27 protein-coding genes and 2 pseudogenes are annotated in these 43,049 nt (G+C 69.9%); 17 read left to right on the top strand and 12 right to left on the bottom strand.

The features are described from left to right. Positions 1–116: 116 nt before the first annotated feature. Positions 117–695: a TetR/AcrR family transcriptional regulator gene (locus tag QH290_RS11395; RefSeq protein WP_280261672.1), complete on the bottom strand. Its 579-nt coding sequence runs from the start codon at positions 693–695 to the stop codon at positions 117–119. Positions 696–771: 76 nt separating this feature from the next. On the opposite strand from QH290_RS11395, the gene QH290_RS11390 reads away from it, so the two are divergent. Beyond that, positions 772–1,164 carry a nuclear transport factor 2 family protein gene (locus QH290_RS11390; RefSeq protein ID WP_280382814.1) on the top strand — a complete coding sequence of 131 codons (393 nt, stop codon included), beginning with the start codon at positions 772–774 and terminating at the stop codon, positions 1,162–1,164. Between the two features lie 12 nt (positions 1,165–1,176). Continuing rightward, a pseudogene (locus QH290_RS11385) lies at positions 1,177–1,590 on the top strand (anthrone oxygenase family protein); the annotation flags it as partial. 98 nt (positions 1,591–1,688) lie between these two features. Here the strand turns inward: QH290_RS11385 and QH290_RS11380 are convergent. Further along, positions 1,689–2,138, bottom strand: a complete 450-nt coding sequence (locus tag QH290_RS11380; RefSeq protein WP_280261668.1) for a MarR family winged helix-turn-helix transcriptional regulator — start codon at positions 2,136–2,138, stop codon at positions 1,689–1,691. A gap of 94 nt (positions 2,139–2,232) precedes the next feature. On the opposite strand from QH290_RS11380, the gene QH290_RS11375 reads away from it, so the two are divergent. Genes QH290_RS11375 through QH290_RS11365 form a run of 3 tightly spaced genes read left to right on the top strand, consistent with a single transcriptional unit; the run spans position 2,233 to position 4,437 of the window. After that, positions 2,233–2,607: a cupin domain-containing protein gene (locus QH290_RS11375; RefSeq protein ID WP_280261666.1), complete on the top strand. Its 375-nt coding sequence runs from the start codon at positions 2,233–2,235 to the stop codon at positions 2,605–2,607. A gap of 53 nt (positions 2,608–2,660) precedes the next feature. Further along, positions 2,661–2,906 (top strand): DUF2630 family protein, encoded by a 246-nt coding sequence (locus tag QH290_RS11370; protein WP_280261664.1) that lies wholly within the window; start codon positions 2,661–2,663, stop codon positions 2,904–2,906. Positions 2,907–2,922: 16 nt separating this feature from the next. After that, complete coding sequence (locus QH290_RS11365; protein WP_280261663.1) at positions 2,923–4,437, top strand: carboxylesterase/lipase family protein; 1,515 nt, start codon at positions 2,923–2,925, stop codon at positions 4,435–4,437. A gap of 5 nt (positions 4,438–4,442) precedes the next feature. On the opposite strand, the gene QH290_RS11360 is transcribed toward QH290_RS11365, so the two are convergent. The 3 genes from QH290_RS11360 to cobF form a co-directional block, all read right to left on the bottom strand. Beyond that, a complete protein-coding gene (locus tag QH290_RS11360; protein WP_280382813.1) occupies positions 4,443–5,309 on the bottom strand; it encodes an Fpg/Nei family DNA glycosylase in 867 nt (288 codons plus the stop codon). Positions 5,310–5,350: 41 nt separating this feature from the next. Further along, the gene (locus QH290_RS11355; protein WP_280261659.1) at positions 5,351–6,043 is read right to left on the bottom strand and encodes a hypothetical protein; all 693 of its coding nucleotides are present in this window, start codon (positions 6,041–6,043) and stop codon (positions 5,351–5,353) included. A gap of 106 nt (positions 6,044–6,149) precedes the next feature. Beyond that, positions 6,150–6,899: a precorrin-6A synthase (deacetylating) gene (gene cobF / locus QH290_RS11350; RefSeq protein ID WP_280261657.1), complete on the bottom strand. Its 750-nt coding sequence runs from the start codon at positions 6,897–6,899 to the stop codon at positions 6,150–6,152. A 45-nt stretch (positions 6,900–6,944) separates the two neighbouring features. Between cobF and QH290_RS11345 the strand changes: the two genes are divergently transcribed. The 7 genes from QH290_RS11345 to QH290_RS11315 all read left to right on the top strand — a co-directional run bounded on the left by QH290_RS11345 (position 6,945) and on the right by QH290_RS11315 (position 12,027). Continuing rightward, entirely contained in the window at positions 6,945–7,757 is an 813-nt protein-coding gene (locus QH290_RS11345; protein ID WP_280261655.1) for a thymidylate synthase, read from the top strand. Further along, positions 7,754–8,239 carry a dihydrofolate reductase gene (locus tag QH290_RS11340; protein ID WP_280261653.1) on the top strand — a complete coding sequence of 162 codons (486 nt, stop codon included), beginning with the start codon at positions 7,754–7,756 and terminating at the stop codon, positions 8,237–8,239. Before QH290_RS11345 ends, QH290_RS11340 begins: the two co-directional genes overlap by 4 nt. Before the next feature lie 129 nt (positions 8,240–8,368). Beyond that, positions 8,369–8,695, top strand: a complete 327-nt coding sequence (locus QH290_RS11335) for a cupin domain-containing protein (RefSeq protein ID WP_280261651.1) — start codon at positions 8,369–8,371, stop codon at positions 8,693–8,695. Between the two features lie 88 nt (positions 8,696–8,783). Beyond that, positions 8,784–9,812: a Dyp-type peroxidase gene (locus QH290_RS11330; protein ID WP_280261649.1), complete on the top strand. Its 1,029-nt coding sequence runs from the start codon at positions 8,784–8,786 to the stop codon at positions 9,810–9,812. 126 nt (positions 9,813–9,938) lie between these two features. After that, on the top strand, positions 9,939–10,739 hold the full coding sequence (locus QH290_RS11325) for a family 1 encapsulin nanocompartment shell protein (RefSeq protein WP_280261648.1): 801 nt from the start codon (positions 9,939–9,941) through the stop codon (positions 10,737–10,739). 106 nt (positions 10,740–10,845) lie between these two features. Continuing rightward, positions 10,846–11,376, top strand: a complete 531-nt coding sequence (locus tag QH290_RS11320; protein WP_280382812.1) for a hypothetical protein — start codon at positions 10,846–10,848, stop codon at positions 11,374–11,376. 234 nt (positions 11,377–11,610) lie between these two features. Then, positions 11,611–12,027: an NUDIX hydrolase gene (locus QH290_RS11315; RefSeq protein ID WP_425303584.1), complete on the top strand. Its 417-nt coding sequence runs from the start codon at positions 11,611–11,613 to the stop codon at positions 12,025–12,027. Positions 12,028–12,130: 103 nt separating this feature from the next. On the opposite strand, the gene QH290_RS11310 is transcribed toward QH290_RS11315, so the two are convergent. Together QH290_RS11310 and QH290_RS11305 are read right to left on the bottom strand one after the other, a co-directional pair. Further along, positions 12,131–13,759 carry an MFS transporter gene (locus QH290_RS11310; protein ID WP_280382810.1) on the bottom strand — a complete coding sequence of 543 codons (1,629 nt, stop codon included), beginning with the start codon at positions 13,757–13,759 and terminating at the stop codon, positions 12,131–12,133. 114 nt (positions 13,760–13,873) lie between these two features. After that, positions 13,874–14,542, bottom strand: coding sequence for a TetR/AcrR family transcriptional regulator (locus QH290_RS11305; protein WP_280382809.1), 669 nt, complete (start codon positions 14,540–14,542; stop codon positions 13,874–13,876). A 200-nt stretch (positions 14,543–14,742) separates the two neighbouring features. Between QH290_RS11305 and QH290_RS11300 the strand changes: the two genes are divergently transcribed. The 5 genes and pseudogenes from QH290_RS11300 to atzF all read left to right on the top strand — a co-directional run bounded on the left by QH290_RS11300 (position 14,743) and on the right by atzF (position 21,804). Continuing rightward, on the top strand, positions 14,743–16,275 hold the full coding sequence (locus QH290_RS11300) for an amino acid permease (protein WP_280382808.1): 1,533 nt from the start codon (positions 14,743–14,745) through the stop codon (positions 16,273–16,275). A gap of 424 nt (positions 16,276–16,699) precedes the next feature. Continuing rightward, a complete protein-coding gene (locus tag QH290_RS11295; protein ID WP_280382807.1) occupies positions 16,700–17,452 on the top strand; it encodes a DUF1989 domain-containing protein in 753 nt (250 codons plus the stop codon). Beyond that, positions 17,449–18,090, top strand: coding sequence for an urea amidolyase associated protein UAAP2 (locus QH290_RS11290; RefSeq protein ID WP_280382806.1), 642 nt, complete (start codon positions 17,449–17,451; stop codon positions 18,088–18,090). Before QH290_RS11295 ends, QH290_RS11290 begins: the two co-directional genes overlap by 4 nt. Then, positions 18,087–20,090, top strand: a pseudogene (locus QH290_RS11285) (5-oxoprolinase/urea amidolyase family protein). Before QH290_RS11290 ends, QH290_RS11285 begins: the two are co-directional and overlap by 4 nt. Positions 20,091–20,178: 88 nt before the next feature. Beyond that, a complete protein-coding gene (atzF, locus tag QH290_RS11280; protein WP_280382805.1) occupies positions 20,179–21,804 on the top strand; it encodes an allophanate hydrolase in 1,626 nt (541 codons plus the stop codon). A 356-nt stretch (positions 21,805–22,160) separates the two neighbouring features. On the opposite strand, the gene QH290_RS11275 is transcribed toward atzF, so the two are convergent. The 5 genes from QH290_RS11275 to QH290_RS11255 all read right to left on the bottom strand — a co-directional run. Continuing rightward, entirely contained in the window at positions 22,161–23,582 is a 1,422-nt protein-coding gene (locus QH290_RS11275) for a vanadium-dependent haloperoxidase (protein ID WP_280269595.1), read from the bottom strand. Positions 23,583–23,889: 307 nt separating this feature from the next. Then, positions 23,890–25,467: a hypothetical protein gene (locus tag QH290_RS11270; RefSeq protein WP_280382804.1), complete on the bottom strand. Its 1,578-nt coding sequence runs from the start codon at positions 25,465–25,467 to the stop codon at positions 23,890–23,892. Beyond that, positions 25,452–26,216: an ABC transporter ATP-binding protein gene (locus tag QH290_RS11265; RefSeq protein WP_280382803.1), complete on the bottom strand. Its 765-nt coding sequence runs from the start codon at positions 26,214–26,216 to the stop codon at positions 25,452–25,454. The genes QH290_RS11270 and QH290_RS11265 overlap by 16 nt, the downstream gene beginning before the upstream one ends. A gap of 226 nt (positions 26,217–26,442) precedes the next feature. Then, positions 26,443–27,042 (bottom strand): Uma2 family endonuclease, encoded by a 600-nt coding sequence (locus tag QH290_RS11260; RefSeq protein ID WP_280382802.1) that lies wholly within the window; start codon positions 27,040–27,042, stop codon positions 26,443–26,445. Positions 27,043–27,118: 76 nt separating this feature from the next. Next, positions 27,119–43,049 (bottom strand): amino acid adenylation domain-containing protein (locus QH290_RS11255; RefSeq protein ID WP_425303583.1); only part of this gene is annotated, 15,931 nt, incomplete at its 5' end.

Genomic DNA, 43,049 nt, shown 5'->3' with positions numbered 1-43,049 from the left:
CGGCCCGCGCCCCCCCCCCCCCGCCCCCCCCCCCCCCCCCCCCCCGCCCCGCCCCCGCCCCCGCCCCCCCCCCCCCCCCCCCGGGGCCCGGGGATATCGTCGGAACCGGGCTCCGGTTAGCTCGAACTGCTGCCTACCAGTCGAAGTACGCTGTCCCGCAACGCTTTCTCCGCCGCTCGGGTGGTCATGCGCCCGTCTTTCACCTGTTCCCCCGCGGCGTGGCCCAGGGCGATGATCGACGTGGCCAGCCAGTCGGGTTTCAGGGTGCGATCGAATTCGCCGGTCCGCTGACCGCGGCGGATGAGGCGTTGCAGGTGGTCGTCGACGGGGACGTGGCGGGCGCGGTCGTCCCCCGGCACGGGCTCCCCGCGCGACAGCACCGGATATTCCTCGAAGGCCCGCCAGCTGACCTCGAGCATCCGCATCAGGGCGTCGGTCGCGGAGCCCTCGTCCGGATCCAGGGCGTTCATCGCCGCCATCGTCCGATCGGTGACATGGTCGACGACGGCCGCCAGCAGATCGTCGCGAGAAGCGAAGTGGGCGTAGATGGTTTGGCGCGTCACACCCGCCTGCGCGGCGACCGCGGCCAGCCCCGCCCCTGGCCGCTGCGCGAACAATCGCGCCGCGGCGTCGATGATGGCCGCCCGGCTGCGCTCGGCATCGGCGCGGCGCCGAGGTTCCCCTCCACTCGTCAAAATCTTACACCCTTGTCAAAGTTGATCCGGCCGCATAACGTTTACAGCGTTGTCAGAATTCTACGGCTGGAGCGCCATGAGACCCACACCGACCCACACCCCGGAACGGTTCATCGCCGACTTCCTCACCGGCTTCACCGACGCGGCCGTGCGCGACGACGGCAGCGATCCGGGCGCGATCGTGGACCGCTTCCACACCCCGGACGTCGTCCAGATCAGCGACGGCATCCGGATCGACCGGGACCGCCTGGCCGCCCACCTGCGGTCGGTGCGAAAGAACCTGCGGGAGTACCGATTCGATGTGCACGAGGCATTCGCCGACGGCAACCGCATCGCCGCCCGCCTGACCATTCACGCGCGCATGCGCAAGGAGGCGCTCACCACCGAGGTCCACCTGTTCGGCGAGTTCACCCCGGACGGCCGCATGCGGCGCTCCCATCAGCTCACCCGAACCCTCGCGGCCGAGTAGCACGGGGGCGTCATGCGCGCACATTACATCCAGGCCCTTGCGCTGCTCGCCACCGGATTGCTCACGGGCGCTTTCGGATACGGCCTGGTCAATCTCGCACCCACGTTCCACCGCGTACCCCTGCAGATGCGCCTGGAGTTCCACGCCGAGCTGATGCGGAACAACAGCATCAGCATGCAGATCACGATGGCCGTCGCGGCCCTGAGCTGCTTCGTGCTGGCCGCACTACACCGCGGCCGAGTTCGTGCGCTCGCGGCGACGGCGGGATCGCTGGTCGTCGCCTCGTTCCTGATCACCCGGTTCGGCAACGTGCCGATCAACCGGCAGATCAGAGCGTGGATCACCGAGGGAACACCCGGCGACTACGCCGACATCCTCGCCCGCTGGGACCTGTACCACGGATTACGCACCGGCACCTCGCTGCTCGCGTTCGTACTGGTGATCGTGATCGCCACCTGGCTGGCACGCACACCCCGGGAGGCGGCGGAATCCACTGCGCCGGTGACGGTTTTGACGCCGACGGGTCAGAGCCGACGCAAGGTGCGCGCCAAACCGTCGGGCGAGTCGCTACGCTCGACGATCGCGGTGAGCACCTTGCGCACGGCGGCCACCGACTCGTCGCCGAGTTCGGCGGCGAGTTCGCCCTCGAAGGCCCGGTGGAATTCGTACCCGGCGGCCAGCAGGTCGCGGGCGCGCTCGGTGAGCACGAGCAGCTTCACCCGGGCATCGCCGGGATCGGCGACGCGCTCGACATATCCGGCCGCCACCATCTCCTCCACGGTCTTGGCCGCGCCCTGCGGGGTGACCTGGAGCTTCGCCGCCAGCGCACTGGTCGTCATGCGCTCGGCGGCAAGCACTTTGAGCGCGTAGCCGAAGGTCGGTTTGAGCCGGGTGAATCCGCGGTCCTCCAGATGCTCGTGCAGTTCGTGCACGAACTGATTGAAGGCGAGACCGAGCAGTATCCCGAAGTGCACCACATCTCCCGTCGACAGCGCGCTTGACGAATGACAACCATAGTTGTACAACTATGGTTGTAAACCTTGGTTGTGTAATGAGAGGCTACACCCGATGCCTGTGGTCCACGGCTCCACCGCCCCCGTCTTCGACCTGCCCAACGTCACCTTCACCGGCCTGGCCTCCCCCAGCCGGGGCGCGAAGGAGACCTGCGTGTGGCGCACCCGCGTCAAGCCGGGCGTCGAGCCCGACGAGCATTCCTTCGACCGCGAGGAGGTCGTCCTGGCCGTTGCCGGTCGCGCCGTCGCCCTGCTGGACGGCGTTCGCCACGAGATCGCCGCCGGTGATGCCGTCGTGATCCCGGCCGGCACCTCGTTCGGGCTGGGGAACCCGTACGACGAGCCGTTCGAGGCCGTCGCCGTGCTGCCCGTCGGCGCGACCGCGCGGATGGCCGACGGCACCACCCTCGTCCCGCCCCCGGCCCGATGACCGCCGGGCGCGGTGCGGGTCCGCGTTCGGGCGACGGCCGTAGCATGGAGCCCATGACCGAACAGGACATTCTCACGCGCATCAAGGAACTGGTGGATCGTGAGCATCAGCTGCGGTCCAAGTCCGAGGAGGGCGCGCTGGATCCGGAGCGGGAGCGCGCTCAGCTGGCCGAACTCGAGGTGATGCTCGACCAGTGCTGGGATCTGCTGCGGCAGCGGCGCGCCCGCACCGATCGCGGCGAGAACCCGGACGAGGCGCAGGCCAACTCCGCCAAGCAGGTCGAGGGTTACCTGCAGTAACGGCTACCATCTATTGATGGTGGCAACGACAGACATCACGACGGCCGACGGCGTTGTCCGGGGCCATCGTGGCCGCCGCGTCCTGCGCTGGCGGTCGATTCCCTACGCCGCTCCCCCGGTCGGTGAGCTACGGTTCCGTGCACCGCAGCCGGTGCGGCCCTGGTCCGGTGTCCGCGAGGCCACCTCGTTCGGATTCGCGGCCATGCAGCATCGAGACGGAGCGCGGCTCGGTCCGCGGCGGTCCCAGCCGACCGACGAGGACTGCCTGACGCTGAACGTCGTCGCCCCGGCCGCGCCGTCGTCGGCGCCGCGGCCGGTCATGGTGTTCATCCACGGCGGCGGCTACGTGCTCGGGACCTCCGCGCTCCGGCTGTATTCGGGGGCGCGGCTGGCGTTGCGCGGCGATGTGATCGTGGTATCGCTGAACTATCGCCTCGGCGCCTTCGGCTACGTCGACTTCAGTGAATTCTCCACCGCGACAAGGCCGTTCGAGTCGAATCTGGGATTGCGCGATCAGGTGGCGGCGTTGCGGTGGGTGCAGCGCAATATCGCCGCGTTCGGCGGAGATCCCGGCAATGTCACCATATTCGGCGAATCGGCCGGCGCGCACGCGGTGGTGAGCCTGCTGGCCACGCCCGCGGCGGCGGGGCTGTTCCAGCGCGGCATCGCCCAGAGCGCGCCCGCCGACTGGGCGATGACGGCGACCGAGGCGCGGGCCTTCGCACGGCAGTGCCTGCAGGGCCTCGGGATCGATGCGGAGGACGCCGCGACCGCGCTGACCACGATGGGCGCCAACGATATTCGCAAGGGTGTGGATCGGGCCATCGGAAAGGTGCTGTGGGAGCAGCCCGGTAGCTTCCCCGCGGCCCCGGTCGTGGACGGCGACTATCTGCCGCGTGCGCCGATCGACGCGTTCGCCGACGGCAGCGCGCACGCCGTCCCGCTCATCATCGGCACCAATCGTGACGAGGGGACGCTGTTCCAGCGCTTCGATCGCACGCTGCCCACCACCCCGGGGCAGCTGCACACCGCGCTGTCGCGCTGCGGCGACGCCGAGCTCGAAAAGCGGGTCGTCGCAGCCTATCCCGGCTATCCGGCGCGAAGGGTGGCGGTGCGCATGGGCGGTGACTTCGTGTTCTGGCGGCCGACCATCGCCGTGCTGGAGGGGCACAGCCGACACGCGCCCGCGTATGCCTACCGCTTCGACTACGCACCGCGCGTGGTGCAGGCGGCCGGGTTCTCGGCCACCCACGCGCTGGATCTGATCCCCGTATTCGGCGGCGTCGACACGCCGGTCGGGCGGGCGTTGACCGCGGCGGGCGGATATCGGGGATTCCGTGCGGTACAGGAGGAATTCCAGGACAACTGGCTGTCGTTCGCCCGCACCGGCAAGCCCCTCGACTCGTGGCCGGAATACACCGAACAGCGGCGCAGCACGCGGATCATCGACCATCCGGCGCGGGTCGAGGTCGATCCGGAGAAGGCCAAACGTCTTGCCTGGGAAGGGGTTCGGGTTCCCGCGCTGCAGTGAGCGGGCTACTTGAGCAGGCGGGACATGCGACGGTCGGCGAGAATCTTGCCGCCGGTCTGGCAGGTGGGGCAGTACTGGAACGACTTGTCGGCGTAGGCGACCTCGCGGACGGTATCGCCGCAGACCGGGCACGGGAGGCCCGTCCGGGCGTGCACCTGCATGCCGGAGCGCTTCTCGCCTTTGAGCCGCGCCGCGTCCTGGCCCACCGAGCGGTTCACGGCATCGGTGACGATGGCGCGCATGGCCTCGTAGAGCTGCGCCGACTTCTCCGGGGTGAGGGACCCGGCGGTGGCGAACGGGGAAAGTTTGGCGGCGTGCAGGATCTCGTCGGAGTAGGCGTTGCCGATGCCAGCTAACAGCGTCTGGTCGGTCAACGCGGTCTTGAGGCGCTGCGAGGTGCCGCGCAGGATCTCCGCGAACCGGTCCTCGGTGATCTCCAGCGCATCGGGGCCCAGGCGCGCGATGCCCGGCACCGACTTCGGATCCTCCACCACCCAGACCGCGAGCCGCTTCTTGGTACCGGCCTCGGTGAGATCGAATGCCGGGGTGGCGCCCTCGGGGGTGAAGAAGTGCACCCGCAGCGCCAGCGGACCCTTGCCGGGCTTGGGCGGGTTGGGGCTCGGCTCGTCCAGCCAGCGCAGCCAGCCGCCCCGGGACAGGTGCGTGATCAGCCACAGGCCACCGCAGTGCAGGCCCAGGTGTTTGCCCCAGTGCCCCGCGCCGGTGACGTCACGACCGGATAGCGCGGTGATCGGCGGGTCGAAGGTCTTCAGCACGCTCAGCGCCGCGACATCCACCCGCCCGACAACCGCGCCCACCGCGTGCTCGGCCAAGAACCGCTCGAGCGCCACGATCTCCGGTAACTCGGGCACCCCCGCAGCTTACCGGCCACCACCGACACGGCGGGTGATCACTATGCGGCCGGTTCGGCTGCCGGAACGGCCGGTGGCTCGGCCAGCGGTGCCACGTACCCGCCGATCGCACCGGCGGCGGCGCCGATCGCGGCACCGGCGGCGGCCGCGGGGACCGTGATCACGGCGGCGCCGATCTGGGCGCCGACCACCGGGCCGATCAGCAGGCCGATCGGCAGGAACGGCACCCCGGCCACGAGACCGGCGACGCTCCCGACGAGCGCGCTGGTCGCGGCGAGCGGAGCGGAGGCCACCGCGCCCACCGCCGCACCGGTGGCGGCGCCGCCGAGCGTGTCGGCGGCCATCCGATCGGACCGCTCGGGCTCGAATCCGGCCGAGTCGAGGCTCTGCGCGAGCCCGGCCTCGGCGTTCGCGGCGGCGTCGTTGATCTGGGTGGTGGTCTGCGGATCGATGAAGTCGGGGCGACCGACGACGACCGAGCCGATGCGAATGGTGTTGTCGGGCGCCGGGATCGGGGCCGCGGCCGGAGCGGGAAGGCGCAGGATCGCCGCACCGACGGCGGCAAGGTCGCCCGGCGGGGCGGGCTGCTGCGCGATCGTGTCGGTGTCACCCGCGGGATCGGCGGCGGCCGGGGTCGCCGACAGCACCAGCGCCAGTGGTACCGCGCCGACCACCAGCGCGGAGCCGGTGCGCTTCAGCCATCTCTCCGCGGCGAGTCGATTCCGTACTACCATGGACGACCTCCTCATCGAACACCCCCGCCTTCGAAAGAGATTCGTTTCACCGCGGCATCCGGATTCGTACAGGCGGATTCCGGCCATATTCGCGAGGGCGCGGGAATCAGGCGCGGCGCAGGAGATAGATGTCCATGATCCAGCCCTTCGCGTCGCGGAGTTCGCTGCGGCGCCGCAGGATTCGATCCTCGACGGCCCGCAGCGGGCCCTCGATCAGGGTTTCGTCGGGCATGCCCAGGTAGGCGCCCCACCAGATGTGCAGATCGTCGCCGGGGACGCTGGTGAACGAGCCCTCGCCGTCGAGCATGACCAGGGTGGACTCCCCCGGGGCCACACCGTCCTCACGCAGGCGCCGACCGGTGGTGATGTGCACCGGCTCGCCGATCTCGTGCAGCACGATGCGATGCCGGGCGGCCAGCGCCTGCGCACTCGTGACACCCGGGACGACCTCGTAGTCGAACCGCGCGCGACCGCGGTCGAGCACCCGGCGCACCATGCGCAGGGTGCTGTCGTACAGCGACGGATCTCCCCACACCAGAATGCCGCCGACGCCGTCGGTCCCCGCGAACGCCTCCTCCAGCAGCGCCGCCCGCCGCTCGTGCCAGTCCTCGACCACCCCGCGGTAGTCCGGATCGGTGACGGTGCGGTCGCGCGGCGGATCGGCGATCTCCACGATCCGGTACGGGCGGTCGAGATGTTCGGTCAGGATCGCGGTGCGCACCTCGACCAGTTCCTGTTTCGCGTCGCCCTTGCCGATGACGAAGAAGACGTCGACGCGGCGCATGGCCTCGATGGCCTGCACCGTTACCTGAGTCGGATCCCCGGCGCCGATCCCGATCACATAGAGCTGCTGCACGATGCCCAAGCTTGCCAGTCGGTCCCATGCGTTAACTTGGCAGTCATGGACGGCGCCCGCTCTCGCGATACCCAGTACGAGGATCTGCTGCGGCAGGTGCTGGCTTCCGGGACACCGAAGTCCGACCGCACGGGCACGGGGACCCGCAGCGTCTTCGGCCATCAGCTGCGCTACGACCTGTCGGCCGGATTCCCGCTGATCACGACCAAGCGCGTGCACCTGAAGTCGATCGTCTACGAGCTGCTGTGGTTCCTGCGCGGCGAGTCGAATATCGGGTGGCTGCGCGAACACGGGGTGACGATCTGGGACGAATGGGCCGATCCGAGCGGCGAATTGGGGCCGGTGTACGGCGTGCAGTGGCGGTCGTGGCCGACGCCCGACGGCGCGCACATCGACCAGATCTCCCAGATCCTGCACACCCTGCGCACCGATCCGGATTCGCGGCGCATGCTCGTGTCGGCGTGGAACGTGTCGGAGCTGGACAAGATGGCGCTGGCGCCGTGCCATGCCTTGTTCCAGTTCTATGTCGCGGGCGGCAGGCTGTCGTGCCAGCTGTACCAGCGCAGCGCCGACCTGTTCCTCGGCGTGCCGTTCAATATCGCGAGCTACGCGCTGCTGACCCACATGGTGGCGCAGCAGGCCGGGCTCGAGCCCGGCGATTTCATCTGGACCGGCGGCGACTGCCACATCTACGACAACCACGTCGAACAGGTCCGCGAACAGCTCGCGCGGGAGCCGTATCCGTTCCCCGAGCTGGAGCTGCGGCGGGCGCCGACCCTGTTCGACTACGCCTACGAGGATGTGAAAGTCGTGGGTTACCAGCATCATCCGGCCATCAAGGCACCGGTCGCGGTATGAGCCGCATCGGGCTGATCTGGGCGCAGACGCCCGCGGGCGTCATCGGTGCCGACAACGCGATCCCGTGGCGGGTGCCCGAGGATATGGCGCACTTCAAGGAGGTGACGCTGGGCCACCCGGTGGTGATGGGGCGGCGCACCTGGGATTCTTTGCCCGAGCGTTTCCGGCCGCTGCCCGACCGGCGGAATATCGTCGTCACGCGACAGCCCGACTGGTCGGCCGCGAGCGCCGAACGCGCGGGATCCGTGGAAGAGGCCCTGCGGCTCGCCGACGCCGATCCCATCTGGGTCATGGGGGGCGGCGAAATCTACCGCGCGGCAATGGAATACGCCACCGATCTCGAGGTCACCACGGTGGATACGCGGGTCGAGGGCGATGCCTATGCCCCGCCGATCGGATCCGGCTGGCGAATCGACACCGACAGCGGCTGGCGCGAGTCGAAATCCGGGCTGCGTTACCGCTGGTCGCGTTACGTCCGCTGAGACCGGCGCCGTCATCCACACCGAATCGCAACGGCGAAACGCCCGAGACCGTGGCACCCGTCCGGCATACTCACGACTATTCAGCCCGCGACCACAGCCCGCTCTCGGCTGATCCGTGAAAGGTTGTCCATGGACAAGAAATCGCTGACCGCGGTGGCCCGCCAGCAACTCAAACTGGCCGCGACCGCCACGAGCGGACGCAGTTCTCAGACGCTGTACGGCGGCCACACCCACAGCCTCCGTCAGACCGTGATCGCGCTGACCGCGGGTCAGAGTCTGGCCGAGCACGAGAACCCGGGCGAGGCCACGCTGCAGGTGCTGACCGGCACCTTGACCCTGTTCTCCGGCGCCAACGAGTGGAAGGGCTCGCCCGGAGACCTGCTGGTCATCCCCGATGCCCGGCACAGCGTGAAGGCCCTCGACGACGTGGCGTTTCTGCTGACCGTCGCGAAATAGCCGCCCCACCGGCGAGCCGCTCGAGATCACAGCAGACTCGGGGCAATCCTCGGCGATCCTGTCGGTGGCACCCCGTACGCTGAAGATCATGGGTGAGCCGCAGCCGATCCTCGATCCGCTCACGCGGGCCGCGACCTTCCTCGTCGCCACCATCGACGAGGGTGGTGAAGCGGCCGTTCGCGATCTGCTCGCCGACCTGTCCGGGTTGCGCCGGTCGGTCGGGTTCCGGGTCCCCGGCGCCGACCTCAGCTGCTGCGCGGGCATCGGTTCCGCGGCGTGGGACCGCCTGTTCGCCGGGCCGAAACCCGCGGAGCTGCACGAGTTTCCGGGCTACTCCGGCGACCGTCACCAGGCCCCCGCGACACCCGGCGACCTGCTGTTCCACATCAAGGCCGAGGCCCCGGACGCCTGCTTCGAGCTGGCGATGGCGATCGGCAACCGGCTGCGCGGGGCGGCCACCATCGTCGACGAGACCATCGGCTTCCGCTACTTCGAGGTGCGCGATCTGCTCGGCTTCGCCGACGGCACGGAGAATCCGGAGGGGCAGCAGGCCGCGGCGGCGGCGCTGGTCGGCGCCGAGGATCCCGCCTTCGCCGGGGGCAGCTATGTCGTCGTGCAGAAATACACGCACGACCTCGACGCGTGGAACGCCCTGTCGGTGGAGGAGCAAGAGCGCGTCATCGGCCGCACCAAACTGGGCGACTACGAACTCTCCGACGAGGAGAAGCCGCTGAACTCGCACGTGGCGGTCAACACGCTGTACGACCCGGACGGCACCCAGCGCCAGATCGTGCGCGCCAATATGCCCTTCGGCAGCGTGCAGGCGGGCGAGTTCGGCACGTACTACATCGCCTACGCCGCCACGCCCAGCGTCACCGAGCGGATGCTGGAGCGGATGTTCCTCGGCAGCGACGAGGCCGCGTACGACCGCATTCTCGATTTCTCCACCGCCGTCACCGGCACCCTGTTCTTCGCACCCACGACCGAATTCCTGGACGACCCGCCGGGCCCGCCCGGCGACGAGGAGCCGGCGGCCGACGAGGGTGCCCTGACCGACGCCGCACCGACGGGCGACGGCTCCCTCGGAATCGGCACCCTGAAAAAGAGTCGGGTATGAGGGGCAAGGAGTCGGGTATGAGCGGCGGGAGTCGGGTATGAGCGGCACAGGATCGGGTATGAGCGGCCTGGACTATTACCGGGCCGCACTCACGAAGGGCACCGCGCACACCGGAAAGGACGCAGCATGAACAACCTGCATCGCGAGCTCGCGCCGATCACCGACGAGGCATGGACGGCGATCGAGGAGGAGGCGACCCGCACGTTCAAGCGGCATATCGCCGGGCGCCGCGTCGTCGACCTGTCCGGTCCGCACGGCACCGACTATTCCGCGGTCGGGCTGGGGCGCACCACCGCCATCAGCGCGCCCGACGAGGGTGTGCAGGTGCGGCAGCGGGTGGTGGCGCCGCTGGTGGAGTTGCGGGTGCCGTTCACGCTGTCGCGCGAGGAGCTCGACAACGTCGAACGCGGCGCCCAGGACACCGATCTGGACCCGGTGAAGGATGCCGCGCGGCGAATCGCCTTCGCCGAGGACCGGAGCATTTTCGAGGGCTATCCGGCCGCCGACATCACCGGCATCCGGGCGGCCTCCTCCAATACCCCGATCACGCTGCCGTCGGATCCCCGGCTGGTGCCCGAGGCGGTGGCGCAGGCGCTGAGCGAGCTGCGGCTGGCCGGTGTGGACGGGCCGTATTCGGTGCTGCTGAGTGCCGACCTGTACACCCAGGTCAGCGAGACCTCCGACCACGGCCATCCGATCCGCACCCACATCGAGCGCCTGATCCCCGAGGGCGAGATCATCTGGGCCCCGGCCATCGACGGCGCCTTCGTCCTCACCACCCGCGGCGGCGACTTCGACCTCCAACTGGGCCAAGACCTGTCGATCGGCTACCAATCCCACGACACCGACACGGTCCAGCTGTACTTCCAGCAAAGCCTGACCTTCCTGGTGTACACGGCCGAGGCAGCGGTCGCCCTACGCGCCTGAGTCCTGCTTTCCGGTGCGGCCCCGCTGTGTGTCGCTGGTCGTCGCATGCCTCGCCGAGACGGCGAGGCAGCCGGTACGGTTGCTCGCAGCGTAGGTAGGAGGGCCGATGACCGGAGTGCGGGCGGGAGTGGTTTCGGGGCGCCGGGCGCTGGTCTACAGCTGTCTGGGAGTGTTCACCACTGTCGCGGTATGTGGGTTGATCGTGGGGGTGTTCGGGGTGAATCGGGTGTTCACCGGGCTGTTGGTGGGGGGCGTGGTGGCGGTGGCGTTGTTGGTCAGGTTGTTCGGGCGGGATGCTGTGGTGCTCACCGAGCAGGCCATTTATCGGCGGACGCCGTTGGCGGAGGACAGCATCGAGTGGGATCGGGTGGTGGCGGGGCGGTTCGCGCTCGACGAGCGGGCGCGGTGGTCGCTCGCGCTGGATCTGGCCGGTGGGGACGAGACGCACGGTGAGTTGATTCTGCTGAGCATTCCGCCGGTGGTGCGGCCGGTCTCCAACGCCTACGAGCATCGCAAGCGCGAACAGGTGGCCGAGGTGCGGAAGATGCTGCGCCACAAGCGGGTTCCGGTCACCGTGCTTCCGGAGATCGCCGAGGCCCTGCACGAGCATTGGAAACTGGCCCCACCCACCCGCTGACGCACAATAGACATCGCCCGCAATGGGCAGCGCCCCCGCAATGGCGGCGCCCACAATCGGCAGCGCCCCCGCAATAGGCGGCGTAGCGCGGCCCCGCAATGGGGCGGCGCCCCGCAATAGGTGGGGTGGCCCCACAATAGTTGGTGCTACGCAGAGGGCAGGGCCCTATAGCTCGCGGTGCCCGCAAGGACGGCGCCCACAACAGGCGGGTGGGTTGAGGGGCGCACAGGTGGAATGGAAGAAGGTGGAGTGGTGATTCGTACAGCGGCCGTGGCGCATGTGCGGGATCGTCGGCTGCTGCAGGCGCGGTCGGCGGGGAAAGATGTGTTCTATATGGCGGGCGGGAAGATCGATCCCGGCGAGACGCCCGAGCAGGCGCTGCACCGGGAGGTGCGCGAGGAACTCGGCGTCGGCGTCTCCGCCTACCGGAAACTGGGCATCTTCGAATGCCAGGCGTACGGCCACGCACCGGGCACCGCGCTGCACATGACGTGCTTCACCGCCGACCTCACCGGCGACCCGCACCCCACCAGCGAGGTCGCCGAACTCCGCTACTTCACGGTCGGCGAGTACGCATCCATGCCCCACGTAGCCCCCGGCTCCATGCTCGTCTTCCACCGCCTCCACGAACTCGGCCTCATCGACTGGTAGCCCCCATTCCCGCACCGTTTGTTCGTTCCCGCACTGGTTACAGGGTCCTGTAGAGGGTGCGCGAGCACGCAGGGGGTGCGAGATAAGGGACGCGGGCGGCGGGCTAAGGGCGTGGGTCGTCGGGGGTTTCGGAGGCGCGTAGCGGGATTCGGGTGGCGGCCAGGAGGCCGAGCAGGAGGAATACCGCGGCGGCGAGCATGGTGATTCGGGTGGCGTCGGCGAATCCGCGGGACAGGGCGTCTACGACCTCCTGGGTGCCGTCGTGGTCGCGCAGCGCGGTGATGGCGCCACCGGCGGATTCGCGGGTCGCGGTCGCGACCTCGCCGGCGGCGCGGTCCGGCAGCCCGTCCACCTCTCCCAGCTGGTTCGGCAGGATGCGCCCCAGCGATACCGAGAGCACCCCGCCGAGCACCGCGGCGCCCAGGGCGGAGCCGACCTGACGCACCGTGGACTGGGTGGCGGCCCCCTGCCCGGACGCCGCGGGCGGGACATCGGCCAGCACGGTGCCGGTGAGCTGCGCCGAGGCCAGGCCGAGCCCGACGCCGTAACAGGCGAGCAGCACCGCCAGCAGCCACGGCGAGACATCCGGCGAGACGAACAGCGCGGTCACCGCCACGGCCACCACCTCGATCGCCAGGCCGATCCGCACGATCCGCACCGGGCCGAACGACTTCGCCAGCCTCTCGGTAGCGGCACCGGCCAGGAATGCGCCCAGGGCCATCGCGGCAAGCACGAGACCGCTTCGGAGCGTGGACATTCCGAGCACGTTCACCATGTACAGCGGCAGGACGAACAGCAGGCCGAACTCCCCCAGCGCCACGGCGAACGCGGCGGTGTTGCCCCACCGGAACCCTCGGATCCGCAACAGCGAAAGATCCAGCAGCGCAGAGCGATTCACGTGCGCACGATGCCGCTCCCAGAGCACGAACAGCACCAGCAGCCCCACACCCACCACCAGCATGAGCGGAATCGGCGAACTCGCGGCGCGGGTGGACCAGGTCAGCCCGAAGAGGTGGAACTCACGCAGCGGCTGCCACCAGCCGTAGGTCTGGCCCTCGATGAGCGCGAACACCACGAGCGCGAAACCCGCTGCGCTGAGCAGGAATCCGTCGACGTCCAGGCCGTGCGCATGGGTGTCGGCCCGGGTTTCCGGCACGAACAGCACGATCCCGGCCAGCACCAGCAGCCCGAGCGGCAGGTTCACCAGAAAGATCCACGGCCAGGTGAAACTGGTGGTCAGCCAGCCGCCGAGCAGCGGCCCGACGGCGGCCGCCCCGGACATGACCGAGCCCCAGACCGCGAAGGCGATGATCCGGTCGCGGCCGCGGAAGACGGCGTTGACCGTCGACAGCGTGCCCGGCAGCACGCCCGCACCGCCGATGCCCTGGACGATGCGACCCCAGATCAGCGTCGAGGGATCGTCCGCGGCGGCGGCCAGCAGGCTACCGGCGACGAACAGCACCACGCCCGCGGCGAAGATCTTGCGCCGACCGAAGCGGTCGCCGAGGCGACCCGCGGTGATCAGCAGCGCGGCGAACACCACCGCGTAGACGCTGGTCACCCACTGCGCCTGGGTGAAGTCGAGACCCAGGTCGCGAATGATCACCGGCAGCGAGACACCGACGATGGTGCTGTCGAGAACCACCATGGCCAGGCCCAGCGCGAGTGCCGCCAGCGCGAACCAGCGCCTGCGGTCCTGCTGCAGCGATGAATCGAGCCCCGCGTCCACCATGCACAACTCCCGCCGTCGACTGGGAATGCCGTCGAAGAACCTCGTGCGCCATCCAGTCTACGAGTCGTTTGCCAGATATTCGCCAAATGCGGGCGGGTGCAGCGGGCAGCCAGGTCAGGACCCGGCCAGGCGCTGCAGCAAACTGTCGGCTGCGGCGCGGATCGCTTCCTGGTCACCGGACCAGCCCAACATGTGCAACGCGGCGTCGGGGATCAGCCGCTCGGCGTATTCGGGCGATGCCCCCTCATCGGAGCGGATGTTGATGACGCTCTCCACGAGCCGGAAGGGCAGCACCCGCGCCCCGCTCACCCGGGGCGCGCCGACGGCGCCGATCACCTCGTCGGCCAGGTGTTCGTAGTGCCCGCGAAGCTCCTGGCGGCGCAGCCGGAATGCCTCGAACCGCTCCGAACGCAGCTCCGGCAAGAGGTACAGCGCGCCGAGATTCCATCGGGCCGCGCACAATTGGCGGACATCGAACCAGGCCAGCGCATACAGTCGCACCTGCGCGGACTCCGGTTCGGCGCGCAGCCTGCCCGCCAATTCCAGTGGGCCGGTGACCGTTTCGTCCAGCAGCGCGTCGAGGATGTCGTCCTTGGCGGCGAAGTGGTGATACAGCGAGGCCTGGCGGATGCCCACCGCATCGGCGATGCCGCGGGTGGAGGTGCTCGCATAACCCTTGGTGGTGAACAATTCCGCGGCGGCATCGAGGATCTCGGCGCGCGGCGTCTGCCCCTGGCGACGCCGCGGCTCGAGGCGCGGTCGGCCGGGTCCGAGTTGCGTCACGGCTCCATTCTTGCCTATCGGCGATCCCGAATTTCGGCGCGTCCGCGGCCGTGAGATTTCTGTCATACGACAGAAACTTGGGCAACACAGAAGTTACCCGGCGTCCCGGGACCGATACATCGACGTCACCACCGCGCCGCACGCGATTGCAAAACTTTCACCCGATAGATATTGGCCACGACGCCGAAGGACTCCCGCCCATGGCCACCACCCTTGCCCCGCCCGCCGAATCCGGCGGTTCCGACAGCGCCGACCTCGAACGATTCGGCTACCAGCCCGTCCTGCACCGCAAGCTCGGCCGGTACGCCTCCTTCGCGGCCGGATTCTCCTTCGTCTCCATCCTCACCACGATCTTCCAGTTCTTCGGCTTCGGTTACGGATTCGGCGGCGCCGCCTTCTTCTGGACCTGGCCGATCGTGTTCGCCGGGCAGTTCCTGGTGGCCCTGAACTTCGCCGAACTGGCCGCGCACTACCCGATCTCGGGATCGATCTACCAGTGGTCGCGGCGGCTGGCGGGCGAGGCCATCGGCTGGTTCGCGGGCTGGATGATGATCATCGCGCAGATCCTGACGGCCGCCGCCGCGGCGATTGCGCTGCAGGTGGTGCTGCCGTCGATCTGGAGTGGATTCCAGATCGTCGGCGAGGATACGGCGCTGACCTCGCGGTCGGGGGCCATGAACGCCGTGCTGCTGGGCAGCGTGCTGCTGATGCTGACGACCGCGGTGAACGTGGTCGGCATCGATTGGATGTCGCGGTTGAACACCGTCGGAGTCACCGTCGAGATCGTCGGTGTGCTCGCCACCGTCGGCGTGCTGTTCACCCATGCCGATCGCGGGCCGTCGGTGGTGCTGGATACCGGCCACGCGGCGCCCGGGCCGTACTGGGCCGCGTTCCTGGTGTCGGGGCTGATGGCCGCCTATGTCATGGTCGGATTCGGCTCCGCCGGTGAGCTTTCCGAGGAGACCAGGAATCCACGCCGGGTGGCACCGCGGGCGATCCTCAGCGCGCTGACCGTGTCCGGGATCGGCGGGGTGCTGATGCTGCTCGGCGCGCTGATGGCCGCGCCCAGCCTCGACGACGGTCGGCTCGCGAGCGAGGGCCTGGCCTATGTGATCTCGGCGAAGCTGTCCACGCCCGCGGGCAAGGTGCTGCTGGGGTGCGTCGCGGTGGCGATCCTGGTCTGCACGCTGGCCATTCAGACCGCCGCCTCGCGGCTGCTGTTCTCGATGGCGCGCGACGGAAAGCTGCCGTTCGCGCGTCGGCTGTCGGTCGTGCACCCGCGCTTCGGCACTCCGATCCTTCCGGCCGTCGTGGTCGGCGTGCTCGGGATCGCGCTGCTGGTGGTCAATCTCGGCAATGCGGCGATCTTCGCGACCCTCGCCAGCGTCGGGATCGTGACGTTCTACCTGGCCTACCTGCTGGTCACCGCGCCGCTGCTGATACGCCGGATCACCGGGTGGCCGACGGCCGATCCTGCGGTGCCCGAGCGGCTGTTCTCGCTGGGGCGCTTCGGGATTCCGCTGAACGCGCTGGCGGTGGTGTGGGGTATCGCGATGTCGGTGAACCTCGCCTGGCCGCGGCGGGAGGTGTACGCACCCGACGGTGGATCGTGGTGGATGCTCTGGGCCGCTCCGCTTTTCGTCGCGGCGGCGGTCGCGGTCGGGATGGTGGTGTACCGGATATCGGCCACCGGCCCGGCACGTCGGTCCGTTCCCGCAGTCCAGCCCGCCTGAGCGCCGAGGCGATACCCCATGGACCAGCGGCGAGGCACCCGCGACCGACCATCCGAAGGACGCACCGCACAAGCGATCTCGAGGCTCCGGAAGGCGCTGCGGAGGAACACCTCCGGACGGGCCGAGACAGGCGAGCGTGTGACGCAGGTATCGAAATCGTTGCGGCCCACCATATTCGGGCGTCCTGCACTCGCCCTGCTGATCGCTGAGACGGTCCGACGGCGCTGGGCGTCCCGTGCTCGCCCTGTTGATCGATGAAGCGGTCGAACGACGTGGGGCATCCGTGCGTGCCCCCCGTTGATCGCCGCCGTAGTCGACGGCGGATGGCGTGGGCGGGCCGTGGTGGTGAGCCGCCCCGGCCCCGGGGATTCCGCAGGTCCCGGACCGGCGGGGCGTCGATACATCTTTCGAGAAGGGAATTCTGATGACAAGTACGGCATCGACCACCGGGGCGCGCGACCATGCCCGCGCCCAGGCGGCCGGGGCGGCGATCGACGGACCCGACCTCCCCGGGGACGTCGACTCCGCGAAAATCACCTTCGCACAGCGGCTTCCCGCCGATGGGTACGCGAATGTGGTGCTGGGCCGCGGCACCCGGGTGCGGCTGCGGGATCCGGACGGCGCGGCGTGCGCGCACGTCCTGCTGGTGCGGTCCGAATCGCCTTGGGAGCGACTGAATGTCGCCGATACGGTGAAGGTGCCGTGGCAGGCGTACCTCGGTGCGGGGCATCCGCTGCTCTCGGATCAGGGGCGCGTGCTGGCGACCGTGGTCGCCGACTCGTCGCGGCGGCACGACGCGCTGTGCGGACCGAGCGCGGCGGCGCGACAGGCATTGCGGCTGGCCGGTGCGAAACATGGTCTGGCACCGCGGGATATCGGCCCGACGGTGTCGTTCTTCCGGGGTGTGCGGGTCGAATCCGACGGCGGCCTGGTGGTGTCGGGCGGGGCGGGCGCGGGGGCGGCGGTCGATCTGCTGACGCACCTGCCGGTGACACTACTGATCGCCAATGCCGCGCATCCGCTCGATTCCACTCCCCCGACCGATCTCGACATCGTCGCCTGGAGGGCGCCGGAAGAGCTTGCGCGGCAACACAACACCGATCCCGAATACCTGCGTGCCGTGGAGAACACCGAGCGGGCCTGGCACGCCGCACTCACCCCGGAGGTGTACTCGTGAACAAGGCAGCGAACGGATCCGGCGCCCTCGCGGGCACTGTCGTCCGGGACGAGACCGTCCCCGCCCGGGCGCCGTGGTCGGCGGTGGTCGCGGCCGGGGACCGGCTGGAGATCATCGACCTGCACGGCAATCAGGCCGTGGACTGCCTGCTGTATTCGGCCGCGGATCACAGCGACCGCTACAGCGCGCAGGCCACCGTCGCCGCGCAGCGCAACATCTTCCTCACCACCGGCAGCGTGCTGCGCACGGATTCGGGTGCGGCACTCATGACCGTGATCGCCGACGAGGTCGGCAACCACGACACCGTCGCGGGCGCCTGTTCACAGGAGTCGAATACGCTGCGCTACGGCCATCACACCCGCCACCAGCACGCCTGCGTGGAGAACTTCCTGACCGAGGCCCTGAAGTGGGGTCTGGGGAAACGGGATCTGGTATCGAATATCAACTGGTTCATGAACGTCCCGGTGGAGGCCGACGGCACCCTCGGCATCGTCGACGGGCTGTCGGCGCCCGGCAAGAAGGTCACACTGCGCGCCGAGCGGGACACCCTGGTGCTGGTGTCGAACTGCCCGCAGATCAACAACCCCTGCAACGGATTCGACCCGACGCCGGTGCGCATGGTCGTGACGCGCTCATGACCGGCGGCGCCGAATTCGAGGTCGTGCGGCCGGGGATGATGACGACCGTGCAGGACTGGCCGGGGCGGATCGGGTACTGGCATGTGGGCGTGCCGCCCTCGGGGCCCATGGACGATCTGTCGTTCCGGCTCGGGAATCGGGCGGTCGGCAATGTCGAGGGTGCGCCGGGGCTCGAGTGCACGCTGGGTGGTCCGGCGCTGCGGTTCTCGGCACCGACCTGGGTGTGCGTGACGGGCGCCCCGGCCCCGGTCGCCGTCGACGGTGTCGCCGTGCCGCAGTGGCGGCCCGTCGAGGTGCCCGCCGGTGGGGTGCTGGACATCGGGCTGGTCGCCGGGCCGGGGATGCGGTGCTATGTCCTCGTCGCCGGGGGTATCGACATGCCCGAATATCTCGGCAGCGCAGCCACTTTCACGCTGGGAAGGTTCGGCGGCGATACCGGGAACGCGCTGCGGGCCGGGGATGTCCTGCCGGTCGGCCGCGCGCACGGGCGGATTGCCGCCGCGGTCCCGACGGAGGAGCAGCCGGTTTTCGCCCGCCGGTGGGAACTGGCCGTCACCGAGGGACCGCACGGGGCGCCGGAGTTCTTCACCCGCAACGACTTCGACACCATTCTCGGCACCGACTACGAGGTGCATTTCAACTCCGATCGCACGGGGGTGCGGCTGATCGGGCCGAAGCCGCAGTGGGCGCGCGCCGACGGCGGCGAGGCAGGTTTGCATCCGTCCAATATTCACGACAACGCGTACTCCGTTGGCGCACTGGACTTCACCGGTGACACCCCGATTCTGCTGGGTCCCGACGGCCCGAGCCTCGGCGGGTTCGTCTGCCCGGTCACCGTCGTCGCCGCCGACCGATGGAAGCTCGGGCAGCTGACCCCCGGTGATGCGGTGCGATTCGTCGCGGTGCGGGCCGATCGCGCCGCCTCCCCGCGCGCGCTCGGGCCCGCCCGGCGTGCGGGCTAGCCGTTCGTGCTGTCGACCGGCGGGGACGGCGACGACGGTGTGCTGGCCCGCGGCGAGGCGGACGACACCACCGCGGTCACCTACAGGCGTCAAGGCGACGACGGTGTGCTCGTCGAATACGGCGATATGACACTGGACCTCGGCTTGCGGGCGCGGGTGCACGCGCTGCACCAGCATCTGCTGCAACGGCGCGAACCGGGAATCACCGAGCTGACTCCCGGCGTGCGGTCGCTGCAGGTCCGCACCGATCCGGACCGGCTGCCGACGGTGAAACTGCTCGCCCTGCTGGCGGAGGCCGAGTCGGCGCTGCCGCCCTCCGACGAGCTCGTGGTGCCCAGCCGCACCGTGCGGCTGCCGCTGTCCTGGGACGATCCGGCGACCCGCGAGGCCATCACCCGGTACATGCACGGCGTGCGGGCCGATGCGCCGTGGTGCCCCTGGAATATCGAGTTCATTCGCCGGATGAACGGATTGTCCTGCGTAGAAGAGGTTTTCGACACCGTGTTCGCCGCCGAGTACCTGGTGCTCGGGCTCGGCGACGTGTACCTGGGCGCACCGGTCGCCACCCCGACCGACCCGCGCCACCGCCTGGTCACCACCAAATACAACCCGGCCCGCACCTGGACTCCGGAGAATGCGGTGGGGATCGGCGGCGCGTACCTGTGCATCTACGGTATGGAGGGACCCGGTGGGTACCAATTCGTCGGCCGGACCACCCAGGTATGGAATCACCGGTCCTTCGGCGAATCGCGCCGTACGGGAGAGGTGAGTGAAAATCCCTGGCTGCTACGGTATTTCGACCGTATTCGCTGGTATCCGGTCTCGGCCGACGAACTGCTGGACCTGCGCGCCGATGTGGCCGCGGGACGGGGCCGTTCGGACGCCGAGGACGGTGAGTTCCGGCTCGCCGATCACCGGTCGTTCCTCGAGAGCAATGCCCCGACCATCGCCGAGTTCCGTGCCCGACAGTCGGAAGCCTTTGCCGCCGAGCGCAATTCCTGGCATGCGGCGGGTGAGCTGACGGGGGCGGGGCGATGACTGTGATTCCCGATACTCAGTGACAGACCGGCGAACCGGTGCGCTCGGCCCGCACGTAGGCCAGCGACGAACAGCATAGGAGAAGCACATGAGCGTATGGATTCACAGACGGCCCGATGAACAGGTTGCTGCCGAGATCGCACAGGCACGCGGGCCGCTCGCCGGGTTGCGGCTGGCGGTGAAGGACAATGTGGACGTGGCCGGAATCCCCACGACCGCAGGCTGTCCCGAGTACGCGTACGTTCCGGGCCACGATGCGCCCGCCGTGGCGGCGCTGCGCGCGGCCGGGGCCGTGGTGGTCGGGAAGACCAATCTCGATCAGTTCGCCACCGGCCTGGTCGGGACGCGATCGCCGTACGGCGTGGTCCCCAACGCGCTGCGTCCCGAATTCGTGTCCGGTGGTTCGAGTTCGGGGTCCGCGGTGGCGGTGGCGCTGGGCGAGGCGGATATCGCGATCGGGACCGACACGGCGGGATCGGGACGGGTCCCGGCCGCCTTCCAAGGGATCGTCGGAATCAAGCCGACCGTCGGAGCGATCAGCACCGAGGGTGTCGTGCCCGCCTGCCGCTCCTACGACTGCGTCACGATCTTCGCCGCGGATCTGCCCCTGGCGAATCGGGCCATGAGCGCGCTGGCCACCGCCTCCGACCGCGCCTGGCCGTGTGATACCCGGCTGGCCGCCCCGCCGGAACCCACTGTCGCGGTGTTCGATTCGCTGGGTGATCTGGACCCGCTGTGGCACAAGGCTTTCGAGCACACCGTGGCGACACTGCGGGAGCGGGGCGCGCGCATCGTGACCGTCGACCCGGAGCCGTTTCTGGCAGCCGCGCGGCTGCTGTACGGCGGTGCCCTGGTCGCCGAAAGGTATTCCGCGGTCGGTGAATTCGTCGACGAGCACCCGGATGCGGTCGACCCGACCGTCGCGGCGATCATTCGGGCGGCCCGCGACATTCCCGCGCATCGGCTGGTATCGGACCTCGCCGAGTTGCAACGGCTGCGCGGCCGGGCCATGGCGAGCCTCGCCGGGGCCGACGCCCTGCTCGCGCCGACCGCCCCGCTGCATCCCACCATCGCCGAGGTGGCGGCCGATCCGATCGGCGTGAACTCCCGGGTCGGGACCTATACGAACTTCTGCAATCTGTTCGATCTGTGCGCCGTCGCGGTACCGGCGGGCACCGCGGGGGACGCGCAGTTCGGTGTCACCGTTTTCGCCCGCGCCTTCGAGGACGCCGTCGCGTTGGATATCGCGTCTCTGATTTCCCACGGCGACAAGGGCTTTGCGGAACCGGCCGACCCGGCATGGCCGTCTCGGGTGGCGCCCGTGCACGAGCTGGTCGTCTTCGGTGCCCATCTGCGCGGGCAGCCGCTGGAACATCAGCTCACCGATCTCGGCGCCCGGTGGGCCGGGCCCGTTCGCACCGCACCGCGCTACCGGCTGGGCGCGCTCGACACCACGCCGCCGAAACCGGCCGTGACCCGCCGCCCCGACGGCGAGGCCGGAGTCTCCGTGGCCGGTGAGCGCTGGGTGCTCTCCCCCGCCGCCCTCGGCCGCTTCCTCAGCGCGCTCCCCGCACCTATGCAACTGGGCGCCGTCGAACTCGACGACGGCACCTGGGTAACCGCCTTCAGCTGCGACCCCGCCGCCGCAGCCGCCGCCAAGGACATCAGCGAGCACGGCGGCTGGCGGTCCGCCCTCGCCGCCGGAGCGGTCTGACACCCCGCCAGACAGTGCAGCTAACGCGGCCGGTTTACGCACGCCCTGTTGGCTCCCGCACCCCCTACATGGACCTGCAAGGGGTGCGGGAACCAACAACGGGTGCGGCAACGGCGTGATCCGTCGACCCAGCTATCCCGGCATGCCTTTGGTCGGGATCCATACCTCGCCGCAGTGGATTCCGGCCAAAACCGCGCCGGAACATCCATGAGCGCGCTGCAGCCGCGCCAGAACATCCATCAGTACGCTGCAGTGACGCCGGAACATCCATCAGTACGCTGCAGTCACGCCGGAATATCCATGAGCGCGTTGCAGCCGCGGCGGATGACTGTGAGCACCGTTGCGGCACGGGTGATTCAGGATCGGCGTGGTCCGGCGGCGGCCGCTTGCTTCAGGCCGTTCGCCCAGATATCGGCCGCGATATCCAGGCCGAGGCGGACGCCGCCGATGTTCTGCGCCAGGTCCACGCGGCCCGCGGGATCGGTGGCGAAGGCGTCGAAAAGCCAGTGCACGCCGAGGAATACGCGGCTGCGGGCATTCTCCTCGATCATCTGCCACAGGCCACCGGGGAAGGTGCGCGCGTGCCGGGGCCGCTGCACGCCGTGCCGGTCGAGTGCGGCGCCGTCCAGTTCGTCGGAGACGAATACCGTTGCGTCGGTGAGGTTGTCGGGCCCGTCGGTGGTGATGCCGAAGAAGCGGCGGGCGATCTGCAGGGCCGCCGCGCCGAGGGTGGCGTGGCCGGAGGGGTAGGACGGGAACGCCGGTGTGCCGGGAGCCGCGCCGGGCTCGTTGGTGCGGGCCGCGCCCAGCGGTAGCCAGAAGGGATCGCACTGGGGGTCCAAGCCCTGTGCCACTGCACCTTTCGGTCCGACCGACGGATCGTGCTCGCGAATTCCGAGCACCGGGCGCCAGAGGTTGTGACGGTACTTGTCGTCCCAGGCCAGAATGGCCGCGTCCGCCATGGCGGCGTTGATCAGGGCGAACAATCGGGCATGCGATGCGAGCCGGGCCGGTCGGGTCGCGGCGACCGCGCGCACGATCTGGTTGTACAGCCGCGGCGGGGTGCCGATGCCCTTGGCCGCATCGTATCCCCAGAACAGGCCGATCAGGGTCTCCTCCGGCGTGCGCGGGAACACCCCCTGGGGCAGGGTGCCGATCCGGTCGGTCGCGATGCCCTTGCCGCGCACCTCGCGCAGCGCCTCCTCGTACGCCGGGTCGGTGCGTTTGGGCGGCGCGTCGAGGGTGTGGCGGGTGGTCACCGCGAAGCAATGCGAGCGGGCGCCGTAATGCGGCGCGTAGTAGCCCTGGCCCGGATTCGCCGGATCCACACGGTGTTTCAGGTCGCCGGGCTCGGGTTCGTAGCCGGTGTCGCCGAGGTCCGGGTCGGCGCCGCGGGCCGCCAGCATCTCGTGGGCGACGGCCAGACCGTAGGCGCTGCCGGAGCCGATGCCCGGGCCGTGCAATCCGGCCTGCTGCAGGGCGGCGTCCAGCCGTGCGGTCTGCGCGGGATACAGGGTGGTGAGGGCGGTGTGGGCGGCCACGGCGATCGCCGCGTCCGCGGCGGCGTCGGGCGGGACGAGGGGCAGGGTGGTCAGATAGGTCCCGTGCCCGGCGGGCACGAGACCGAAGTAGGCGTCGTGCATGGCGAGGTGGGTGATCGCCAGCGCGCGAGAACTGCCGACCGGCCCGCGCACGCCCCGCTCTCCGTGGCGAATGACGGTGTGCGCCAACCTATCCGATTCGAGCGCCACACTGTTCCAGTACAGGATCTGATCCACTTGTCTTCCTAGTCGTGGGGTCTGGTCGCAATACCGGCCCGCAGGAGCTTGGCGACTCGTCGAACTGCCCTCTGCTTCCGAGCATGCACCTCCCACACGAGAATTTCGGCAGTAGTGCACTACCCGAGTCCGGCCATGACGCAAAAACGCCATTCGAGTACCGCCGCGTAGTAACGCTTCCCGCACCCCGTCCCCGTTCCCGCACCCCTTTCATGAGCCTGCGAGGGGTGCGGGAACAGGCAAACCGTGCGGGAATGCGCGAGGAGTGCGGGTCGCTGGGCGAGGAGACGGGGGATTGCCTTGCGGGTCAGCGTGGTTCGACCTCGGCGAGTAGTTCGGGGCCGCGGGCGGCCAGGCGTTGCTCGGCGATGCGCGCGGCCAGCAGCGCCGCGCCGACGCCGAGTGCCGCGCCGACCGGCAGTGCGCTCCATTGGATCAGCGCGTTGCCCAGGTAGGCGCCGGCTGCCAGGATCGCGATCACCGGGAGGCTCACCAGCAACTGCCCGAAACCGACCGCCAGCTGCACCAATGCCCTGGCGCAGCCCGGATTTCCGCCGCCCCCGGCGAACGGGTTGCCGCGTTGCGGGGGCAGCGGGTAGGCCGCGTACACCGACAGGAATATCGCCGTGCCGACCCCCACGCCGAGGATGACGGGCAGTGTCGCCAGTGCCCACGGATACATCTCGGCCTGCCCGAGCGCGCCGGGCAGAATCAGCGTGAGCAGCAGCGCGGGCGGCGCGACCAGCAGCACCCAGGCGATCATGCGCCCGCGCACGTCGGCCCCGACGGCGCCGGGGATCACCAGCGTGTGCCACAGCGCGGTGCCGTCGAAGGCGTACATGTTGGCGCTGGCCATGGCCGCCATCCACACCACGAACGTGCCCACGAACGGCACCGGCGCGCCCGCGCCCTGCACCGACAGGACGATCGGCAGCACGATGCCGATCAGCATCAGCGGCAGCAGCGCCGCCCGCCGCCGGCTGTCGCGCCACCAGGTGCGCATCTCCTTGACCACCACGGCTCCCACAGCAGTTGCGGGAACCACGCGATCCAGCAGGCCGCCACCCGCCTGCGCCCGGACCGGGCCCGCGGGCGCGGCGGTCGTGGTGAGCCTGCGGCGCAGCAGCACCGCCCACGCCTGCCACAGCGCGGCCGACAGCAGACCCAGGCCGAGCAGGCACAGCAGCGCGAGCCACCACTGTCCGCGCGCGGCCGCCTCCACCGCGTACGGCGCCCACCCGGACGGCGGGATCCGCAGCGCGAGCTCCACCGGCCGCGACGCGTGCTCGAGCTTCGGGCCCACCGTGGTCACCAGCAGCTGCATCGGGTAGTAGGCGAGCCCCGCCAGCGCGGCCAGCAGCACGCCGAGGTCCCGGCCGCGCCGCGACCGCATCGCCGCGCCGATCCAGGCCAGCAGCACCCGGGACAGCACCACCACGAAGATCAGCTGCACCACCGCGCCGACCACCGCGAAAATCGTTGCCGCGGCACCTAATCGGGCCGCGATCAGCACCAGCCCGCCGAAGGCGATCAGGTTGACCACCGCCGCCGGACCGGCGAAGGCCGCCGCCAGCAGGCCGATCGCCAGCTGGCGATAGCTCAGCGGCAGCAGCCGGAAATGTTCCGGCTGCAGCGTCTCGTCGCTGCTACCGGCGAGAATCGGGCCGCACACCCAGCCCAGCGTCCATACGGCGTAGAGCGCGGCGGCGGCGTTGATCGCCGCCCGGGCGTCCCAGCCGTGCCCGGCCAGGGCCATCAGCAGCGCCGTCGCCAGGGCGGCGACGACACCGAGGACCAGCCCGATCCAGAACGCGGCGGCCGTCTTGCCGCTGCTGAGCGAGCGGGCGGTGAGCCGCCAGCGCATCCGGATCAGGACGCCAACCACGACAGCCCCTCCTCGCCGCCGACGCGGCCGCCGACCAGTCGCACGAATGCCTCCTCGAGGGTGCCCGCTCCGCGCACCTCGGCGACTGTGCCCGCGCTCACCACCTGACCGCGGTGGATCACCGCGAGCCGGTCGCACAGGTTCTCCACCAGCGCCATCACATGGCTGGACAGCACCACCGAACCCCCGGCGGCGACGAATCGCTGCAGGATGGTGCGGATGGTTCCGGCCGACACCGGATCCACGGCCTCGAAGGGTTCGTCGAGCACCAGCAGTTTCGGGGCGTGCAGCAGGGCCGTGGCCAGGCCGATCTTCTTGCGCATACCCGCGGAATAGTCGACGACCAGGGTGTTCTCGGCACCGGTGAGTTCGAGGACGGTGAGCAGCTCCTGCGCCCGCCCGGCCACGGTCGCCTCCGGTATGCCCCGCAGAAGTCCTGTGTAGGTGAGCAACTCACGACCGGTGAGCCGTTCCGGCAAGGCCAGCCCGTCCGGCAGCACCCCCACGATCGTCTTGGCGCGCACCGGATCCGCCCACACATCGAACCCGCAGATGTGCGACTCCCCCGCATCGGGCCGCAGCAGCCCCACCGCCATCGACAGCGTCGTCGTCTTCCCGGCCCCATTCGGCCCCACCAGCCCGAAGAACGACCCCGGCGGCACCGTCAGCCCCACCCCATCCACCACCCACGGCCCCGCGAACTTCTTGTACAACCCGGTCAGCTGCAGTGCAGGTTGCTCCGGCTGCATACGTCCCCTCCTCTATTAGGCGCGACCTCACCCTAGAGATCGCCCCGCCGGACGGCAGCGCTACCGGTCCCAGCACCGGTGGCCAAGCACGGTCGAGCGGCTACTTCCCGCCACGCAGTAGCGACTCGACTGCTACGCCCGACATCGCAGCATATGAACGGCTGATGTGCGGCGGATTGGAGACTCCACCGATCTGAAGCAGCAGGCAGATCCGAGGGCGATCGCGCTATCGAAGCAGCGTCGCCGGATCGATCGTGAATTCGAACGGCGCGTGCAGCGTCGCAGGCTCACCGGCAGAGATTCGGTGTGTCAGCTCGTATTCGCCGTTGTCGCCGAGGGCATGGGCAAACAGGACCGGCGTGGCCTCGCCGGGCAGGCGGCCTTTGAACGAATTCGTTTCGATACGCCAGTAACTCGGTATGCCAGCCTCGGCATAGACGGCGGGCTTCACCATACGGTCCTGCAAGGTCGTAGAGGCGGAGACGATCTCTACTGCCAATTGGACTTGGTCGGGAGGTACGCCGCGCTCGTCCTTCTCCACGGCGCCCTTGCCGACGATGAGATCCGGGATCGGCTCACCATCACCGATCAGGATGCCGACGCCGGGCAACACCCAGTACCCCATCGGCATAGTGGACGTCAGCGCGATCAATAGCCAGGTCAGGACCTCCTGGTGACGCGGCTTCGGGGCGGCGTTCACGATGAGCTGGCCATTCATCACCTCGTACCGGATGCCGTGATCGGGCAGGTTGTCGAGGTCGGCCGCGGTCCAACGATCCCCCGCAGGCAGCAGCGCGGGCGACGGTTCGGGAACCGGCATCGCCATGAGAGCCACCTCCTACTCGCTGACCTGGGTCAGCGCGACCGCACTGACCACTACCGCAGTCTACCCAGGCACAGCGCTACTCGACGGTGATGATGCGGACCTCGTCGGCGGCGGGGTCGGTGGGTTCGCCCGGGGTGGTGAACCAGTGGGTTACCTCGCCGTCTTCCAGGTCGGACTCGATGTCCTTGCCGGGGAGGACGGACAGGGCGCCCGCTGTGGTCCAGGACAGGAACTCCGAGACTGCGGCGGGGCCCGCGGAGGCGGTGGTGAACGTGGTCGACTCGTAGTCGATGTCGTTCGCCTCGCGCAGGGCGTCGGCGCGGTCGAGGGCCTGGTCCTGGGTCAGGGTGCGCCAGGTGCCGTCGGCGCCGGGGAGCACGAAGGCCGGGTGGTCCTCGTGCAGCGGGCGCACCCGGTCGGCGTAGGAGACCGGGTGGGTCTGCGCCGCGGCCAGTTCCGCCTGCACCTTCGGATCCGAGGGCACCAGCCAGCGCAGCGAGCTCGCCGCCGGTTCCAGCGTGATGCCGAAACCTGCTCCGGCGGAGACGATCTCGCCGAACGACAGGCCGTCGGCGAGCAGCGCCGCGGCACCGGCCTTCTGCACCGCCCACACCGCGACCACCGCATCGACCGAGCGCGGCAGGGTGACCGCGACGACATCGCCCGGCCCCACACCGCGAGTGATCAGCACCCGAGCCAGCTGCGACGAGCGCGAATCCACCACGTGGTACGGGATTTCATCGCCCTCGGACAGCAGCGCCGGAGCCTGCGGATCCTCCTCCACGACCGCGCCGAGCGTCTTGGCCACCGTGCGCGCCCCGACCCGGGCGGGCTGCGCCCCGGAATCCGCTGCGGTGACACCGGATTCGGCAAGGATGCGGGCCCGCTCGGCGGCATCGACGATATCGATGTCACCGACCGGGGTGGCCGGATCGCGCACGAACTCCTCCAGCACCCAGCTCAGCCGCCTCGCCAGGCGCTCCACCTCGTCGGCGGAGAACCGGTTGGTCAGGTACTCGAGGTTCAGTCCGATCGACGCGCCCTCGGTCACCATGAGCGTCAGCGGATAGTGCGTGCCGCCCTGGAAGTCGACGCCGGTCACCGACATGCCGTCGATGGAGCTGGCGGCCGCGATCGCGTCCCGGTCCACCGGGTAGGACTCGAACACCAGCAGCGAATCGAACTGCGCACCGATTCCGGCCACGCGCACGATATCGGTCAGGCCCACGTAGTGGTGGTCGAGCAGGGCGGCCTGCTCGCCCTGCAGGCCGGTCAGCAGCTCGCCGACCGTGCGCCGCCCGTCGACGCGCACCCGCACCGGGAGCGTGTTGATGAACAGGCCCACCATCGACTCGATGCCGGGCAGTTCGGCCGGACGACCGGAGACGGTGGCGCCGAACACCACGTCGTCGCGGCCGGTGAGGCGGCCGAGCAGCACACCCCACGCCGCCTGGACCGCGGTGTTGACCGTGATCCCGAGATCGGCGCAGAACTTGGTCAGCTGCTGCGTCCGCTCGGCGTCGAGTTCGGCCGTGAACCTGGCGATCTCGTAGTTCTCGACCGACTTCGGCTGCGCCGCAAGCTGTGTCGGCTCGTCGACCCCGGACAGCGCCTGCGCCCAGGCCTGCAGCGAGGCATCGCGGTCCCGCGTCGACAGCCAGGCCAGGAAGTCCCGGTAGGACCCGGCCTCGGGCAGCATCGACCGGTCGCCGCGCGTCGCGTACAGCACCAGCAGATCCCGCATGAGCAGCGGCATCGACCAGCCGTCGAACAGGATGTGGTGCGCCGTGATCGCCAGCCGCCACCGATCACCCTCGCTCCGGAACAGCGCGAACCGCAGCAGCGGCGCCGCGACCATATCGAAGCGGACGGCCCGCTCCCGCGCCAGCTGCTCGCGCAGCTCGGCCTCGGTGTCCTCGCCGGCCACGCCGGTGAGATCGACCTCGCGCCACGGCACCTCGACGCGGTCGAGCACGATCTGCACCGGCTGCCCGGCCGTGTCGGTGGTGAACGCCACGCGCAGGTTCGGATACCGGTCGACCATGGCCTGCGCCGCCGTCCGCAGCCGCTCGACGTCCAGCTCCCCGGCGAAGTCGATCGCCGCCTGCTGCGAGTACACGTCGACGCTCGACTGCGTCATCAGGGCGTGGAACAGCAGGCCGGACTGCAGCGGCGACAGCGGCCACACCTCGGTCATCCCCGGGTAGGTCTGCTCCCAGGCCGCGGCGTCGGCCGGGTCGACCTGCACCAGCGGACCGGTCGGCAGCTCCAGCTCCTGCCCGGTGCCCAGCCGCGCCACGGCCGCCAATCCGGCGATCGTGCGGTGCTCGAACACCTCTCGGGCACCGAACAGCACGCCGCGCGTCTTCGCCCGCGACACCAGCTGGATGGACAGGATGCTGTTGCCGCCCACGGCGAAGAAGTCGTCGTCGACGCCGATCTCCTCGCGGCCCAGCACGTCGGCGAACACCTCGGCCAGCGTCTGCTCCGTCGGTGTCGACGGCGCGCGGTAGGCCGTGGTCTCGAACTCCGGCTCCGGCAGCGCCTTGCGGTCCAGCTTGCCGTTCACGTTGAGCGGCAACGCCTCCAGCACCACGAAGGCCGCGGGAACCATGTACGACGGCAGGGCCGCGGCGAGCGCGGTCCGCACGCCGTCGACATCGACTGCCTCGGATCCCGCCGGGACCAGGTAGGCGACCAGGCGATCGCCCAGGCGCGCATCGGATTTCGCCAGCACCGCGGTCTGCGCGATCTCCGGCAGCGCCAGGATCGCGGCCTCGATCTCGCCGAGTTCGATCCGGAAACCACGGATCTTCACCTGGAAGTCGGTGCGGCCGCGGTAATCCAGTTCACCGTTCGCGTCCCAGGCGACCAGGTCGCCGGTGCGGTACATCCGCGTGCCGGGCTCGAACGGGTTGGCCACGAACCGATCCGCGCTCAGATCCGGGCGGCCGAAGTAGCCGCGCGCCAGCTGCGCACCGGCCAGGTACAGCTCGCCCGGCACCCCGACGGGCACCGGCCGCAACCGGGCGTCGAGCACGTAGACCCGGCTGTTCCATTCCGGCGCACCGATGGACACCGAGACCGCGTCGGCGTCGGTGACCTCGTGGCTGGTGATCGACACCGCCGCCTCGGTCGGACCGTAGAGGTTGAACAGGCCCGCCGGGTTGGCGCGGCGGAACCGCTGCGCGGTCGCACCCGGCAGCGCCTCACCGATGGCCAGCACCCGCCGCAGCGAATCCGACAGCGTCCCACCGGATTCGGTGAGCAGCGCGTCCAGCATCGACGGCACGACGTGCAGGGTCGTGACCGACTCCCGGCGCATCAGCTCGTTCAGGTACTCCGGATCCTGATGCCCGTCGGCCGTGGCGATCACCAGGCGGCCACCGCACACCGCGGCCGTCCAGAACTCCCAGACCGACAGGTCGAAGGTCGCGGCCGTCTTCAGCAGCACCGCGTCGTCCGCGGCCAGGCCGAATTCCGCCGTCTCCCAGAGCAACTGGTTGACGATCGCCTCGTGCGGCACCGCCACGCCCTTGGGGCGGCCGGTCGAGCCCGACGTGAAGATCACGTAGGCCGTGTTCGACGGACGCAGCGGGCCGGTGCGGTCCGCATCGGTCAGTGGGCCCGTCGGCAGCGGCGACAGATCCAATTGGTCGACCAGGACGAGGCGCTCGGTCATTGCGGCCAGGGCCGGACCGGTCGCACCGGAGGGATCGGCGGCATTGCCCGAGATGTCCGCGGCGACAACGGAGGACGTCGTCAACACGGCCACCGGATCGGCCGTCTCCAGGATGTAGCCCACGCGCTCGGCGGCCTGGTCCGGGTCGACCGGCACATACGCACCGCCCGCGACCGTGACCGCGTACATCGCGACCACCAGGTCCACCGAACGGCGGAAGGCGAGCGCCACCCGCGACTCCGGACCCACGCCCAGCGAAACCAGATGCCGCGCAAGGCGGTTCACCCGCTCGCCGAGTTCGGCGTAGGTGACCGGGCCACCGTCCGGCCCGACCAGCGCCACCGCGTCCGGAGTCGACGACACCGTCCGCTCCAGCAGCGACACCAGCGTCAGCGACCGATCGACCTCGTGCCCGGTGGCATTCCAGCCCATAACCAGGTTCGCGCGCTCGCCGTCGGCGAGCAGCTCCAGATCGCCCACGGGCGTCGCCGGGGCGGTGACGATCTGGCGGAGCAGGCGCACGAAGCGCTCGGCGAAGTGCTCGACCGTCGGGGCGTCGAACAGGTCGGTGGCGTAGGTCAGCACGCCGCCGATACCGGCCGGTGCGCCCGACTCGTCATAGCCGTCGGAGACGATCAGATGCAGATCGAACTGCGACAGTTGCGTGTCGTAGTCCACGCCCGAGAGGCTCAGGCCCGGCAGCTCCAGGCTGGTCCGGCCCAGGTTCTGGAACGACAGGCCCACCTGGAACAGCGGGTGATGGGCCGTGGAGCGCACCGGGTTGAGCACCTCGACCAGCCGCTCGAACGGCACATCCGCGTGCGCGAACGCCTGTAGATCCGACTCCCGCTGCCGCGTCAGCAGCTCGGTGAACGACGCGCCCGCGTCCACCTGCGTGCGGAACACCAGGGTGTTGACGAACATGCCGATCAGATCGTCCAGCTCGCGCTCACCGCGACCCGCCATCGGCGTGCCGATCGCGATGTCCTCGGTCCCCGACAACCGCGACAGCAGCACCGCGAACGCCGTATGCACGACCATGAACAGCGTCGCGCTCTCGCCCCGGGCCAACTCGTGCAGGGCCCGGTGCAGCTCGGCGTCGATCTCGACCCCGACCTTGGCCCCGGCGAAGGACTGCACCGCGGGGCGCGGGCGATCCGACGGCAGATCCAGCTGGTCGGGCAGATCGGCCAGCGCCGCACGCCAGTACGCGATCTGCTTGGCGGACAACGATTCCGGATCGTCCTCGCTGCCCAGCAGCGCGCGCTGCCAGATGCTGTAGTCGGCGTACTGCACCGCCAGCGGCGCCCAGCTCGGCGGCTCTCCGGCCGCGCGCGCCGCGTAGGCGGTCATGACGTCGCGGGTCAGCGGGGCCATCGAGGAACCGTCGCCGGAGATGTGATGCACCACCATCGCCAGGACGTATTCGCCTACGGCACCGTCGATCTCGAACAGTGCCACCCGCAGCGGCACCGCGCTGGTGACATCGAACGACGTCGACACCACCGAGATCACCGCGGACTCGATCGCGTCCGGCGCGACCGTGCGCAGCTCCAGCTCCGGAACCGCCTGCGCCACCGGCAGAATCACCTGCACGGGTGCGCCGTCGACCTCCGGGTACACCGTGCGCAGCACCTCGTGCCGGGCCACCACGTCACCGATCGCCTCGCGCAGCGCGGCCACGTTCAGCTCACCGGTCAACCGCACCGCCATGGGCACGTTGTAGGCCGCGGACTCCGGATCGAACCGGTTGAGGAACCACATGCGCTGCTGTGCCAGCGACAGCGGAATCCGTTCCGGCCGTTCGAGAGTGCCCAGCGCGGGCGCGCCCGAATCGCGGGTCTGCGATTCGATCGCCGCCGCGAAACCGGTGACCGTCGACCGCTCGAACAGCGCCCGCACCGGCACCCGGGTGCCCACCGCGGCGCCGACGCGCGCGATGACCTGGGTGGCGATCAGCGAGTTGCCGCCGAGCGCGAAGAAGTCGTCGTCGGCACCGATCCGCTCCACGCCGAGCACCTCGGCGAAGACGCCCGCGACGATCTCCTCGATCGGCGTGGCGGGCGCGCGGAACTCCCGCTGCGTGAAGGTCGGCTTCGGCAGGGCCTTGCGGTCCAGCTTGCCGCTCGGGTTGAGCGGGAACGCCTCCAGCGCGATGACCTGCGACGGCACCATGTAGGTCGGCAGGCTCCGCATCGCCGCCTCGAGCAGCGGCGCCTGTTCGATCCGCGCGCCGGGTGCGGGCACCGCGTAGACCACGAGCTGGTCGCCGAGTTCGGACGGCACCACCAGGGCGGCGGCCTGGCTGACCGACGGCTGCGCCAGCAGCACCGACTCGATCTCCCCCAGCTCGATGCGCTGACCACGGAACTTCACCTGGAAGTCGGCGCGCCCGATGTACTCCAGCACACCACCGTCACGCCACACCACAAGGTCACCGGTGCGATACATCCGCTCGCCCGCGGCCCCGCCACCATTCATCCGCTCGCCCGCGGCCCCGCCACCATCCATCCGCTCGCCCGCGGCCCCGCCGCCGTTCATCCCCCCGAAGGGGTTGGCTACGAACCGATCCGCGGTCAGATCCGGGCGCCGCATGTACCCGCGCGCCAGCTGGTCACCGGCCAGGTACAGCTCGCCGACGACCCCGGCGGGCACCGGACGCAACCGCGAATCCAGCACGTACAGGCGGGAATTGATCTCCGGGCGGCCGATCGGGACGCTCGGGCTCTCGGTGCCCGTCGCGGTCCAGTGGGCCACGGTGATCGCGGCCTCGGTCGGCCCGTACAGGTTGTGCACGGCGGCATCCGAGATCGCGTGCACCGCCTGCACGGTCTCCGGCGGCAGCGCCTCACCGGCCGCGAACACCGTCCGCAGCGTCGGCATGGCGCCGGGCGCGGTGTGGGCGGCGAGCACGGTCAGCATCGAGGGCACGAAGTCGGTGAACGTGACGCCCTGCGCGGCAATGGTTTCCGCGAGGTACAGCGGATCACGATGGCCGTCGGGGGTGGCGACCACCAGCTTCGCCCCCGCGCGCAGCGTCATGAAGTAGCCCCACAGCGAGACGTCGAACGTCGTCGGCGTCTTCTGCAGGTACACGTCCTCCGGCGTCATCGGATAGGCCCGCAGCATGACGGTGATCTGGTTGTTGATCGCCGCGTGCGAGACGGCCACACCCTTCGGGCGTCCGGTCGAGCCCGAGGTGAACAGCACGTACGCCGGATTCTCCGGGTGCACCGGCGCGAGCAGCTCGTCGGACCGCATCGGGGTGCCGTCGAATCCGTCCAGGTCGACGGTGTCCAGGTTCATGACCTCGACACCCTCGGGCACCTCGACCAGATCCGCGGTCCGGGTCAGCACGCACACCGGCTGCGCCGTCTCCAGCACGTGCGCGATGCGCTCGGCCGGATGATCCGGATCCAGCGGCACGTACGCGCCACCGGCCGTGACGATCGCGTACATGCCCACGACCAGATCCAGCGAACGCCGGATCGCCAGGCCCACCAGCGATTCCGGACCCACACCCTGGTAGATCAACCGGCGCGCCAGGATATTGACCCGCTCGTCGAACTCCCGGTAGGTCAGCTCGTCGCCCTCGTAGGCGACCGCGATCCGATCCGGATGCTCCGCCGCCGCACGGCGATACCCGTCCAGCAGCAGTTCCGCGTCCACCGGCTCCCGGGTGTCGTTCCACTCCACCAGGATTCGGTCGCGCTCGGCGAGCTCGAGGATGTCGAGATCGCGGACCCGGCGGCCCGCCCCGGCCAGCAGCTCGTCCAGGATCCGCCGCAGCCGCGCCGCCAGCGTCGCCACCTCGTCGGTGCCGAAACGGCTCAGCAGGTGCTCGAGCACGATCTCGATGGTCTGCTCGGCCTTGACCAGCAGGGTCATCGGATAGTGCGTGCCACCGGTCATTCCGGCACCGACCACCGAGACCCCGTCGATCGCGCTCGCGGCGGTGATCGTGTCCTTGTCCACCGGATACGACTCGAATACCAGCAGCGAATCGAACTGCGCGCCGATACCGGCCACCCGCTGGATATCGGCGAGACCCACGTGGTGGTGGTCGAGCAGATCCGCCTGCGCCCCTTGCAGACTCGTCAGCAGCTCGGCGACGCTCGCCTGCTCGTCGATGCGCACCCGCACGGGCAGCGTGTTGATGAACAGACCCACCATCGACTCGATGCCCGGCAGTTCGGCCGGACGACCGGAGACGGTGGCACCGAACACCACGTCGTCGCGACCGGTGATGCGGCCGACCAGCACACCCCAGGCCGCCTGCACCAGCGTGTTCACGGTGATCCCGAGCTCGGCGCAGAATTCGGAGACCCGGCGGGTGTACTCGGCATCGAGGTGGACGACCTGCTTGTCCATCTCGTAGGTCTCGTCCGGCTTGGGCAGCGGGGCCAGCACGGTGGGCTCATCGATGCCGTCGAGCGCGTGCGCCCAGGCCCGCAGCGAGGCATCCCGGTCCCGCCCGGCCAGCCAGGCCAGGAAGTTCCGGTACGACGGGACCCGCGGCAGCGCGGACACATCGCCGCGCACCGCGTACAGCACCAGCAGGTCCTGCATCAGCAGCGGCATCGACCAGCCGTCGAACAGGATGTGGTGCGCGGTGATCGACAGATGCCACGACGCGTCGCCGGTGCGGTACGCCGCGAAGCGCAGCAGCGGCGAGGTGGTCATGTCGAAGTGGGTGAGGCGATCCACCTCGAGCAGCCGCTCCAGCTCCGGCCGCCGGTCCGCCTCGGGCAGATCGGTGAGATCGACCTCCCGCCAAGGCACCTCGACCTTGTCGAGCACGATCTGCACCGGCTCGCCCTGCGAGTCGGCGACGAAGACCGCGCGCAGGTTCGGGTAGCGCTCCAGCATGCCCTGCGCCGCGCTGTGCAGTCGCGACAGGTCGAGGGTGCCGTCGAAATCGACGACCGCCTGCTGGGTGTACACGTCCACCGTCGCCGCGCTCAGCATGGCGTGGAACAGCAGACCCGACTGCAGGCTCGACAGCGGCCACACGTCGGTCAGGTCCGGGAACTGCCGCTCCCACACCTCGATATCCGACTGCGCGGCGCGCACCAGCGGCAGATCCGACGGTGTCAGGCCGCCGGCTTCCGGACGGCGCGCGTGCTCAGCGAGCGCGGTGAGCGCCTCGACCCACAGATCGGCCAGCTCCTGCGCCTGCTCGCGGGTGAGCAGACCGCTCGGGAACGCGAACGACGCGCCCAGCTGCGGGCCGTCGTCGCCGTCGGTGACGATCGCGTTGATGTCGAGCGTCGCGTTGGCGGGCATCTGGGCATCCATCACCGCGGACAGCTCGCCCAGGTCGTCGACCGGCACCCAGCCGATCTCGGCGAACTGCGCGGGGACATCGGCGGTGGAGACGCGGCCCAGATAGTTGAAGCTGATCTGGCCCGCGTCGGGCAGGCGCTCGGCGGACTCCGGGTTCAGGTGCCGCAGCAGGCCGTAGCCGATGCCCTTACCGGGGACGCCCAGCAGCTGTTCCTTGACGGATTTGACGATGCGGCCCAGGGCATCTCCGCCCGCGAACGCCTCGGCCAGGTTCGCACCCGCGAGATCCAGCCGCACCGGGTAGACGCTGGTGAACCAGCCCACCGTGCGCGACAGATCCGCGCCCGGCACCGCCTCTTCCTCGCGACCGTGGCCCTCGAGCTTGATCAGTGCGGCCGAACCGGACTGCTCCCCACGCCATTTCGCGACGGCCATGGCCAGCGCCGACAGCAGGCCGTCGTTCACGCCGCCGTGGTACAGGCCCGGAATCGCGGTGAGGACCGCGTCGGTCACCGCGGCGGGCACACTCACCCGCACGGAGTCCACGGTCGCGTTGGTGTCGACCGCCGGATCGAACGCGCGCGAGCCCAGCAGCGGATCCGGCGTGGCCGAAACCTGTTTCCAGAACGGCAGTTCCGACTCGCGCTCGGACGCCGACTCGACCAGGGCGTGTGCCCAGCGCCGCATCGAGGTCCCGTTCGCGGGCAGTGTCACCGGCTGTCCGGCGGCCAGTTGCGACCAGGCCACGGCGAAGTCCGGGATCAGGATGCGCCACGAGACACCATCGATGACGAAGTGGTGCGCCGCGATGAGGAGCACGCCCGGACGGTCCGTCGCCCCGAAGGCGAACCACACGAACTGCACCATCGCGGCGTTCGCGGGATCCAGACGGCCCAGTGCCGCATCGTATTCCGCGTTCGCGATGCGGTTCAGCTCCGCGTCGTCGATGTCGCCCGGGACATCGACACGGTGCAGCAGCGCGTCCACGTCGATGGCCCCGCGGTCGAGAGCCTCGAAGGCCCAACCGTTCTCGGCGTCTCCGCCCAGCCGCGTACGCAGCACGTCGTGGTGATCGAACACCGCGCCGATCGTCGCGACCAGCGTCTCCCGATCGATGCCGACGGGCAGGCGCAGCGTCATCGACTGCGAGAACCGCTGGTACGACGACGCATCCGACTTCGCCAGCACCGACGCCATGAACGGCAGCACCGGGATGTCGCCGACGCCGCCGCCCGGCAGTTCGGCCAGCCGCTGCCGCTCGGCATCGGCGCCGGTGGTGGCGATCTCGGCCAGCCCGGCCACGGTGCGCCGCTCGAACACGTCGCGCGGGGAGAACACCACGCCCCGGGCCTTGGCCCGCGACACCAGCTGGATGGACAGGATGCTGTCGCCGCCGAGCGCGAAGAACGAATCGTCCACGCCGACCCGCTCCAGGCCCAGTACCTCCGCGACCACCTCGGCGATGGTCGCCTCGATATCGCTGGTGGGAGCGCGGAATTCGTGCGAGCCCAGCTCCGGATCCGGCAGTGCGGCGCGGTCCAGCTTGCCGACCGCGGTCACCGGGATCTTGTCGAGCACGACGATCGCCGTCGGCACCATGTACTCGGGCAACCGGCCGGACAGGAACTCCGTCACCTGTGGCACGTCGACGGTGTGCTCGGCGACGGCCCGGACGTAGGACACCAGGATGTCGGCGCCCGCGTCGGTCTTGCGGCCGAGCGTGACGGCGAAGTCGATATCCGGGTGCGCGGTCAGCGCCGCGTCGATCTCGCCCAGTTCGATGCGGTAGCCGCGGACCTTCACCTGGAAGTCGGTGCGGCCCACGTATTCCAGGGCGCCCTGCCCGTCGACCTCGCGCCACACCACCAGGTCGCCGGTGCGGTACATGCGCTCGCCCGTACCGAAGGGATTGGCTATGAAACGATCCGCGGTGAGATCGGGGCGCGCCGCATAGCCGCGTGCCAGCTGGTCGCCCGCGAGATACAGCTCGCCCGCGACACCCGCCGGAACCGGCCGCAGCCGCGAATCCAGCACGTACAGGCGGGTGTTCCACTGCGGCAGGCCGATCGGGACCGTGCGCCGCTCGGCGCCGCTCACCGGCCAGTGTGTGACGGTGACCGCGGCCTCGGTCGGGCCGTAGACGTTGTGCACGGCCGCATCCGACACCGCGCGCAGCGCCGCGACGGTCTCCGGCGGCAGCGCCTCACCCGCCGCGAACACCGTCCGCAGCGTCGGCACGCTGCCGGGGGTGAGCTCGGAGGCGAACACCGCGAGCAGCGAGGGCACGAAGTCGGTGAACGTCACGCCCTGCGCGGCAATGGTTTGCGCCAGGTAGGCCGGGTCGCGGTGCCCGTCGGGGGTGGCCACGACCAGCTTCGCGCCGACGCGCAGCGGCATGAAGTAGCCCCACAGCGACACGTCGAACACGGTGGCGGTCTTCTGCAGGTACACGTCGTCGATGCCGAGCGAGTACTCGTCCAGCATCCAGGTGATCTGGTTCTGAATCGCGAAGTGCGACACCGCCACACCCTTCGGGCGTCCGGTCGAACCCGACGTGAAGATCACATAGGCCGGGTTCTCATCGCGCACCGGGCGCAGCAGTTCCCCGGGCCGCACCGGGCTCGCGTCGAGGCCGCTCAGCTCCAGCGCGTCCAGGTGCAGGACCTCGATGCCCTCGGGCACCGGAACCTCGTCCACGGTCCGGGACAGCACGCACACCGGCTGCGCCGTCTCCAGCACATAGGCGATGCGCTCGGCGGGATGATCCGGATCCAGCGGCACGTAGGCGCCACCGGCGGTCAGTACCGCGTACATGCCGACCACCAGGTCCAGCGACCGCCGGATTCCCAGGGCGACAAGCGATTCCGATCCGACGCCCAGCGAGATCAGGTGCCGCGCCAGGCGATTGACCCGCTCATCGAACTCGCGATAGGTCAGCTCCGCACCCTCGTAGACCACCGCGACCCGATCCGGATGCGCGGCGACCGCGCGGCGATAGCCGTCCAGCAGCAGTTCCGCCGGGACCTCGCGCCGGGTGTCGTTGCACTCCACCAGGATTCGATCGCGCTCGGCATTGCCGAGGACGTCGATATCGGCGACCCGGCCCTTCGGATCGGCCAGCAGTTCGTCGACGATCCGCAGCAGCCGCGTGGCCAGCGTCTCCACCTCGTCGGCGGTGAACCGGCTGAGCAGGTGCTTGAGCTGCAGCACGACGGTCGTGTCGGCGGTGACCATCACCGTCATCGGGTAGTGGGTGTCGTCCCTGATCCCGGCGTCGAGCACCGACATGCCGTCGATGGAACTGGTCGCGGCGATCGCGTCCTTGTCCACCGGGTACGACTCGAACACCAGCAGCGAATCGAACTGCGCGCCGATGCCCGCGACCCGCTGGATCTCGGGCAGCCCCACGTAGTGGTGATCGAGCAGATCCGCCTGCGCCCCTTGCAATCCGGTCAGCAGCTCGGCGACCGTGGCGTGGTCGTCGATGCGCACCCGCACGGGCAGCGTGTTGATGAACAGACCCACCATCGACTCGATGCCGGGCAGCTCCGCAGGGCGGCCGGACACCGTCGCACCGAACACGACGTCGTCGCGACCGGTCATGCGGCCGACCAGCACACCCCACGCGGCCTGCACCAGCGTGTTCATGGTGATGCCGAGTTCGGCGCACAGGCGCTTGAGGCGCCGCGTGCGCTCGGCGTCGATCTCGACGACCCGCTTGCCGATCTCGTAGGTCTCGTCGAGCGTGGTCTGCGGGGCCAGCTGGGTGGGTTCGTCCACCCCGGCCAGCGCCCGCTGCCAGGTGTCGAGCGACTCCTGCTTGTCCCGCCCGGCCAGCCAGCCGAGGTAGGTGCGGTAGGACGACGGCCGCGGCAGCGCGGAGCCGTCGCCGCGAACGGCGTACAGCACCAGCAGATCTCGCATCAACAGCGGCATGGACCAGCCGTCGAGCAGGATGTGGTGCGTGGTGATGACCAGCTGCCACTGATCGGCCTCGGTGCGGTACACGGTGTAGCGCAGCAGCGGCGGCGCGGACAGGTCGAAGTGGGTCGCCCGGTCCTCGGCGATCAGCCGCTCGAGTTCGGCCTGCCGCTGGTCGGCGGGCACGCCGGTGAGATCCACCTCGCGCCACGGCACCTCGACTCGCTCCAGCACCACCTGCACGGAGGTGCCCTCGAGGTCGGCGACGAACGCGGTCCGCAGGTTCGGGTAGCGCTGCAGGACGGCCTGCGCCGCCACGCGCAGCCGCGCCGTGTCGAGCGTGCCGCCCAGGTTCACCACCGCCTGGATGGTGTAGACGTCGAAGGTCGACTGGGTCAGCATCGCGTGGAACAGCAGACCGGACTGCAGCGTGGACAGCGGCCACACGTCGACCAGATCCGGGAACTGCCGCTCCCAGCCCTCGACATCGGACTGCGTGGCGCGCACCAGCGACAGGTCGGACGGGGTGTAGCCGCCCGCGCCCGGGCGGCGCGCGTGCCCGGCGAGTGCGGTGAGCGCGGCGACCCACAGGTCGGCGAACTCCCGCACCCGGTCCGCGGTCAGCAGCCCGGACGGATAGGCGAAGGTGGCGCTGAGCTGCGGGCCCTCGTCGCCGTCGGTGACGATCGCGTTGATGTCGACGACGCCGTTGGCGGGCATGTCCGCATCCATCAGCCCGGACACCTCGCCCAGGTCGGCCACGGGCACCCAGCCCAGTTCGCCCAGCTGCTCCGGCACGTCACCGGCCGAAACACGGCCCAGGTAGTTGAAGCTGATCTGGCCCGTATTCTCCAGCCGCGCACCGGTTTCCGGGTTCAGGTAGCGCAGCAGGCCGAATCCGATGCCCTTGTCGGGCACCGCCAGCAGCTGTTCCTTGACCGATTTGACGATGCGCCCCACCGAGTTTCCGCCGTCGAAGGCGTCGTTCAGGTCGGCGCCGCCCAGGTCCAGCCGGACCGGGTAGACGCTGGTGAACCAGCCCACCGTGCGCGACAGGTCCGCGCCCGGGACGACGTCCTCTTCGCGGCCGTGGCCCTCCAGCCGGATCAGCGCGGACGAACCGGACTGTTCCCCACGCCATTTCGCGATCGCCATGGCCAGTGCCGACAGCAGTCCGTCGTTCACGCCGCCGTGATACTGCCCCGGGACGGTGGTGAGCACCGCATCGGTGACATCGGCCGGGAGCGTGACCTGGATCCGTTCCACGGTCTCGTTGGTGTCGATGGCCGGATCGAAGGCGCGCGAGCCCAGCAGCGGATCCGGTGTCGCCGAAACCTCCTGCCAGAACGGCAGTTCCGCGACCCGATCCGCGGCCACGGCCTCCTCGACGAGGGCGTGCGCCCAGCGCCGCATGGAGGTCCCGTTCGCGGGCAGCGCCACCGGCTGGCCCGCGACCAGCTGCGACCAGGCCACCGCGAAGTCCGGGATGAGGATGCGCCACGACACGCCGTCGACCACGAAGTGGTGCCCGGCGATCATCAGCACGTCCCGGCGGTCGGTGCCGCGGGCTGCCTCCTCCGGTCCCGTCGCTCCCGCCGCAAAGGCGAACCACACGAACTGCACCATGGCCGCGTTCGCGGGATCCAGACGGCCCAGTGCCGCATCGTATTCCGCGCTCGCCAGGCGGGTCAGCTCGTCGTCGGCGATGTCCGCGGGCACCTCGACCCGGTGCACGAGCGCGTCGACATCGACGGCGCCCCGCTCCAGAGCCTCGAACTCCCAGCCGTTGTCGGCATCGCCGCGCAGCCGCGACCGCAGCACGTCGTGGTGGTCGAAGACCGCGCCGATCGTCGCGACCAGTGTCGCCCGATCGATGCCGTCCGGCAGGCGCAGCGTCATCGACTGCGAGAACCGCTGGTACGACGACCCGCTCGACAGGAAGTGCGTCATCACCGGCAGCACCGGGATCTCGCCCACGCCGCCGCCGGGCAGCTCGGTCAGCCGCGACCGCTCCACGCCCGCGCCCAGCGCCGCGACCTCGGCCAGCCCGGCCGCGGTGCGCTGTTCGAACACGTCGCGCGGGCTGAAGTTCAGCCCGCGAGCCTTGGCCCGCGACACCAGCTGGATGGACAGGATGCTGTCGCCGCCGAGCGCGAAGAACGAATCGTCCACGCCGACCCGGTCGACACCGAGCACATCGGCGAACACCTCGGCGATCAGCGCCTCGGTTTCGCTTGCGGGAGCACGGAATTCGCGCGCCGTGAAGACCGGTTCCGGCAGCGCCCGGCGATCCAGCTTGCCGACCGGGGTCAGCGGGATCTCGTCGAGCACCATGATCGAGGTCGGGACCATGTATTCGGGCAGCGTCTGCGAGATGTGCTCGGTCAGCTGCGCCGCGTCGACCGTCCGACCGGCCGCGGCGTGCACGTAGGAGACCAGGATGGTCGAGCCCACATCGGTCCGGTGACCCACCGTGACCGCGAAATCGACCGTCTCGTGCGAGGTGAGGGCGCTGTCGATCTCGCCCAGCTCGATGCGGAAGCCGCGCACCTTGACCTGGAAGTCGGAGCGGCCGACATACTCCAGGCGATACTCGATCTCGCCGCCGGGCAGTGCGCGGGTCTTCCACCGGACGACGTCGCCCGTGCGGTACATCCGCTCACCCGCTGCGCCCCCCGCAGCTGCCGCGCCGGTCCCGCCAGTGATGTCCCCGAAGGGGTTCGCCACGAACCGATCCGCGGTCAACCCCGCACGCGCGTGGTAACCACGCGTCACCTGCGGACCCGCGATATACAGCTCACCCGCGACACCGTCCGGCACCGGCTGCAACCGGCTGTCCAACACCAGCGAACGGACGCCGCGGTTCGGGCCGCCGATCGTCAGGGCATCGCCCGGCAGCAGCGGCGCGCCGATATTGACCACGACCGTGGTCTCGGTCGGGCCGTACACGTTGTGGAACGCGCGGACGGGACCGTCCTCGCCGAGCGGGATGGCCCACTTCGCCAGCAGCTCGGGCGAATACGCCTCACCACCGACGGCCAGCACCCGCAGACTGTCCAGACCCGCCGGATCCAGCGTCGCCAACGCCGCCGGGGTGATGAACAGATGAGTCACCTGT

The sequence above is a fragment of the Nocardia wallacei genome, assembly GCF_029869545.1.
GTDB lineage: Bacteria > Actinomycetota > Actinomycetes > Mycobacteriales > Mycobacteriaceae > Nocardia > Nocardia wallacei_A.
This window is presented reverse-complemented; position numbering and strand designations above follow the sequence as displayed.

Coding starts and splice junctions, on each gene's coding strand:
- QH290_RS11315 (WP_425303584.1), top strand. CDS start 11,611: ATGGAAGAAGGTGGAGTGGTGATTCGTACAGCGGCCGTGGCGCATGTG.
- QH290_RS11390 (WP_280382814.1), top strand. CDS start 772: ATGAGACCCACACCGACCCACACCCCGGAACGGTTCATCGCCGACTTC.
- QH290_RS11320 (WP_280382812.1), top strand. CDS start 10,846: ATGACCGGAGTGCGGGCGGGAGTGGTTTCGGGGCGCCGGGCGCTGGTC.
- atzF (WP_280382805.1), top strand. CDS start 20,179: ATGAGCGTATGGATTCACAGACGGCCCGATGAACAGGTTGCTGCCGAG.
- QH290_RS11300 (WP_280382808.1), top strand. CDS start 14,743: ATGGCCACCACCCTTGCCCCGCCCGCCGAATCCGGCGGTTCCGACAGC.
- QH290_RS11345 (WP_280261655.1), top strand. CDS start 6,945: ATGGACGGCGCCCGCTCTCGCGATACCCAGTACGAGGATCTGCTGCGG.
- QH290_RS11295 (WP_280382807.1), top strand. CDS start 16,700: ATGACAAGTACGGCATCGACCACCGGGGCGCGCGACCATGCCCGCGCC.
- QH290_RS11340 (WP_280261653.1), top strand. CDS start 7,754: ATGAGCCGCATCGGGCTGATCTGGGCGCAGACGCCCGCGGGCGTCATC.
- QH290_RS11260 (WP_280382802.1), bottom strand. CDS start 27,042: ATGGCGATGCCGGTTCCCGAACCGTCGCCCGCGCTGCTGCCTGCGGGG.
- QH290_RS11370 (WP_280261664.1), top strand. CDS start 2,661: ATGACCGAACAGGACATTCTCACGCGCATCAAGGAACTGGTGGATCGT.
- QH290_RS11365 (WP_280261663.1), top strand. CDS start 2,923: ATGGTGGCAACGACAGACATCACGACGGCCGACGGCGTTGTCCGGGGC.
- QH290_RS11325 (WP_280261648.1), top strand. CDS start 9,939: ATGAACAACCTGCATCGCGAGCTCGCGCCGATCACCGACGAGGCATGG.
- QH290_RS11375 (WP_280261666.1), top strand. CDS start 2,233: ATGCCTGTGGTCCACGGCTCCACCGCCCCCGTCTTCGACCTGCCCAAC.
- QH290_RS11355 (WP_280261659.1), bottom strand. CDS start 6,043: ATGGTAGTACGGAATCGACTCGCCGCGGAGAGATGGCTGAAGCGCACC.
- QH290_RS11310 (WP_280382810.1), bottom strand. CDS start 13,759: ATGGTGGACGCGGGGCTCGATTCATCGCTGCAGCAGGACCGCAGGCGC.
- QH290_RS11335 (WP_280261651.1), top strand. CDS start 8,369: ATGGACAAGAAATCGCTGACCGCGGTGGCCCGCCAGCAACTCAAACTG.
- QH290_RS11330 (WP_280261649.1), top strand. CDS start 8,784: ATGGGTGAGCCGCAGCCGATCCTCGATCCGCTCACGCGGGCCGCGACC.
- QH290_RS11265 (WP_280382803.1), bottom strand. CDS start 26,216: ATGCAGCCGGAGCAACCTGCACTGCAGCTGACCGGGTTGTACAAGAAG.